General features: G+C 70.2%; 46 protein-coding genes. 15 read left to right on the plus strand and 31 right to left on the minus strand.

The window, feature by feature from the left end; all coding sequences use genetic code 11:
* Positions 1 to 147: 147 nt before the first annotated feature.
* Complete coding sequence (meaB, locus tag ACZ6I3_RS38535; protein ID WP_382832841.1) at positions 148 to 1,104, minus strand: methylmalonyl Co-A mutase-associated GTPase MeaB; 957 nt, start codon at positions 1,102 to 1,104, stop codon at positions 148 to 150.
* Positions 1,105 to 1,162: 58 nt separating this feature from the next.
* A complete protein-coding gene (locus ACZ6I3_RS38540) occupies positions 1,163 to 2,362 on the minus strand; it encodes an acetyl-CoA C-acetyltransferase (protein WP_469421001.1) in 1,200 nt (399 codons plus the stop codon).
* Between the two features lie 148 nt (positions 2,363 to 2,510).
* Here ACZ6I3_RS38540 and mce point away from each other — a divergent pair, with 148 nt between their 5' ends.
* From mce to ACZ6I3_RS38575, 7 genes are all read left to right on the plus strand, one after another.
* Positions 2,511 to 2,951 carry a methylmalonyl-CoA epimerase gene (gene mce, locus ACZ6I3_RS38545; protein WP_469421002.1) on the plus strand — a complete coding sequence of 147 codons (441 nt, stop codon included), beginning with the start codon at positions 2,511 to 2,513 and terminating at the stop codon, positions 2,949 to 2,951.
* A gap of 210 nt (positions 2,952 to 3,161) precedes the next feature.
* Positions 3,162 to 7,076: a polarized growth protein Scy gene (scy, locus tag ACZ6I3_RS38550; RefSeq protein WP_469421003.1), complete on the plus strand. Its 3,915-nt coding sequence runs from the start codon at positions 3,162 to 3,164 to the stop codon at positions 7,074 to 7,076.
* Positions 7,077 to 7,285: 209 nt separating this feature from the next.
* Positions 7,286 to 8,221 carry a coiled-coil domain-containing protein gene (locus ACZ6I3_RS38555; protein ID WP_382832848.1) on the plus strand — a complete coding sequence of 312 codons (936 nt, stop codon included), beginning with the start codon at positions 7,286 to 7,288 and terminating at the stop codon, positions 8,219 to 8,221.
* Positions 8,222 to 8,306: 85 nt separating this feature from the next.
* Positions 8,307 to 9,269, plus strand: a complete 963-nt coding sequence (locus ACZ6I3_RS38560) for an ABC transporter ATP-binding protein (RefSeq protein ID WP_469421004.1) — start codon at positions 8,307 to 8,309, stop codon at positions 9,267 to 9,269.
* 2 nt (positions 9,270 to 9,271) lie between these two features.
* Positions 9,272 to 10,042 (plus strand): ABC transporter permease, encoded by a 771-nt coding sequence (locus tag ACZ6I3_RS38565; RefSeq protein WP_469421005.1) that lies wholly within the window; start codon positions 9,272 to 9,274, stop codon positions 10,040 to 10,042.
* A 151-nt stretch (positions 10,043 to 10,193) separates the two neighbouring features.
* Positions 10,194 to 11,501 carry an ABC transporter ATP-binding protein gene (locus ACZ6I3_RS38570; protein WP_469421006.1) on the plus strand — a complete coding sequence of 436 codons (1,308 nt, stop codon included), beginning with the start codon at positions 10,194 to 10,196 and terminating at the stop codon, positions 11,499 to 11,501.
* A complete protein-coding gene (locus ACZ6I3_RS38575) occupies positions 11,498 to 12,376 on the plus strand; it encodes an ABC transporter permease (RefSeq protein WP_469421007.1) in 879 nt (292 codons plus the stop codon). The genes ACZ6I3_RS38570 and ACZ6I3_RS38575 overlap by 4 nt, the downstream gene beginning before the upstream one ends.
* 25 nt (positions 12,377 to 12,401) lie before the next feature.
* Here ACZ6I3_RS38575 and ACZ6I3_RS38580 read toward each other — a convergent pair whose 3' ends face one another.
* Entirely contained in the window at positions 12,402 to 12,734 is a 333-nt protein-coding gene (locus ACZ6I3_RS38580; RefSeq protein ID WP_469421008.1) for an ATP/GTP-binding protein, read from the minus strand.
* 251 nt (positions 12,735 to 12,985) lie between these two features.
* On the opposite strand from ACZ6I3_RS38580, the gene ACZ6I3_RS38585 reads away from it, so the two are divergent.
* Positions 12,986 to 14,014: an LLM class flavin-dependent oxidoreductase gene (locus ACZ6I3_RS38585; RefSeq protein ID WP_432966559.1), complete on the plus strand. Its 1,029-nt coding sequence runs from the start codon at positions 12,986 to 12,988 to the stop codon at positions 14,012 to 14,014.
* 84 nt (positions 14,015 to 14,098) lie between these two features.
* Here ACZ6I3_RS38585 and ACZ6I3_RS38590 read toward each other — a convergent pair whose 3' ends face one another.
* Positions 14,099 to 14,491, minus strand: coding sequence for an SCO5389 family protein (locus tag ACZ6I3_RS38590; protein WP_382497300.1), 393 nt, complete (start codon positions 14,489 to 14,491; stop codon positions 14,099 to 14,101).
* Between the two features lie 253 nt (positions 14,492 to 14,744).
* On the opposite strand from ACZ6I3_RS38590, the gene nucS reads away from it, so the two are divergent.
* Positions 14,745 to 15,416 carry an endonuclease NucS gene (gene nucS / locus ACZ6I3_RS38595; protein WP_184590411.1) on the plus strand — a complete coding sequence of 224 codons (672 nt, stop codon included), beginning with the start codon at positions 14,745 to 14,747 and terminating at the stop codon, positions 15,414 to 15,416.
* 71 nt (positions 15,417 to 15,487) lie between these two features.
* Here the strand turns inward: nucS and ACZ6I3_RS38600 are convergent, their stop codons facing one another.
* The 4 genes from ACZ6I3_RS38600 to ACZ6I3_RS38615 all read right to left on the minus strand — a co-directional run bounded on the left by ACZ6I3_RS38600 (position 15,488) and on the right by ACZ6I3_RS38615 (position 20,360).
* Positions 15,488 to 17,998, minus strand: coding sequence for an ATP-binding protein (locus ACZ6I3_RS38600; protein WP_469421009.1), 2,511 nt, complete (start codon positions 17,996 to 17,998; stop codon positions 15,488 to 15,490).
* Positions 17,999 to 18,267: 269 nt separating this feature from the next.
* Positions 18,268 to 18,591: an STAS domain-containing protein gene (locus ACZ6I3_RS38605; protein ID WP_030246483.1), complete on the minus strand. Its 324-nt coding sequence runs from the start codon at positions 18,589 to 18,591 to the stop codon at positions 18,268 to 18,270.
* 150 nt (positions 18,592 to 18,741) lie between these two features.
* A complete protein-coding gene (locus tag ACZ6I3_RS38610; protein WP_469421010.1) occupies positions 18,742 to 19,590 on the minus strand; it encodes a 3-hydroxyacyl-CoA dehydrogenase family protein in 849 nt (282 codons plus the stop codon).
* Positions 19,591 to 19,718: 128 nt separating this feature from the next.
* Positions 19,719 to 20,360, minus strand: a complete 642-nt coding sequence (locus tag ACZ6I3_RS38615) for a TetR/AcrR family transcriptional regulator (protein WP_469421011.1) — start codon at positions 20,358 to 20,360, stop codon at positions 19,719 to 19,721.
* Between the two features lie 94 nt (positions 20,361 to 20,454).
* Between ACZ6I3_RS38615 and ACZ6I3_RS38620 the strand changes: the two genes are divergently transcribed.
* The 3 genes from ACZ6I3_RS38620 to ACZ6I3_RS38630 are packed head-to-tail and all read left to right on the plus strand — an operon-like array spanning position 20,455 to position 22,581.
* On the plus strand, positions 20,455 to 21,237 hold the full coding sequence (locus tag ACZ6I3_RS38620) for an ABC transporter ATP-binding protein (RefSeq protein WP_469421012.1): 783 nt from the start codon (positions 20,455 to 20,457) through the stop codon (positions 21,235 to 21,237).
* Between the two features lie 8 nt (positions 21,238 to 21,245).
* Positions 21,246 to 21,995 carry an ABC transporter permease gene (locus ACZ6I3_RS38625; RefSeq protein WP_469421013.1) on the plus strand — a complete coding sequence of 250 codons (750 nt, stop codon included), beginning with the start codon at positions 21,246 to 21,248 and terminating at the stop codon, positions 21,993 to 21,995.
* Positions 21,996 to 22,008: 13 nt separating this feature from the next.
* Entirely contained in the window at positions 22,009 to 22,581 is a 573-nt protein-coding gene (locus tag ACZ6I3_RS38630) for a cob(I)yrinic acid a,c-diamide adenosyltransferase (RefSeq protein ID WP_469421014.1), read from the plus strand.
* Here the strand turns inward: ACZ6I3_RS38630 and ACZ6I3_RS38635 are convergent.
* Together ACZ6I3_RS38635 and ACZ6I3_RS38640 are read right to left on the minus strand one after the other, a co-directional pair.
* Positions 22,578 to 22,766, minus strand: coding sequence for a DUF5708 family protein (locus tag ACZ6I3_RS38635; protein WP_399024179.1), 189 nt, complete (start codon positions 22,764 to 22,766; stop codon positions 22,578 to 22,580). The genes ACZ6I3_RS38630 and ACZ6I3_RS38635 overlap by 4 nt on opposite strands.
* Complete coding sequence (locus tag ACZ6I3_RS38640) at positions 22,763 to 23,347, minus strand: hypothetical protein (protein WP_469421015.1); 585 nt, start codon at positions 23,345 to 23,347, stop codon at positions 22,763 to 22,765. The genes ACZ6I3_RS38635 and ACZ6I3_RS38640 overlap by 4 nt, the downstream gene beginning before the upstream one ends.
* Positions 23,348 to 23,498: 151 nt before the next feature.
* Between ACZ6I3_RS38640 and ACZ6I3_RS38645 the strand changes: the two genes are divergently transcribed.
* The 3 genes from ACZ6I3_RS38645 to ACZ6I3_RS38655 all read left to right on the plus strand — a co-directional run bounded on the left by ACZ6I3_RS38645 (position 23,499) and on the right by ACZ6I3_RS38655 (position 27,274).
* Positions 23,499 to 24,683, plus strand: a complete 1,185-nt coding sequence (locus ACZ6I3_RS38645; protein ID WP_469421016.1) for a sensor histidine kinase — start codon at positions 23,499 to 23,501, stop codon at positions 24,681 to 24,683.
* Positions 24,680 to 25,330: a response regulator gene (locus ACZ6I3_RS38650; RefSeq protein WP_469421017.1), complete on the plus strand. Its 651-nt coding sequence runs from the start codon at positions 24,680 to 24,682 to the stop codon at positions 25,328 to 25,330. The genes ACZ6I3_RS38645 and ACZ6I3_RS38650 overlap by 4 nt, the downstream gene beginning before the upstream one ends.
* Before the next feature lie 123 nt (positions 25,331 to 25,453).
* A complete protein-coding gene (locus tag ACZ6I3_RS38655; protein ID WP_469421018.1) occupies positions 25,454 to 27,274 on the plus strand; it encodes a glycosyl hydrolase family 18 protein in 1,821 nt (606 codons plus the stop codon).
* Between the two features lie 14 nt (positions 27,275 to 27,288).
* Here the strand turns inward: ACZ6I3_RS38655 and ACZ6I3_RS38660 are convergent, their stop codons facing one another.
* From ACZ6I3_RS38660 to thrB, 21 genes are all read right to left on the minus strand, one after another.
* Positions 27,289 to 27,735, minus strand: a complete 447-nt coding sequence (locus tag ACZ6I3_RS38660) for a DUF2550 domain-containing protein (protein ID WP_469421019.1) — start codon at positions 27,733 to 27,735, stop codon at positions 27,289 to 27,291.
* 130 nt (positions 27,736 to 27,865) lie between these two features.
* Positions 27,866 to 28,243, minus strand: coding sequence for a F0F1 ATP synthase subunit epsilon (locus tag ACZ6I3_RS38665; protein ID WP_469421020.1), 378 nt, complete (start codon positions 28,241 to 28,243; stop codon positions 27,866 to 27,868).
* 116 nt (positions 28,244 to 28,359) lie between these two features.
* Complete coding sequence (gene atpD / locus ACZ6I3_RS38670; protein WP_469421021.1) at positions 28,360 to 29,796, minus strand: F0F1 ATP synthase subunit beta; 1,437 nt, start codon at positions 29,794 to 29,796, stop codon at positions 28,360 to 28,362.
* 2 nt (positions 29,797 to 29,798) lie between these two features.
* Positions 29,799 to 30,713, minus strand: coding sequence for a F0F1 ATP synthase subunit gamma (locus ACZ6I3_RS38675; protein ID WP_469421022.1), 915 nt, complete (start codon positions 30,711 to 30,713; stop codon positions 29,799 to 29,801).
* A 20-nt stretch (positions 30,714 to 30,733) separates the two neighbouring features.
* Positions 30,734 to 32,323 (minus strand): F0F1 ATP synthase subunit alpha, encoded by a 1,590-nt coding sequence (gene atpA, locus ACZ6I3_RS38680; protein WP_469421023.1) that lies wholly within the window; start codon positions 32,321 to 32,323, stop codon positions 30,734 to 30,736.
* 123 nt (positions 32,324 to 32,446) lie between these two features.
* The gene (locus ACZ6I3_RS38685) at positions 32,447 to 33,262 is read right to left on the minus strand and encodes a F0F1 ATP synthase subunit delta (protein ID WP_469421024.1); all 816 of its coding nucleotides are present in this window, start codon (positions 33,260 to 33,262) and stop codon (positions 32,447 to 32,449) included.
* Complete coding sequence (locus ACZ6I3_RS38690) at positions 33,259 to 33,807, minus strand: F0F1 ATP synthase subunit B (protein ID WP_469421025.1); 549 nt, start codon at positions 33,805 to 33,807, stop codon at positions 33,259 to 33,261. The genes ACZ6I3_RS38685 and ACZ6I3_RS38690 overlap by 4 nt, the downstream gene beginning before the upstream one ends.
* Before the next feature lie 38 nt (positions 33,808 to 33,845).
* Positions 33,846 to 34,085 (minus strand): ATP synthase subunit c family protein, encoded by a 240-nt coding sequence (locus tag ACZ6I3_RS38695; protein WP_053670587.1) that lies wholly within the window; start codon positions 34,083 to 34,085, stop codon positions 33,846 to 33,848.
* A 68-nt stretch (positions 34,086 to 34,153) separates the two neighbouring features.
* Positions 34,154 to 34,921 (minus strand): F0F1 ATP synthase subunit A, encoded by a 768-nt coding sequence (atpB, locus tag ACZ6I3_RS38700; protein WP_376391653.1) that lies wholly within the window; start codon positions 34,919 to 34,921, stop codon positions 34,154 to 34,156.
* 273 nt (positions 34,922 to 35,194) lie between these two features.
* On the minus strand, positions 35,195 to 35,632 hold the full coding sequence (locus tag ACZ6I3_RS38705; protein ID WP_469421026.1) for a hypothetical protein: 438 nt from the start codon (positions 35,630 to 35,632) through the stop codon (positions 35,195 to 35,197).
* Between the two features lie 297 nt (positions 35,633 to 35,929).
* Positions 35,930 to 37,255: an MraY family glycosyltransferase gene (locus tag ACZ6I3_RS38710; protein ID WP_469421027.1), complete on the minus strand. Its 1,326-nt coding sequence runs from the start codon at positions 37,253 to 37,255 to the stop codon at positions 35,930 to 35,932.
* Positions 37,256 to 37,384: 129 nt separating this feature from the next.
* Positions 37,385 to 38,623, minus strand: a complete 1,239-nt coding sequence (locus tag ACZ6I3_RS38715; RefSeq protein ID WP_469421028.1) for a serine hydroxymethyltransferase — start codon at positions 38,621 to 38,623, stop codon at positions 37,385 to 37,387.
* Between the two features lie 72 nt (positions 38,624 to 38,695).
* Positions 38,696 to 39,376 (minus strand): arsenate reductase/protein-tyrosine-phosphatase family protein, encoded by a 681-nt coding sequence (locus tag ACZ6I3_RS38720; RefSeq protein ID WP_215118527.1) that lies wholly within the window; start codon positions 39,374 to 39,376, stop codon positions 38,696 to 38,698.
* Entirely contained in the window at positions 39,373 to 40,020 is a 648-nt protein-coding gene (locus tag ACZ6I3_RS38725; RefSeq protein WP_382832890.1) for an L-threonylcarbamoyladenylate synthase, read from the minus strand. The genes ACZ6I3_RS38720 and ACZ6I3_RS38725 overlap by 4 nt, the downstream gene beginning before the upstream one ends.
* A 79-nt stretch (positions 40,021 to 40,099) precedes the next feature.
* A complete protein-coding gene (gene prmC, locus ACZ6I3_RS38730; protein ID WP_469421029.1) occupies positions 40,100 to 40,945 on the minus strand; it encodes a peptide chain release factor N(5)-glutamine methyltransferase in 846 nt (281 codons plus the stop codon).
* Positions 40,946 to 40,978: 33 nt separating this feature from the next.
* The gene (gene prfA / locus ACZ6I3_RS38735) at positions 40,979 to 42,055 is read right to left on the minus strand and encodes a peptide chain release factor 1 (RefSeq protein WP_469421030.1); all 1,077 of its coding nucleotides are present in this window, start codon (positions 42,053 to 42,055) and stop codon (positions 40,979 to 40,981) included.
* Positions 42,056 to 42,163: 108 nt separating this feature from the next.
* Positions 42,164 to 42,385, minus strand: a complete 222-nt coding sequence (gene rpmE, locus ACZ6I3_RS38740; RefSeq protein WP_003992975.1) for a 50S ribosomal protein L31 — start codon at positions 42,383 to 42,385, stop codon at positions 42,164 to 42,166.
* Positions 42,386 to 42,555: 170 nt separating this feature from the next.
* Positions 42,556 to 43,692, minus strand: coding sequence for an LCP family protein (locus tag ACZ6I3_RS38745; RefSeq protein ID WP_469421031.1), 1,137 nt, complete (start codon positions 43,690 to 43,692; stop codon positions 42,556 to 42,558).
* A gap of 211 nt (positions 43,693 to 43,903) precedes the next feature.
* Positions 43,904 to 45,697 (minus strand): trypsin-like serine protease, encoded by a 1,794-nt coding sequence (locus ACZ6I3_RS38750; protein ID WP_469421034.1) that lies wholly within the window; start codon positions 45,695 to 45,697, stop codon positions 43,904 to 43,906.
* Between the two features lie 129 nt (positions 45,698 to 45,826).
* The gene (rho, locus tag ACZ6I3_RS38755; RefSeq protein WP_469421032.1) at positions 45,827 to 47,881 is read right to left on the minus strand and encodes a transcription termination factor Rho; all 2,055 of its coding nucleotides are present in this window, start codon (positions 47,879 to 47,881) and stop codon (positions 45,827 to 45,829) included.
* Between the two features lie 402 nt (positions 47,882 to 48,283).
* Positions 48,284 to 49,213, minus strand: a complete 930-nt coding sequence (gene thrB / locus ACZ6I3_RS38760; protein WP_469421033.1) for a homoserine kinase — start codon at positions 49,211 to 49,213, stop codon at positions 48,284 to 48,286.
* Positions 49,214 to 49,665: the final 452 nt, after the last annotated feature.

A 49,665-nucleotide genomic window follows, 5' to 3' on the forward strand; every position in this document is an offset into this window, starting at 1 on the left:
CCCCCCCCCCCCCCCCCCCCCCCCCCCCCCCCCCCCCCCCCCCCCCCCCCCCCCCCCCCCCCCCCCCCCCCCCCCCCCCCCCCCCCCCCCCCCCGACCCACCACCACCCCGCAGGCGCGACGCACAGCCGCCACCGGCACCCGCCGCTCAGCCCTCCGTCAACCCCGCCACCAGCTCATCAGCCGCCCGATAAGGATCCAGCTCACCCGCCACGATCCGCTCGGCCAACGCCCCCAGCCGCCGATCGCCGTGCAGATCCCCGATCCGCTCCCGCAGCGCCGTCACCGCGATCGTCTCGACCTCACGGGCAGCCCGCGCGGCCCGCCGCTCCGCCAGCACCCCCCGCTCCTCCATCCAGGCCCGGTGCTTCTCCAGCGCCTCGACGACCTCGTCCATGCCCTCACCCCGCGCGGCGACCGTCTTCACGATCGGCGGCCGCCAGTCCCCCGGCCCCCGGGACTCCCCGAGCCCCAGCATGTGGTTCAGCTCCCGGGCCGTCGCGTCGGCCCCGTCCCGGTCGGCCTTGTTCACGACGTACACGTCACCGATCTCCAGGATCCCGGCCTTGGCCGCCTGGATCCCGTCCCCCATCCCGGGGGCCAGCAGCACCACGGACGTGTCCGCCTGCGAGGCGATCTCCACCTCGGACTGCCCGACCCCCACCGTCTCGACGAGGATCACGTCACAGCCCGCCGCGTCCAGCACCCGGATCGCCTGGGGCGCGGCCCACGCGAGCCCGCCCAGATGCCCCCGGGTCGCCATCGAACGGATGTACACCCCGGGATCCGACGCGTGGTCCGACATCCGCACCCGGTCACCGAGCAGCGCCCCGCCCGAGAACGGGGACGACGGGTCGACGGCGAGCACGCCGACCCGCTTCCCCTGCTTGCGATACGCCGTCACCAGCGCCGACGTGGACGTGGACTTGCCGACCCCGGGCGACCCGGTCAGCCCCACGACGTACGCCCCGCCTGTCAGCGGCGCCAGCGCCGCCATGACCTCCCGCAACTGCGGGGACGCCCCCTCCACCAGGGAGATCAACCGGGCCACGGCCCGCGGCCGGCCCTCCCTGGCCTGGGCGACCAGCGTGGAGACGTCCTGCATCACAGCTCCGTTCATGTCCTGAAGGCGAGGGCGAAGGCGACGTGCCGAAACCCGCCGCTCAGCCCTTCGGCACCCGCACGATCAGCGCGTCACCCTGACCACCACCACCGCACAGCGCCGCCGCGCCCACGCCACCACCGCGCCGCTTCAGCTCCAGCGCGAGGTGCAGCACGAGACGGGCCCCGGACATCCCGATCGGGTGACCCAGGGCGATGGCACCGCCATTGACATTCACCTTTTCGGTGGACACCCCAAGATCCTTCATTGACTGCACGGCCACCGCCGCGAACGCCTCGTTGATCTCGACGAGATCGAGGTCCGCGACCTCCAGGCCCTCCTTCTTCAGCGCGTGCGCGATCGCGTTGGACGGCTGGGACTGCAGCGAGTTGTCCGGCCCGGCCACGTTCCCGTGCGCCCCGATCTCGGCGATCCACTCCAGGCCGAGCTCCTGGGCCTTGGCCTTGCTCATCACCACGACGGCCGCGGCACCGTCGGAGATCTGCGAGGCGGAACCCGCCGTGATGGTGCCGTCCTTGGCGAACGCCGGACGCAGCTTCCCGAGCGACTCCGCAGTCGTGTCACCGCGGATCCCCTCGTCCTTGCTGAACAGCACTGGGTCGCCCTTGCGCTGCGGGATCTCGACGGGCGTGATCTCGGCGTCGAACAGGCCGTTCTTCTGCGCGGCGGCGGCCCGCTGGTGCGACAGCGCGGCGATCTCGTCCTGCTCGGCCCGGCCGATGCCCAGCCGGGTGTTGTGCTTCTCCGTCGACTCGCCCATGGCGACGTTCTCGAAGGAGTCGGTCAGCCCGTCGTACGCCATGGCGTCGATCATCTCGACGGCGCCGTACTTGAAGCCCTCACGGGACTTGGGCAGCAGATGCGGGGCGTTGGTCATGGACTCCTGACCGCCCGCGACGACCACGTCGAACTCACCCGCACGGATGAGCTGGTCGGCGAGCGCGATCGCGTCCAGGCCCGACAGACACACCTTGTTGATCGTCAGCGCGGGCACGTTCATCGGGATGCCGGCCTTGACCGCGGCCTGGCGGGCCGGGATCTGCCCCGCCCCGGCCTGGAGCACCTGCCCCATGATCACGTACTGCACCTGGTCGCCGCCGATCCCCGCACGGTCGAGGGCGGCCTTGATCGCGAAGCCGCCGAGGTCGGCTCCGGAGAAGGACTTGAGCGATCCGAGCAACCGCCCCATGGGCGTACGAGCGCCCGCGACGATCACCGAGCTGGTCGTTGCAGAAGACATGAGCTGCGATCCCCTTACCGGCTGCACAGCCGAGGAGTGAACGAGGGTTTACTTCGAATGTACTGACCGGTACTCCACCCCGTCATCGGGCTGTCGGTGTGATCGCGCGCACGTTGCGTAACCACCTCCGGAGCGCTGCACTGAATCCATGCTGACGCGAATCGACCACATCGGAATCGCCTGTTTCGACCTCGACAAGACCGTCGAGTTCTACCGTGCCACCTACGGCTTCGAGGTGTTCCACTCCGAGGTCAACGAGGAGCAGGGCGTGCGCGAGGCCATGCTCAAGATCAACGATACGTCCGACGGCGGTGCCTCGTACCTGCAGCTTCTCGAACCCACCCGCCCGGACTCCACCGTCGCGAAGTGGCTCGACAAGAACGGCGAGGGTGTTCACCACATCGCTTTCGGTACGGCAGATGTAGACGGGGACGCCGCGGAGATCAAGGAGAAGGGCGTACGCGTGCTGTACGAAGAGCCGCGACGCGGTTCCATGGGGTCACGGATCACCTTCCTGCACCCCAAGGACTGTCATGGCGTACTGACAGAACTGGTCACTTCGGCGCCTGTTGAGTCACCTGAGCACTGACCCTCGTACATAAGGGCCGGTAGGGTTGGGTGCGGTCACCGCTCAATCTGCGGCGACCGCATTCCGGGGTCCGGGTTTCGGGGGACGAGCGTCGGGGCAGCAGCCTCTGCTCCGCCGATGATCTGACACCATTCCCCGGGGGCCCCGTTCGGCGGATGGACGGAGCTCGTTTGGAGAGAGTTGCGACCAGGGGACGGATGGGACCGCGCAGTGCGGGGCTACGAGAGCCAGGAGCGAGAGCCGGCGGCTGACGTCGACCACCTCTCTCGGTTCGAAGCCGAGATGAAGCGGCTGAAGACCGAGCGGGAAAAGGCGATCCAGCACGCCGAGGACCTCGGCTACCAGGTCGAGGTGCTGCGTGCGAAGCTGCACGAAGCGCGGCGCACCATCATGTCCAGGCCCTCCTTCGAGGGGGGCGACATCGGCTGGCAGGCCGAGCAGTTGCTGCGCAACGCTCAGGTGCAGGCCGACCAGATCCGGACGGACGCCGACCGCGAGCTGAGCGAGGCCCGGGCGCAGACCCAGCGGATCCTCCAGGAGCACGCCGAGCAGGCGGCCCGGCTCCAGTCGGAGCTGCACCAGGAGGCGGTGACCCGCCGCCAGCAGCTCGACCAGGAGCTGGCCGAGCGCCGCCAGACGGTCGAGTCGCACGTCAACGAGAACGTGGCCTGGGCCGAGCAGCTGCGGGCCCGCACCGAGCAGCAGGCCCGGCGCCTCATGGAGGAGTCCCGGGCCGAGGCCGAGCAGGCCATGGCCACGGCCCGCGCGGAGGCCGAGCGGCTGGCCGACGAGGCCCGCCAGCGGCTGACGAACTCGGCCGAGGAGGCCCGGGCCGAGGCCGAGCAGATCCTGCGCCGGGCCCGCACGGACGCCGAGCGGCTCCTCAACGCGGCCTCCTCGCAGGCCCAGGAGGCCACGGACCACGCCGAGCAGCTGCGGACGTCCACCGCCACCGAGTCGGAGTCCGCGCGCCGCGAGGCCACGGAGCTGAGCAAGGCCGCCGAGCAGCGGATGGCCGAGGCCGAGGAGGCGCTGCACAAGGCGCAGACCGAGTCGGAGAAGCTGGTCACGGAGGCCAAGGAGGCCGCCGCCAAGGCCCTGTCGAGTGCCGAGTCCGCGAACGAGACGCGTACGCGCACCGCCAGGGAGCAGGTCGCCCGGCTGGTCGAGGAGGCCACGAAGGAGGCCGAGAACGCCAAGTCCGAGGCCGAGCAGCTCGTCGCCGACGCCCGCGCCGAGGCCGAGAAGATCGTCGCGGAGGCTTCCGAGAACGCTCGTACGTCCACCGCCGAGGAGACCGCGACCCAGCTGTCCAAGGCGGCCAGGACCGCCGAGGAGGTCCTCAACAAGGCGTCCGAGGACGCCAAGAAGACCACCAAGGCCGCGGCCGAGGAGGCCGAGCGGATCCGCTCGGAGGCCGAGGCCGAGGCGGACCGGCTGCGCGCCGAGGCGCACGACATCGCCGAGCAGCTCAAGGGCACGGCGAAGGACGACACCAAGGAGTACCGCGCCAAGACGGTCGAGCTGCAGGAGGAGGCCCGCAGGCTGCGGGGCGACGCCGAGCAGCTGCGGGCGGACGCCGTCGACGAGGGCGAGAAGATCCGCGCCGAGGCCCGCAAGGAGGCCGTGGCGCAGATCGAGGAGGCGGCGAGGTCCGCCGAGGAGCTGCTCGCCAAGGCCAAGGCGGACGCGGACGAGCTGCGCACGAACGCCCAGGGGGACAGCGAGAAGGTCCGCACCGAGGCCATCGAGCGGGCGACGACCCTGCGCCGGCAGGCCGAGGAGACCCTTCAGCGCACCCGGCAGGAGGCCGAGCGGCACCGCGAGGAGGTCGTCGAGCAGGCCGAGGGCCTCAAGGCGGACGCCGAGCGCGCGGCGGTCGAGCTGCACGAGGAGACCGAGCGCGCCATAGAGGCCCGCCGCACGGAGGCCGCCGAGGAGCTGACGCGGCTCCAGACGGAGGCCGAGGAGCGGCTGACGGCCGCCGAGCAGGCGCTGTCGGACGCCCGTGAGGAGGCCGCGCGGATCCGCCGCGAGGCCACCGAGGAGAACGAGCGGCTGCGCGACGAGGCAGCCGAGCGGATCCGTACGCTCCGCCAGCAGGCCGAGACGGAGGCCGAGCGGCTGCGCGACGAGGCCGCTTCCGACGCGTCCGCCTCGCGTGCCGAGGGCGAGGCCGTCGCCGTGCGCCTGCGCTCGGAGGCTTCGAACGAGGCCGAGCGGCTGAAGTCGGAGGCGCAGGAGAGCGCCGACCGGATGCGCGCGGAGGCGCAGGCCGCCGCCGAGCGCATCGGCACGGAGGCGTCCGAGACGCTGGCCGCCGCCCAGGAGGAGGCCAACCGCCGGCGCCGCGAGGCCGAGGAGCTCCTCGGCAGCGCCCGGCAGGAGGCCGACCAGGAGCGCGAGCGGGCCCGCGAGCAGAGCGAGGAGCTGCTGGCCTCGGCGCGCAAGCGCGTGGAGGAGGCGCAGGCCGAGGCCGTACGGCTGGTCGAGGAAGCCGACCGGCGGGCCACGGAGATGGTGTCGGCCGCCGAGCAGCACGCCCAGCAGGTGCGGGACTCCGTCGCGGGGCTGCACGAGCAGGCCCAGGACGAGATCGCCGGGCTGCGCAGCGCCGCCGAGCACGTCGCGGACCGGACGCGGCGCGAGGCCCAGGAGGAGGCGGACCGGGTCCGCACCGACGCCTACGCGGAGCGGGAGCGGGCGAGCGAGGACGCCGGCCGGCTGCGGCGCGAGGCGCACGAGGAGACCGAGGCCGCCAAGGCGCTCGCCGAGCGCACGATGTCCGAGGCGATCGCGGAGGCGGACCGCATCCGTACGGAGGTCTCCGAGCATGCCCAGCGGGCGCGCACGGAGGCGTCGGACGCCATCGCCGAGGCCGAGCAGAACGCCTCGCGCACCCGGGCGGACGCCCGTGAGGACGCCAACCGCATCCGGTCGGACGCGGCGACGCAGGCGGACACCCTCATCACCGAGGCCCGCAACGAGGCGGAGCGGCTCACCACCGAGACGGTCACGGAGACGGACCGGCTGCGGATGGAGACGGTCACCGAGGCCGAGCGGGTCCGCACGGAATCCCTGAACGAGGCCGAGCGGGTCCGGGCCGATTCGGTCGCCAAGGCCGACCAGCTGGTCGGGGAGGCCACCGGCGAGGCGGAGCGGCTGCGGGCCGAGGCCGCCGAGACGGTCGGCTCGGCGCAGCAGCACGCCGAGCGGGTCCGCGGCGAGGCCGGGCGCGTCAAGGCCGACGCGGAGGCGGAGGCCGAGCGGCTCGTCGCCACCGCGCGCGAGGAGGCCGACCGCACCCTGGACGAGGCCCGCAAGGACGCCAACAAGCGGCGCTCCGAGGCGGCCGAGCAGGTCGACAAGCTCATCACGGAGACCACGGCCGAGGCCGACAAGCTGCTGAGCGAGGCGCAGCAGCAGGCGCACAAGACCACGGCGGAGGCCGAGACGCAGGCCGACACGATGGTGGGCGCGGCCCGCACGGAGGCCGACCGGCTGGTGTCCGAGTCGACGGTCGAGGGCAACTCGCTGGTGGAGAAGGCCCGTACGGACGCGGACGAGCTGCTGGTCGGCGCGCGTCGGGACGCCACGCAGATCAGGGAGCGCGCCGAGGAGCTGCGCGACCGCGTCACGGGTGAGATCGAGGAGTTGCACGAGCGGGCCCGCCGGGAGTCGGCCGAGACGATGAAGTCGGCGGGCGACCGCTGCGACGCGCTCGTCAAGGCCGCCGAGGAGCAGCTCGCGAAGGCGCAGGCGAAGTCGAAGGAGATCGTCTCGGAGGCCAACTCCGAGGCGGGCAAGGTCCGTATCGCCGCGGTGAAGAAGGCCGAGGGGCTGCTCAAGGAGGCCGAGCAGAAGAAGTCCACGCTGGTCCGGGAGGCCGAGGAGCTCAAGGCCGAGGCGATCCGCGAGGCCAAGCGCACGGTCGAGGAGGGCAAGCGCGAGCTGGAGGTCCTGGTCCGCCGCCGCGAGGACATCAACGCCGAGATCTCCCGCGTCCAGGACGTCCTGGAGGCGCTGGAGTCCTTCGAGGCCCCGGCCGGGGGCAAGGACAACGGGGTCAAGGCCGGTGCGACGGTCGGCGCACCTCGTTCGGGTGGCAAGTCCTCGGAGAGCTAGGGCCTTCGGGCGGCCCGTGACACCCTGGGCGGGAGGCCGATTCCGGGGCCATCCGGGGGCTTTGACCAAGTTTTGGCAAGCCCTCTGCCGCTCAGCCACCCAAAAGGGGTCTCATTTTCCAGATCAAACGCGCATCCGCTCGATGACACACCGTTTCGGCCCCTAGGATTCCACCTATCACCTCACCGGTCTCATTCGACAGGAACCCCATGAGCGACACTTCCCCCTACGGCTTCGAGCTTGTGCGGCGTGGATACGACCGCGCTCAGGTGGACGAACGTATCTCCAAGCTCGTCTCCGACCGTGACAGCGCTCTCGCCCGCATCACCGCTCTGGAAAAGCGCATCGAAGAGCTCCACCTCGAGACGCAGAACGCCCAGGCCCAGGTCACCGACGCCGAGCCGTCGTACGCGGGTCTCGGTGCGCGCGTGGAGAAGATCCTCCGCCTCGCCGAGGAAGAGGCGAAGGACCTGCGCGAGGAGGCCCGGCGCGCGGCCGAGCAGCACCGCGAGCTCGCCGAGTCGGCGGCCCAGCAGGTGCGCAACGACGCCGAGGCGTACTCGTCGGAGCGCAAGGCCAAGGCCGAGGACGAGGGCCTGCGGATCGTCGAGAAGGCCAAGAGCGACGCCTCCCAGCTGCGTTCCGAGGCGCAGAAGGACGCGCAGTCCAAGCGTGAGGAGGCGGACGCCCTCTTCGAGGAGACCCGCGCCAAGGCCGCACAGGCCGCCGCGGACTTCGAGACGAACCTCGCCAAGCGCCGCGAGCAGTCGGAGCGCGATCTGGCGTCGCGTCAGGCCAAGGCCGAGAAGCGCCTCGCCGAGATCGAGCACCGCGCCGAGCAGCTGCGGCTGGAGGCGGAGAAGCTGCGCACGGACGCGGAGCGCCGCGCCCGTCAGACGGTGGAGACGGCCCAGCGCCAGGCCGAGGACATCGTGGCCGACGCCAACGCCAAGGCCGACCGCATCCGTTCGGAATCCGAGCGCGAGCTGGCCGCCCTCACCAACCGCCGCGACAGCATCAACGCCCAGCTGACGAACGTCCGCGAGATGCTCGCGACGCTCACGGGCGCCGCGGTGGCCGCGGCCGGTTCGCCGGCCGAGGACGAGCCGATCTCCCGTGGGGTCCCGGCCCAGCAGTCCCGGTAACACCGGGGCATACGGAGTCTGAATCTCCGCAAAGCCCTCTGCCGCTCGGGTGGCAGAGGGCTTTGTCCCGTTCTAGCGTGGCGGCATGATTGAGCTCGAGGGGCTGACCAAGCGTTACGGCGAGAAGGTGGCGGTCAACAACCTGTCCTTCACTGTCAGACCAGGCATCGTCACCGGCTTCCTCGGGCCCAACGGCGCGGGGAAGTCGACGACCATGCGGATGATCCTGGGTCTTGACCGTCCCACCGCCGGCGACGTCCGTATCGACGGCAAGCACTACCAGCAGCTCAAGGATCCGCTGACGTACATCGGCGCCCTGCTGGAGGCCAAGGCCTGGCACGGCGGGCGCACCGCCTACAACCACCTGCTGTGCCTCGCGCAGAGCAACGGCATTCCGCGCGGCCGGGTGCGGGATGTGCTGGAGACGGTCGGGCTGACGGCCGTGGCCAAGAAGAAGACCAAGGGCTTCTCGATGGGCATGGGGCAGCGGCTCGGCATCGCGGCCGCGCTGCTCGGCGATCCGCGGATCCTGATGTTCGACGAGCCGGTCAACGGCCTCGACCCCGAGGGCATCCACTGGATCCGCACCCTGATGAAGTCGCTGGCCGCGCAGGGCCGGACCGTGTTCGTCTCCTCCCATCTGATGAGCGAGATGGCTCTGACGGCCGAGCACCTCGTCGTCATCGGGCAGGGGCGGCTGCTCGCGGACACGTCCATGGCCGACTTCATCGCGCGCAACTCACGGTCGTACGTCCGGGTCCGCAGCCCGCAGCGGGAGCGGCTGCTCGATGTGCTGCACCAGGCCGGGATCGTGGCCGTGGAGAGCGGCGAGGGGGTGCTGGAGGTGGACGGCGGCAAGGCCGAGCACGTCGGCGAGCTGGCGGCGCAGCACGGGCTCACCCTGCACGAGCTGAGCCCGCAACAGGCCTCGCTGGAAGAGGCGTTCATGCGGCTGACCGCGGAGTCGGTGGAGTACCACGCACACAGCGAGACGAGTCCGCAGCCGCCACAGCAGCAGCAGTGGGGCGACGGCTGGAAGAGGGGCTGAGCATGGCGACGACCCAGGTCGTACGGTCGGAGTGGACCAAGATCCGGTCAGTGGCGTCCACGGTGTGGACGCTCTCGCTGGTGGTGGTCGTGACGGTCGCCCTCGGCATGCTGATCTCGGCGCTGTCGAAGAACGAGTTCGACAGCATGAACGCGCAGGACCGGGCGGAGTTCGATCCGACGTTCATCAGTTTCGCGGGGATGAGCCTCGGCCAGCTGGCGATGATCGTGTTCGGCGTGCTGGTGGTGTCGAACGAGTACAGCACCGGGATGATCCGTAGCTCGCTGGCCGCCGTGCCGCAGCGTGGCTCCTTCCTGTTCAGCAAGATCGCGGTGGCCAGTGGTCTCGCCCTGCTGGTCGGGCTCGTCACCAGCTTCGCCGCGTTCTTCCTGGGGCAGGCGATGCTCGGCGAGCACGGGTCGGAGATCGGTGACCAGGGTGTGCTGCGGGCCGTCTTCGGCGGCGGCCTCTACATGGCCCTGATCGCGATGTTCTCCATGGGCGTCGCCGCGATGCTGCGCTCGCCGATGCTGTCGCTGGGCATCCTGATGCCGTTCTTCTTCCTGATCTCCAGCATCCTCGGCAATGTCGACGCGACGAAGAAGGTCGGCCGGTTCCTGCCCGACCAGGCCGGCAGCAAGATCATGCAGGTGGTCACGCCGATCGACGACGACACCCCGTACGGTCCCTGGGGCGGCCTCGGGATCATGGGGCTGTGGGTGCTCGCGGCCCTGATCGGCGGGTACGTGCTGCTGAAGAAGCGCGACGCCTAGGCTGGGCAGAGTCGGGAACGGGGCTGTCGGGGCCCTTCGGGGCCCCAGCCTTTACTTTCATTTGGGCGGAACCGTCAGCGCCTCGATATCCTCCTAACCCTTACGGGGGGCGTGTGCCCTGCTGTCCTGAACCTTGCGATGGGTGCGGAGCATGATCGAAGCAGTCGGCCTGACGAAGCGCTACGGCGACAAGACCGCTGTGTACAACCTTTCCTTCCAGGTGCGGCCCGGAGCCGTCACCGGCTTCCTCGGGCCGAACGGCTCGGGCAAGTCGACGACGATGCGGATGATCCTCGGCCTGGACAACCCGACGGCCGGGCAGGTGACGATCGGGGGCTATCCGTATCGCAAGCTGCCCAACGCCGCCCGCCAGGTCGGCGCCCTGCTGGACGCCAAGGCGGTGCACGGCGGCCGGGCCGCCCGCAACCACCTGCTGTGCCTGGCCCAGCTGTCCGGCATCCCGGCCCGGCGCGTGGACGAGGTGCTCGGGGTCGTCGGTCTGCAGGAGGTGGCCAAGAAGCGCTCCAAGGGCTTCTCCCTCGGTATGGGGCAGCGGCTCGGCATCGCCGCCGCGCTGCTCGGCGACCCGCAGGTGCTGCTGTTCGACGAGCCGGTCAACGGCCTCGACCCCGAGGGCATCCTCTGGGTGCGCAACCTGATGAAGGCGCTGGCGGCGGAGGGCCGTACGGTCTTCGTCTCCTCCCATCTGATGAGCGAGATGGCGCTGACCGCCGACCACCTCATCGTCATCGGGCGCGGGCAGCTGCTCGCCGACATGAGCGTCACGGACTTCATCTCGGCGAACTCCGCGGACTTCGCGCGGGTCCGCACGCCCGACACCGAGCCGCAGCAGCGCGAGAAGCTGTCGGCCGCGCTCACCGAGTCGGGCGGGCACGTGCTGCCGGAGCAGGACGGCGCGCTGCGGGTGACCGGGCTGCCGCTCCCCCGGATCAGCGACATCGCGCACGACGCCGACGTACGGCTGTGGGAGCTGTCGCCGCACCAGGCCTCCCTGGAGGAGGCGTACATGCGGATGACGCAGGGCGCCGTCGACTACCGCTCGACCATCGACCAGAAGGAAGGGCTCCAGCAGCCGCTGCCGCCCGGCGCGCAGCCGCCGATGCCGGTGCCGGGGCAGGGCCAGCCGGGCTGGTACGCCCCGCCGCCGCCCCAGCAGGGCGGGCAGCCGCTCCCGATGCCGCCGCAGGGCGCGCCGGGCCAGGCTCCGGCGGGTCCGTACGGGGTTCCCGGCACTCCCGGCGCGCCCGGGTCGGCTCCGGGCGCCTCCGGCGCCTCCGGCGCGGGAGCACCCAACCCGTACGCCCAGCCCGCGCCCCAGGCGCCGCAGGCCCCGACGCAGCCCGCGCCCCATGCGCCTCAGGCTCCCCCGCAAGCCCCCGCCGCCCCGCCGGCTCCCGCCCCGACCTCCGACCTGACCAAGCCCGAGGACGCCCGATGAGCAGCCCCCAGTCCCAGACGCCACAGGCCGCGCCCGCCTGGCAGGCGGCGACCCCCGGCTCTGCTTACCCCGCCCCCGGCTACACATCGCCGATCCCGGTCGTGCGCACGCACCTCGGGCACGCCATCGCCTCCGAGTGGACGAAGATCAGGTCGGTGCGCTCCACGATGTGGACGCTCGGCGTGTTCGTCCTGCTCGTCGTCGGCATCGGCCTGCTGACCGGCGTGGTGGTGGCGAACTCCGACCCGGCCCTGCAGGGCGAGAGCCCGCTCGGCCTGGGCTTCTTCGGGCTGCTGCTGGGCAGCATGTGCCTCATCACGCTGGGCGTGCTGACCACGGCCTCGGAGTACGGCACCGGCATGGTCCGCACCACGATGGTCGCGTGCCCGAGCCGCAGCCGGGTGCTGGCGGCGAAGGCCATCGTGTTCTTCCTGGTCGCGTTCGTGGTGACGCTGGTGTCCGCGTCCCTCGTCGCCTTCGTGCACGTCGCCATGCTGGAGGGCGACGGCGCCAAGTCCCCCACCGCCGGGGAGTGGCTGAAGGCCACGGTCGGCATCTCGGCCTACGTCGCGCTGCTGGGCCTGCTCTCGCTCGCCATCGGCTCGATCATCCGGCACTCGGCGGGCGCCATCACCATCATGATCGGCGCCGTGCTCGCGCCTCTGGTGATCGCGCTGTTCATGTTCTCGGAGTCGCTGCGGGCCGTGCGCGACGCCCTGTTCGAGTTCTCCATCCCGAACCAGCTGAGCATCTTCTACGCCAACTCCCTCAGCGAGTCCGGCCCCTCCGGCTGGGACCCGCTGTGGATCATCCTCGCCGTGACGGCCGTCGCGTTCGCCGCCGCCTTCGCGCTGCTGGAGAAGCGGGACGTCTGAGTCCCCCCAGAATCTCTGGGTCCGCTCAGAATCTCGGCGAGTTACGGGACCGCTGCACCCCCGGGGTGCGGCGGTCCCGCGCGTTCCAGCAGGCCTTGTGCCAGTGCCGGCGGTCGTCGACGCCCGCGTGCTCGGACCAGGCCACCACGTGCGGCACACCGTCGGGGATCAGCTGGTCGCAGCCGGGGCAGCGGTACGCCTTGCCCTGCGCGCTCGCGCCGGCCACGTGCCGCACGCTCCAGTTCTCACCCTGCCAGTTCTCCGAGGACTGCCAGCCGCCGTAGCGGCCAGGGCTGTCGTCCTCGGCGCTCCGGCCGGACGAACCGGCATCCTTGGGTCGGTTACGACGCGGGGACACGGGACACCTCTCGGGGATATACAGGGAGCACGAGCCGTGTCCAGCCTACGCGGCGCGGACGAGGGTACGCGTACGGCACCAATCGTCACAAGTCCCTCTCCGGGCGAGGCGAGTGCTCCCCGGCTCTCAGCAGAACGCCCCATTCTGCAGACAATCCGCAAAATACTCCGCCCGGCCGTGTCCTCGGCACGTGTCAGACGGTTATGCCCTGTGGGGGAGCTCCGTGTCGGAGCCAAGGAAGCAGGAAAGCAATGCACGTTGGAAGTTTCGTGTTGGCGGCCCAGTTCCCCGGCCAGGGCGAGGGCGAGGCGCTGCACCGCGCGGTCCGCTCGGCCGAGGTGGCCGAGGAGTCGGGGCTCGACGCGGTCTGGCTGGCCGAGCACCACTTCGTGCCGTACGGCACCTGCCCGTCGGCGATCACCCTGGCGGCCTTGCTGCTCGGCCGCACCCGGCGCATCCGGGTCGGTACGGCGGTCAGCGTCCTGCCCACCGCCCACCCCGTGACCCTCGGCGAACAGGCCGCGCTGCTGCACCACACGAGCGGCGGCCGTTTCACGCTGGGTGTCGGGCGCGGCGGTCCGTGGGTCGACCTGGAGGTGTTCGGCGCGGGCCTCGAGGCGTACGAGAAGGGGTTCCCGGAGGCCCTGGACCTCCTGGAGCGCTGGCTGCGCGAACCGTCCGTGGCGGCCGACGGGGAGCGCTTCCGCTTCCGTGAAGTCCCGGTGGTCCCCCGGCCGTCGGAGGCCCTGACCGACGTCCAGGGGCCCGAGCTGGTCGTCGCCTGCACCTCCCCGGCGAGCGTGCGGCTGGCCGCCGAGCGCGGTCTTTCGATGCTGCTCGGGATGCATGTGGGGGACGAGGAGAAGGCCGAGATGGTCGCCCTGTGGCGGCAGCACGCGCGGGCGTGCGGCAGGCCCGCCGAGGAGATCCTCGGCGCGTCCCATGTGTCGGCGGGCGTCTGCCAGATCGCGGACCGGCGCGTCGACGCGGCGGAGACGCTGATGAAGGCGATGCCGGGCTGGCTGAAGCAGGGCCTGGAGGCGCATGTCACGGTCGACGGCCGCACACGCCGGATGCGCGACCCGCTGGCGTACACCGAACTGCTCTGCGGGCTGCACCCGGTGGGGACGCCGCGGCTGTGCGCCGACCGGCTGGCGGCGACCAGCGAGCGGACGGGCATCTCCCGCTTCGCCCTGCTCGTCGAGGGCTCGGGGGACCTGGCGGCGACCGAGGAGAACGTACGGCGGCTGGGGACCGAGGTGCTCCCCCAACTCGTCTGAGCGCGCGGTGACTTCCTGGGGGCTTGCCGCTCCGGTACAGAAGCGCACCTCCCGCGTACGGAGCGGCAAGCAAGCGGCGCCGCGTCAGCAGTCCCGGAACTCGGGTGACTGGTTCAGCACCTGGCTGCGGACCGAGGTGAAGCGGTTCAGCTTCTCGTCGACCGAGGAGTCAAGCGGGAACACGGCCACCCGGTGGCAGTTCTGGAAAGCCAGCCGCACACCGAAGTGCCGTTGCAGCGCGCCGCGTATCGCGTCACTCGCAAGCGCACGCAGCAACTGCCCGCGCGCCCGCTCGTCCGGCGGAGGCGTCTGGTTGTCGGCGAACGCACCGCCGTCCACCTTCAGCTGGGCCACCAGGGAGCTGATCATCTCCCACGCATAGGGCAGGGAGGTCCGGACGCAGTCGACGAATTCCGCTTCGTCGACCTCGCCTCGCTCGGCCTGTTCGAGTAGGGCCGGTGAGACGTCGAGCGACATGAGTTCTCCTCTCGCACCCCCGACGAACGGGGGTTGCCGGACAGAAAGGGGAGGTTCGCGATACCGGACACGCTGCGTACACGCCTCGCGACCTCCCGTTCATACGGTAAGCAACCGGCGGTGACGGCACCAGGAGAATGCGCAGATGGGACACTCTCAATGAGCACACCATGCACACAATCGGCCATTACCGAACACGCGTTTTCCAGGGCGAATCGCGTGGGCAGGCGCCCGTCGAGTAGCGTTGCCGACCATGCGTCTCGTCATTGCCCGCTGTTCCGTGGACTACGCCGGGCGGCTCACCGCCCACCTTCCCTCGGCCCCGCGCCTGATCCTGGTGAAGGCGGACGGCAGCGTCTCGATCCACGCCGACGACCGGGCCTACAAGCCCCTGAACTGGATGTCGCCGCCCTGCACGCTGAAGGAGGGCACCGGCGAGGAAGAGGGCGTCTGGACCGTCATCAACAAGGCGGGCGAGAAGCTCATCATCACGATGGAGGAGGTTCTCCACGACTCCTCGCACGAACTGGGCGTGGATCCCGGCCTGATCAAGGACGGCGTGGAAGCGCACCTCCAGGAGCTGCTCGCCGACCGTATCGAGACACTCGGCGACGGCTACACCCTGATCCGCCGCGAGTACCCGACGGCCATCGGGCCGGTGGACATCCTGTGCCGGGACGCCGACGGCAAGACCGTCGCGGTGGAGATCAAGCGGCGCGGTGAGATCGACGGCGTGGAGCAGCTGACGCGCTATCTGGAGCTGCTGAACCGCGACCCCCATCTCGCGCCGGTCCGCGGTGTCTTCGCCGCACAGGAGATCAAGCCCCAGGCCCGCGTGCTCGCGACGGACCGGGGCATCGGCTGCCAGGTCCTCGACTACGACGCGATGCGCGGCATCGAGGACGACAAGCTGCGGCTGTTCTGACCCACCCCCCGCCTGACCAATCAGGGCCGGGTCCGCGAAAGCGGATCCGGCCCTGCCGTGTGTACGGGGTGTCAGATCACCTGGTCCGAACTGCTGGGTGTGCCCGCACCACTGCTCTGCGGCGCGCTCGCGGTGGTGCTCGTGGGCGCGCTCGGCGCCGGGCCGCTGGCCGAGTCGGACGTGGACGGGCTGGTCGTCGGCGGGGTCGTCGGCGGCGTGGGCTCGCCGGTGTCCGTCGGTGTCGGCGACGTTGAGGACGGCGGCGGGCTCGACGGCGGCTTGGTCGTTGACGACGGCGGCTTGGTCGGGGTGGTCGGGGGCTTCGACGGCGTAGGAGGCTTCGAGGTCGTCGGCGGCTTGGACGTCGATGCCGGATCACTCGGATCCTGCGATCCGCTCGGTTCGTCCGTGGGCGTCGGATCGTCCGACGTGCCGGGCGTGCCGTCCGGGCCCGGGTCGGTCGGGCCGCTGGTGGCCGCGCCGGTGTCGCCGCCGCCCTCGTTCGCCGCCGGGTCGGCGCCCAGGCTGCCGTCGCCCACGCCCTGGCTGGCCGAGGGGTTGACGCCGACCTGGTCGGACGGCGGGTTCCGGTCCTTGTCGGAGGTGGCGCCGAGGGTCACCACCGTGCCGAGCACGGCGACGAGCAGGGCACCTGCGCCGGCGGCCACGAGGTTGCGGCGGGCCAGGCCCTTGAGCCCGCCCCGGGCCTTGTGCGAGGACGCCGGCGAGCTGTGGTGGGTGACCACGGTCGGCGCGGAGGGCTGCTGGAGCGTCGGGAAGGCCGCCGGGACACCGCCGGCCGGGGACGCCGACTCCTCGTACCGGGCGTCGGGCACCTCCTCCCCCGCGGTCGGCCCGAGCCCGATCGGGGTGCCCGAGCGGTCGGAGACCAGGGCGAGGGCGCGACGGCCGGCGACGGTGCCGCGCTTGTCGGCCAGGGCGCCGCGCAGGCCGATGGAGGCCTCCAGTTCGGCCCGGGCCCGGTCGAGCCGGCCGCCGCACAGGGCGAGGATGCCGAGCTCGTGGTGGAAGTAGGCCTCCTCGGCGACGTCCCCGGCGAGCCGGGCGGCCTCGGCGCCGGCGCGCAGGGTCCGTTCCCAGGCGCTCCAGTGCAGTCCGGCGGCGAACGCGGGGGCGGCGGTGCGGGCCAGGTGGACGGCCGCGCTCTCCTCGTCCTCGGCGGGCGGCCGGGTGAGGGGCCCGAGGAGGGCCAGTGCGGCGAGGACGGCGTCGGACTCGGCGCACACGCGCTCCGGGGTGACCGAGGGGTGCCCGGCCCACCAGGAGTAGTGCTGGGCGGCGCTGCGGGCCCCGGCCTCGGCCTCGTCGGCGTAGCCGGCGGCCTCCAGCTGGGCCGGCACGCCCGCGGCGAGCCGGTAGCGGGAGCCGACCGGGGAGACCAGACCGCAGAGGGCCAGTTCGCCGAGGGCGGCGTCCGCGTGGGTGTCGCCGACCAGGGCGGGCAGATGCGCCTGGTGCGGGACCTCGCCGCCGAGGGCGACGGCGAACCGCAGGGTGGCGCGGGCGGAAGCGCTGAGCCGGGAGGCGAGCAGCGGGGCGGGGGCGGCGGCCTCGCCGAGCGCGGGCAGCGGTACGTCGTCGCCGTCGGCGGCGTCGTACACCTCGGCCGGGGGCGCGTCCTCGAAGACACCGACGTCGTCGACGGCGCTCGTCCCGGCGCGCAGCCGGTCGCGCTGCCGCAGCAGGGCACCGGCCTGGACGAAGCGCAGCGGCAGGCCCTCGGACTCGAACCAGAGGTCGCCCGCCCAGTTGGACTCCTCCTCGGTGAGGGACCGGCCCACCGCGTGCTCCAGCAGGTCGAGTCCGGCCGCGCGGTCCAGGCCGCCGAGGGCGACCTCCTCGACGGCTGAGCCGGCGGAGGGAGCGGGCACGTCCGGGGTGGCGCCGAGCAGGAACGCGCACTCCGGGGTCGCCTCCAGCAGCTCGTCGAGCGCGGCGCCGCCGAACTCGATGTCGTCGAGGACGACGACCGCGCCGATCTCACGGAGGTGGGTGAGCAGTTCGTCCCGGTCCGGGCGGTGGAGGGGTGCGCTGAAGACGGCGTGGAAGAGCTCGTACCGCAGGTCGCCGGAGGTGCGGCCGAAGCCGTTGAGGCGGACGACGCCGTCGGGGGCGAGGTCCGAGCAGTCCTCGGCGACGAGGTCGAGGAGGCGGGTGCGGCCCGAGCCGGCGGGTCCGGTGAGGCGGACGGAGCGGCCGCGGGCGAGCAGGCGCACCAGTCGCTCGCGTTCGTCCTGGCGGGCCAGCAGCGGCAGGGCGGGACGCGCGGGGCCTGGCGGGACGGGCGGCCGGGCCGCGCGCTCGGCCTCGGCGCGTTCGGCCGTGGTGAGCTTCACGGGCCGGGCGGGCCGCTGGGCGGGCGGGCAGGCCTCTATCTCGCTGCCGTCGACGGGGTTGACCGTCAGCAGGAAGTCGCCGGCGACGAGCTGCACCGTGCGGGCGAGCGCGGGCGTGTGCTGCGCGAAGTCGGGTGCGAGGGATTCCCGGGGCGGGCGCTGGCGCGGCCCCTGGCCGTCGCCTTCGTGGCCGTACTCCTCGGGTCCCCGGGTGTTCGGGTCCATAAGTCAAGCCCCCCAAAAGCGGGTGTGTGCTGTGAAAGCCCTTCCCGGCCTTGCTGCACACCGCGCTGTCGCTTCTGGTCCGGGCCCGCTCGAAGGGTGGCAAGGCAGCGGGCAGCCGAACCCTAAACCATTCGCACAGTATCTACGACAGTCCGGGGTACCGCGGCGTCCGAGACGTCACGGTCTCGTGAGGATTGTGCGCGTCGCACGATTCGACGACGTCCGTCCGAGTCCTCCCCGGTCTCCCGGTTCTCACCCGCACGTCGGCGTCACACGCGGGGTAGTGTCTCCACCCCGATGCCCCCTTCGATCGCCAGGATCCGGTGCAGACGGGTGGCCACCAGCAGGCGCTGCATCTGCGGCGGTACACCGCGCAGCACCAGGCGCCGGCCGCAGCGGCCGGCCCGCCGGTGGGCTCCCATGATCACGCCGAGTCCGGTGGCGTCCCAGGAGTCCAGTTCGGACAGGTCGAGCACGAGGTCGCCGACTCCGTCGTCGACGGCCGAGTGCAGGACCGTACGGGCGTCCGCCGCGCTCCGGACGTCGAGGCGGCCCCCGACGACCAGCTCGGCGTGGTCGCCCCTGATGTACATATGCGCTCCCCGTGCGTGCGTCTCGTGCTCCGCGTTTCTGATGCCGGTGATGCAACCTCTGACTGTGTGGAGGCGGCAGAGGTTGCTTCCTGTAAGCGAACCGATACCGAATTCACCCGGGGGTGTGATGCCCCCGGGGCATGTGCGGTTTCAGTGCTTGTAGAAGCCCTGCCCGCTCTTGCGTCCGATGTCACCGGCGTCAACCATCCGGCGCATCAGCTCGGGAGCCGCGAACTTCTCGTCCTGGGACTCGGTGTAGATGTTGTTCGTGGCGTGCAGCAGGATGTCGACGCCCGTCAGGTCCGCCGTGGCCAGCGGGCCCATGGCGTGACCGAAGCCCAGCTTGCAGGCGAGGTCGATGTCCTCGGCGCTCGCCACGCCCGACTCCTGCAGCTTCGCGGCCTCGACGACCAGGGCGCAGATGAGACGGGTCGTCACGAAACCGGCGACGTCGCGGTTGACGACGATGCAGGTCTTGCCGACCGACTCGGCGAACTCCCGGGCTTTGGCCAGGGTTTCGTCGCTGGTCTTGTAGCCGCGGACCAGTTCGCACAGCTGCATCATCGGCACCGGCGAGAAGAAGTGCGCGCCGACGACCCGCTCGGGGCGCTCCGTCGCGGCCGCGATCTTGGTGATCGGGATGGCGGAGGTGTTGGAGGCGAGGATCGCCTCGTCCTTCACGAGCTTGTCGAGCGTGCGGAAGATCTCGTGCTTGATCTCGAGCTTCTCGAACACGGCCTCGACGACGACGTCCGCGTCGGCCACGGCGTCCAGGTCGGTGGTGGCGGTGATGCGGGCGAGGGCGGCGTCGGCGTCGTGCGCCTCCAGCTTGCCCTTGGCGACGAACTTGTCGTACGAGGCCTTGATGCCGTCGGTGCCCCGCTTCAACGCCTCGTCGGTGACGTCGCGCAGGACGACGTCCCAGCCCGCCTGTGCCGAGACCTGGGCGATACCGGCTCCCATGAGGCCGGCTCCGATGACGGCGAGCTTCCCTGCCACGTTACGACTCCCTGCTGACACGGCTCTTATGTATGCCTCTCGGGCGGACACTAGCGTTCGTGAGGCGCTGTGTGACCGCTAAGTAACGCGCGTCACGTCTCACATGACGGACATCACACCGTGCCGGGTCATTCGGGGTCTCGTACGGCGTAGTTGAGCACCTTCTCGCTCAACAGCTCCTCGATGTCGTCGAGGAGGACGAGCATCTCTCGTGATACTTCGTCCGGGTTGCGCCCCTTGGTCATCTCGCGGCCGATCGCGACGAAGACGGTGCCGTGGATCCAGCAGATCTGACCGGCGATCAGCCCCGGCATCGGGTCGCTGTCACCGGCGCCGGTCTCCTCGCGGAGGGTCGCCTCCAGGTTGTCCTGCACCTCCTGCTGGATGCTCCACAGGCGGGAGCGCAGCGGCGGCGCCTCGTCGATGCAGCGCATGAAGCGGTCGTAGCCCTCGATGAGGCCCATCCGGGGCGAGACGGCCTCGGTCTCGGCGCGCAGCTCGCGCAGTACCGCCCGGGCGGCCGACTCTCCGGCGTCCCGGCCGCGCACCCAGCGGGAGAGGCGGTCGACGACGCCCTGGGAGCGGTCGAAGAAGAGGTCCTCCTTGGCCGGGAAGTAGTTGTAGACGGTGTTCACGGAGACGTCGGCCGCCTCCGCCACGTCCGCGATCGTCACCGTCACGAACCCGTGCTCCAGGAACAGCCCGGTGGCGATGTCCGAGATGCGCTGCCTGGTCTCGCGTTTCTTCCGCTCCCTGAGCCCCTCAGCCATGTCCGGATTCTAACTTCCCTGGGGCTTCTGAAAACTTGGGGTCATTGCAAACTTTAAGAGACTCTGTTTTTCTGTGGGCATGGAGAACAGGGGCATGGCGATCATCAGTACGGCCGGTCTGGCCCGTACCTTCCGAACGAAGCGCGGCCCGGTCCAGGCCGTGCGCGGCATCGACCTGACCGTCCGCGAGGGCGAGATCCTCGGCTTCCTCGGCCCGAACGGCGCCGGCAAGACGACGACCCTGCGGATGCTCACGACCCTGCTGGAACCGACCGGCGGGGCCGCCACCGTCGCGGGCCACGACCTGGCGACCGACCCGGCCGGGGTGCGGCGGGCCTGCGGCTACGTGGCGCAGTCCGGCGGGGTGGACCCGGGGATCACCGTGCGGGAAGAACTGGTCACCCAGGGGCGCCTGTATCGGCTGACCAGGGCGGACGCCACCGAGCGCGCCGGGGAACTGGCCCGCGACCTGGGCCTCACCGAACTGCTAGACCGCAAGTGCGCCGCGCTCTCCGGCGGGCAGCGGCGGCGGCTGGACATCGCGATGGCGCTCACCCACCGCCCGAAGGTGCTGTTCCTCGACGAGCCGACGACCGGTCTCGACCCCGGCAGCCGTGCCGACCTGTGGGACCTGGTGCGCCGGCTGCGCGACGAGCACGGCACGACCGTCTTCCTGACCACCCACTACCTCGACGAGGCCGACGCTCTCTCCGACCGGCTGGTCGTCGTCGACCAGGGCGTGGTGGTCGCCGAGGGCACCCCGAGCGCGCTGAAGCTCCGCTACGGAGGCTCGCTCGACGCCTCGCTCCAGGACACGTTCCTCGCCATCACCGGCCGCAGCGCCACCGCGGCCGACGCCGAACCCGTAGCCGTATAGGAATCCAGATGCTCTTCCACGACACCGCGCTCGTCTACGGGCGCTATCTCCGCCAGTCCCTGCGCTCCCGATTCGCACTGCTCTTCGGCGTCCTGATGCCACTGTTGTACCTGCTGTTCTTCGGTCCCCTGCTCACGGACCTGCCGCTCGGCGAGCGGGGCAGCTCCTGGCAGGTGCTCGTCCCCGGGCTGCTGCTGCAACTGGGTCTGTTCGGGGCGTCGTTCGCGGGCTTCTCGGTCATCATCGAGAAGGGCCAGGGGGTGGTCGAACGCATGCGCGTCACCCCGGTCAGCCGACTGGCCCTGCTGCTGGGCCGGGTGCTGCGGGACGCCACGGTGTTCGTCTTCCAGGCGGTGCTGCTGGTGCTGGCGGCGATGGCGATGGGGCTGCGGGCCCCGCTGGCCGGCGTGCTGATCGGCTTCGGGTTCGTCGCCCTGCTCTCGCTCTCGCTGGCCTCGCTGTCGTACGCGCTGGCCATGAGGCTGGACACCCCGCAGAGCTTCGGCCCGGCGGTCAACGCGCTGACCATGCCGTCCATGCTGCTGTCCGGTCTGATGCTGCCGATGACCCTGGGCCCGGCCTGGCTGGACGTCCTCTCGCACCTCATGCCGTTCCGCTATCTGGTGGACGCGGTACGGGACGCGTACGTCGGCAGCTACGCGACGGCGCCCATGCTCTACGGGGTTCTGGTGGCCGTCGGCCTCACGACCGCGTCCGTGACAGTGGGCACACGCGTGTTCCGAACCGCCGGAGCGTAACTACGCTGGCCACATGGTCAATCTGACGCGCATCTACACCAGGACCGGCGACCAGGGCACCACCGCCCTCGGCGACATGAGCCGGGTCGCCAAGACCGATCTCAGGATCTCCGCGTACGCCGACGCCAACGAGGCGAACGCGGCGATCGGCGCGGCGATCGCCCTGGGCGGCCTGGACGAGGAGGTCGTCAAGGTCCTCACCCGTGTGCAGAACGACCTGTTCGACGTGGGTGCGGACCTGTCGACGCCGGTGGTGGAGAACCCCGAGTTCCCGCCGCTGCGGGTCGAGCAGTTCTACATCGACAAGCTGGAAGCCGACTGCGACCACTTCAACGAACAACTGGAGAAGCTCCGCTCCTTCATCCTGCCGGGCGGCACCCCGGGCGCGGCCCTGCTCCACCAGGCCTGCACGGTCGTACGCCGGGCGGAGCGCTCGACGTGGGCCGCCCTCGAGGTGCACGCCGAGACGATGAACCCCCTGACGGCGACCTACCTCAACCGCGCCTCCGACCTGCTGTTCATCCTCGCGAGGACGGCGAACAAGCAGGTCGGAGACGTGTTGTGGGTGCCGGGCGGAGAACGCTAGGTTCTCCCCCGCGCGGCGTGCCAGAGTCCGTTGGCGGAGAGGACTCCGCCGACGATCATCATCACGATGCCGACCTTGGTCAGGGTGACGACGGGGACGTCGATGTCTCCGGTGAAGCGCCACAGCAGCAGGCCGATCAGGAAGGTGGCGACGCCTTCGGTCAGATACTGCTTTGCCTTGGTCATGACTGGATCCTTTCCTTCGATGTGCTGACAGTGGTGTCCTGCTCCCCGGCGGAGGGCTTGCGCGGCCAGACGAAGTAGCTCAGCGCGATCAGGCCGTGGATGCCGGCCGCGCGCCAGGCGGTATGGCGCCAGCTCTCCAGGGAGGTGACACGGCTCGGGTCGTCCACGTACCAGATGGCGCCCTGGAGCAGCACGGTCGCGACGACCGCGCCGACCAGCGTGCCCAGCCAGATCCTGGCCTCGTGGCGCGCGCGGGCCATGCCGTCGCGCGGGGGCTTCCGCGGAGGCGGGGCACCGCCGAACCGGTGGGCCGCGTGGCCGTCGAGCCACTTCACCGTGCGATGGCCGTGCCCGACGGTGTAGCCGATGTACAGCGCGGCCAGGCCGTGCGTCCAGTTCGGGTCGGCACCGTTCTTCAGGTCCAGCGCGGTGGCGACCAGCAGGACGACCTCCAGCAGCGGCTCGCAGAGCAGCAGCGCCAGGCCGGTGCGCGGCATCTTGAGCAGGTAGCGGGCGCCCAGTCCGGCGGCCAGCAGTACCCAGAAGCCGATCTCGCAGGCGGCGATCAATGCGACGATCACGGTTCGCTCCTCTCGGTCACCTTCAAGGCTCCCGGTCGGGGCGGCCGGAATCGTCGTCGCGACTGACGAACCCGCGGTACATCGAAAGATGCAGCCAGGGACCCTACGCGGGGATCACGCGTGGGGCGCCACGGCCGTGTTGGATGGAGCCATGGCCGTACGACTCCCCCGCCCACGCCGCTTCGACGTCTGCATCGCGACGGGCGGCCTGCTCGGCGGACTGCTGCTGTGGGGCCTCGGACTGGCCACCCGTCCGCACACCGAGCCGTACGTACTCCTGCCGGGCCGCTGGCCGCTGCTGCTGCCGCTCTTCGTCATGGCCGGCTGCGAGCTGCTGCGCCGGGCCGCCCCGCGCACCGCCCTGCTGACCGGCACGGCCGCGATCGTCCTGGACACGTTCACCCAGGGCAACCTGGTCACGATCCTGATGTACACCGACCTGATGTACGCGGCCGTCCTGTACGGCACGCCCTCCTCGGCCCGCCGCATTCCGCGGATCACCGGGCTGCTCACGGTGGCCGGGGCCGTGGTGCCGTTCGCCCTGTGGCGCGAGCCCGAGGCACTGCTGATCGGGGTGGTCACCGGCATCGTGGCCTTCGGGCCCGCCGCCACCGGGCTGATCGTCCGCAACCACCGCGACGCCGCCGAGTCCGCCCGGCTGCACGCCGAGCAGACCGCGCTGCTCGCCGAGATGGACCGCACCCAGGCGGTGACCGCCGAACGCGCCCGGATGGCCCGCGAACTGCACGACATGGTCGCCAACCACCTGTCCGCGATCGCCATCCACTCCACCGCCGCGCTCTCCCTCGACGACCCCAAGACCTCGCAGGAGGCGATGGTGGTCATCCGTGAGAACAGCGTCGCGGGGCTCTCGGAGATGCGGCGGCTGATCGGCATCCTGCGCGACTCCAGCGGTGACACCGAGCCGGTCGCCGCCCCCACGCTCGACGGGCTCGGCGCCCTGGTCGAGGGGGCCCGCACCAACGGCCTCGTCGTCACGCTCGACTCCGCTCCCGGCACGGTCCCGGCGCCGGTCGAACTCGCCGCCTACCGCATCGTGCAGGAGTCCCTCACCAACGCGCTCAAGCACGCGGGCCCCGGCCGGGTCACCGTGTCCCTCACCCAGCGGGACGGGCTCCTGACCGTCGCGGTGACCAGCCCCTACGGCGACCGGGACGGGCCGAGCGCCCCCGGCTCCGGCGCCGGTCTGGTCGGCATGCGGGAACGCACGGCACTGCTGGACGGCACCTTCGAGGCCGGCCCCGAGGACTCACCGCACGGCAAGATCTGGGTCGTACGCGCGACCCTGCCCGTCACCGAAGGAGAATCCGCATGACCTGGCCCATCCGGGTCCTCGTCGCCGAGGACCAGTCCGCCGTCCGCGCCGGACTGGTCCTCATCCTGCGCAGCGCGCCCGACATCGAGGTGGTCGGCGAGGCGGCGGACGGCGAGCAGGCGGTGGCGCTGGCCCGCGAGCTGACGCCGGACCTGGTGCTGATGGACGTTCAGATGCCACGCCTGGACGGGGTGTCGGCGACCCGGCAGGTCGTCGCGGAAGGGCTCGCCGATGTGCTGGTGCTGACCACCTTCGACCTCGACGAGTACGTCTTCGGGGCGCTGCGGGCGGGCGCGTCCGGCTTCCTGCTGAAGAACACCGAGGCGAGGCAGCTGCTGGAGGCCGTACGCACGGTCGCCCGCGGGGAAGGGCTGATCTCCCCGGCGGTCACGCGACGGCTGATCGCGGAGTTCGCCGCGAAGCCGACGCGGGAGCCCACGGTCGACCCGGCCGTCCTGGACCGGCTGACCCGGCGCGAGCGCGAGGTGCTGTCCTGCCTCGGCGAGGGCCTGTCCAACGCGGACATCGCGGACCGGCTCGACATGGCCGAGGCGACCGTGAAGACCCATGTCAGCAGGCTGCTGGGGAAGCTGGAGCTGCGCAGCCGGGTGCAAGCGGCGGTACTCGCACAGGAGTTGGGAGTCTGACCCGACCGTGGAGTGCGGTGGTCCAGACCTATTGACCGGTGGTCCAGACCTTTCTATTCTCACCGCACCATGAGGGGCGTGAGGCTCAGTCACGCCCCGACCACCCCACAAGGGAGGCGCAGCATGCGCTTCAGACACAGAGCCGCGGCAGGGTTCGCGAGCCTGTTGCTCCCGCTGGCCGGTCTCGTCGGCCTCGCGAGCCCCGCGGAGGCCGCGACGTCCGCGACCGCCACCTACGCCAAGACCCAGGACTGGGGCTCCGGCTTCGAGGGCAAGTGGACGGTGAAGAACACCGGCACGACCGCCCTCAGCTCCTGGACCGTCGAGTGGGACTTCCCCTCCGGTACGTCCGTCACCTCCGCCTGGGACGCCGACGTCACCTCCTCCGGCAGCCACTGGACCGCCAAGAACAAGTCCTGGAACGGCACCCTCGCCCCCGGCGCCTCCGTCTCCTTCGGCTTCAACGGCACCGGCTCCGGCTCCCCTTCGAACTGCAAGCTCAACGGCGGCAGCTGCGACGGCGGCAGCACACCGGGAGACGCGGCTCCCTCCGCCCCCGGCACCCCCACCGCCTCGGACATCACCAACACCTCGGTGAAGCTGTCCTGGAGCGCCGCCACCGACGACAAGGGCATCAAGAACTACGACGTCCTGCGTGACGGCGCCAAGGTCGCCACCGTGACCACCACGTCGTACACGAACACCGGCCTGACCGCCGGCACCGACTACTCCTACACCGTGCAGGCCCGCGACACCGCCGACCAGACCGGCCCGGTCAGCGGCGCCCGCGCGGTGCGCACCACCGGCGGCACCACCGAGCCCCCGCCCACGGGTGACAAGGTCAAGCTCGGCTACTTCGTCGAGTGGGGCGTCTACGGCCGCAACTACCACGTCAAGAACCTGGTGTCCTCGGGCTCGGCCTCGAAGATCACCCACATCAACTACGCGTTCGGCAACGTCAAGAACGGCCAGTGCACCGTCGACGACACCTACGCCGCCTACGACAAGGCCTACACCGCCGACCAGTCCGTCAGCGGCACCGCCGACACCTGGGACCAGCCGCTGCGCGGCAACTTCAACCAGCTCCGCCAGCTGAAGGCCAAGTACCCGCACATCAAGGTGCTGTACTCCTTCGGCGGCTGGACCTACTCGGGCGGCTTCGGCCAGGCCGCGCAGAACGCCGCCGCGTTCGCCAAGTCCTGCAAGGCCGTCGTCGAGGACCCGCGCTGGGCCGACGTCTTCGACGGCATCGACATCGACTGGGAGTACCCGAACGCCTGCGGCCTGACCTGCGACACGTCCGGCCCCGCCGCGTTCAAGAACCTGATGTCCGCGCTGCGCACCGAGTTCGGCTCGAACTACCTGGTCACCGCGGCCATCACCGCCGACGGCTCCTCCGGCGGCAAGATCGACGCGGCCGACTACGGCGGCGCCGCGCAGTACCTCGACTGGTACAACGTGATGACGTACGACTACTTCGGCGCCTGGGCCGCGCAGGGTCCCACCGCCCCGCACTCCCCGCTCACCTCGTACCCCGGGATCCCGCAGGCGGGCTTCAACTCGGCCGACGCGATCGCCAAGCTGAAGTCGAAGGGCGTGCCGTCCAAGAAGCTGCTGCTCGGCATCGGCTTCTACGGCCGCGGCTGGACCGGCGTCACCCAGTCCGCACCCGGAGGCACGGCGACCGGCCCGGCCGCCGGCATCGAGCCCGGCATCCAGGACTACAAGGTCCTCAAGACCTCCTGCCCCGTCACCGGCACCATCGCGGGCACGGCATACGCGCACTGCGGCAGCAACTGGTGGTCGTACGACACCCCGTCGACCATCGCCGGAAAGATGAGCTGGGCCAAGAACCAGGGCCTGGGCGGCGCGTTCTTCTGGGAGTTCAGCGGTGACACCGGCAACGGCGAGCTGGTGACGGCGATCAACAACGGCCTGTCGTAAAAGAGTTCGGCGAATTACGCCACGTTGACGCGCTGACCCGGCGGGGCTGCCTCAAGCCACGCGAGGAAACCGGTCAGCGCGTCTTCGCTCATCGCGAGTTCGAGACGCGAGCCCCGGTGCACACAGGCCAGGATCACATGGTCGGAGAGAAGCGCCAGCTCCTCCTCGCCCTCCGGGACGCGGCGGCCGGCCACCTCGATCGCGGAGCGCTCCAGGGTGCGGCGCGGGCGCGGTGAGTACGAGAAGACGCGGTACCACTCGACGCGGTCGCCGTTGTACCGGGCCACCCCGTACGCCCACCCTTTGCCGTTGCTGTCGCCCTGCTCCGGGGCGTCCCAGCGCAGGCTGGCGTCGAAGGTGCCGCCCGAACGCTGGATGAGCCGGCGGCGCAGACCGAAGACGAACAGCCCCACCACCACTAGGGCCACCACGATTCCGCACACAGTCAGAGCGAGGACCATCGACACCGACCTCCTCGTCTCCTAGGTAACGGAACGGAAAAATCTCCCACATCTGCCTCAGCCGCGACCGGGTCCGGATCTCTCCGGTACCCAGCCGCGGCTGAGTGACGTCATCACATGGCAGGCAGGTTCAGCGCGCCGCCGTGGCCGCCCGCAGACGGACGTCCGCGCGGCGCTGGGCGTCCGCGTCGTCCTCCGCCTTCGCGCGCTCGAGCTCCTGCTCGGCACGCTGGACATCGATCTCGTCCGACAGCTCGGCGACTTCGGCGAGCAGCGAGAGCTTGTCGTCCGCGAACGAGATGAAACCGCCGTGGACCGCGGCGACGACCGTCCCGCCGCCGCTCGTGCGGATGGTCACCGGGCCCGACTCCAGCACACCGAGCAGCGGCTGGTGACCGGGCATGACGCCGATGTCGCCGGACGTGGTGCGCGCGACGACCAGGGTGGCCTGGCCGGACCAGACCTCACGGTCGGCGGCGACCAGCGCGACGTGCAGCTCAGCAGCCAAGGTGGCTCCTCGGGTCACCACCCGGCGGTAGTGCCGGGTGTTGGTTACAAGTCTAGTAGGCGTGACAGAGGGGGCGGGACGAACCCCGCCCCCTCATGACTCGAGCGCGGCTCGGGTCAGGAGACGCCCAGCTCCTTGGCGTTGCTCTTCAGGTCCTCGAGACCACCGCACATGAAGAACGCCTGCTCCGGGAAGTGGTCGTACTCGCCGTCGCAGATCGCGTTGAACGCGGCGATCGACTCGTCCAGCGGCACGTCCGAACCGTCCACGCCGGTGAACTGCTTGGCGGCGTGGGTGTTCTGGGACAGGAAGCGCTCCACGCGACGGGCACGGTGGACAACGAGCTTGTCCTCCTCGCCGAGCTCGTCGATACCGAGGATCGCGATGATGTCCTGCAGGTCCTTGTACTTCTGCAGGATGTTCTTCACGCGCATCGCGGCGTTGTAGTGCTCCGCCGCGATGTACCGCGGGTCGAGGATGCGGGACGTCGAGTCCAGCGGGTCCACGGCCGGGTAGATGCCCTTCTCGGAGATCGGACGGGAGAGAACCGTCGTCGCGTCGAGGTGGGCGAAGGTGGTGGCCGGGGCCGGGTCGGTCAGGTCGTCCGCGGGGACGTAGATCGCCTGCATCGAGGTGATCGAGTGACCACGGGTCGAGGTGATGCGCTCCTGCAGGGTGCCCATCTCGTCGGCCAGGTTCGGCTGGTAGCCCACCGCGGAGGGCATACGGCCGAGCAGGGTCGACACCTCGGAACCGGCCTGGGTGAAGCGGAAGATGTTGTCGATGAAGAACAGCACGTCCTGCTTCTGGACGTCACGGAAGTACTCCGCCATCGTCAGGCCGGCCAGGGCCACGCGCAGACGCGTGCCCGGGGGCTCGTCCATCTGGCCGAAGACCAGGGCGGTCTTGTCCAGAACGCCGGACTCTTCCATCTCCGCGATGAGGTCGTTGCCCTCACGGGTGCGCTCACCGACGCCCGCGAAGACGGAGACGCCCTCGTGGAGGTTGGCGACACGCATGATCATTTCCTGGATCAGCACGGTCTTGCCGACACCGGCACCACCGAACAGACCGATCTTGCCGCCCTTGACGTACGGGGTGAGCAGGTCGACGACCTTCAGGCCCGTCTCGAACATCTCGGTCTTCGACTCGAGCTGGTCGAACGCGGGGGCCTTGCGGTGGATGGACCAGCGCTCGCCGTCGTAGCTCTCGTCGCTGTTCAGCACCTCACCGAGGGTGTTGAACACCTTGCCCTTGGTGAAGTCACCGACGGGGACGGAGATGCCCGCGCCCGTGTCGGTCACCGAGGCCTGGCGGACCAGACCGTCCGTGGGCTGCATGGAGATCGCGCGGACCAGGCCGTCACCCAGGTGCTGGGCGACCTCCAGGGTCAGCGTCTTCTTCTCGCCCGCCAGCGCCGGGTCGGCGACCTCGACGTGAAGGGCGTTGTAGATGTCCGGCATCGCGTCGACGGGGAACTCCACGTCGACGACCGGGCCGATGACCCGCGCGACGCGGCCCGTCGCCGTGGCCGTCTCAACAGTGGTGGTCATTTTCAGTCACTCCCCGCGGTCGCGTCGGCCAGGGCACTGGCACCACCGACGATCTCGCTGATTTCCTGGGTGATTTCGGCCTGGCGGGCCTGGTTGGCAAGCCGGGTGAGGTTCTCGATGAGATCACCGGCGTTGTCGGTCGCCGACTTCATCGCGCGCCGCGTGGCGGCGTGCTTCGAGGCGGCCGACTGGAGCAGCGCGTTGTAGATGCGGCTCTCGACATAGCGCGGCAGCAGGGCGTCCAGGACGTCCTCCGCCGAGGGCTCGAAGTCGAACAGCGGGAGGATCTCGCCCTTGGGCTTCGCCTCTTCCGCCACCTCGTCGAGGCTGAGCGGCAGCAGCCGTGCCTCGACAGCCGTCTGCGTCATCATCGACACGAACTCGGTGTAGACGATGTGGAGCTCGTCCACGCCGCCCTCGGCCGTCTCCGTCTCGATCGCCTCGATCAGCGGGGCCGCGACCTTCTTGGCGTCCGCGTACGTGGGCTGGTCGGTGAAGCCCGTGAACGACTCCGCGACCTTGCGCTCGCGGAAGTTGTAGTGGGCGAGACCACGGCGGCCGACGATGTAGTTGACGACCTCCTTGCCCTCACCCTCGAGCTGCGCGGTGAGCTTCTCCGCGGCCTTGATGGCGTTGGAGTTGAAGGCGCCGGCCAGACCGCGGTCGCTCGTGAGGAGCAGGACCGCGACGCGGGTCGGGTTCTCCGCCTCCGTCGTCAGCGGGTGCTTGGTGTTCGAACCGGTGGCGACCGCGCTGACCGCGCGGGTGAGCTCGGTCGCATACGGGGTGGAGGCCGCCACCTTGCGCTGCGCCTTGACGACGCGCGAGGCGGCGATCATCTCCATCGCCTTCGTGATCTTCTTGGTCGCGGAGACGGATCGGATGCGACGCTTGTAGACCCGGAGCTGGGCTCCCATGAGTCAGGTCCCTTCCGTCGTCACTTACCGGCAGCCGGGGTGTCCTCGCCGAGCAGCTTGCCGTCGGCGGTCTCGAACTGCTTCTTGAACTCCGCGATGGCGTCGGCCACGGCCTGGAGGGTGTCGTCGGACATCTTGCCGCCCTCACGGATGGAGGTCATGAGGCCCTGCTCCTTGCGGTGCAGGTACTCCAGCAGCTCCTTCTCGAAGCGGCGGATGTCCACGACCGGAACGTCGTCCATCTTGCCGGTGGTACCGGCCCAGACGGAGACGACCTGGTCCTCGGTGGCCATCGGCTGGTACTGCGCCTGCTTCAGCAGCTCGACCATGCGCTGACCACGCTCCAGCTGCGACTTGGACGCGGCGTCCAGGTCGGAACCGAAGGCGGCGAACGCCTCCAGCTCACGGAACTGGGCGAGGTCCACACGCAGACGGCCGGAGACCTGCTTCATCGCCTTGTGCTGCGCGGAACCACCGACTCGGGAGACGGAGATACCGACGTTCAGCGCGGGGCGCTGACCGGCGTTGAACAGGTCCGACTCCAGGAAGCACTGGCCGTCGGTGATGGAGATGACGTTGGTCGGGATGAACGCCGAGACGTCGTTGGCCTTGGTCTCGACGATCGGCAGACCGGTCATCGAGCCGGCGCCCATCTCGTCGGAGAGCTTGGCGCAGCGCTCCAGCAGACGGGAGTGCAGGTAGAAGACGTCACCCGGGTAGGCCTCACGGCCCGGCGGGCGGCGCAGCAGCAGCGACACGGCGCGGTAGGCGTCGGCCTGCTTCGACAGGTCGTCGAAGATGATGAGGACGTGCTTGCCCTCGTACATCCACTGCTGACCGATGGCCGAACCGGTGTACGGCGCCAGGTACTTGAAGCCGGCCGGGTCGGACGCCGGAGCGGCGACGATGGTCGTGTACTCCAGCGCGCCGGCCTCCTCCAGAGCGCCGCGCACACCGGCGATGGTGGAGCCCTTCTGGCCGATGGCGACGTAGATGCAGCGGACCTGCTTGTCCGGGTCGCCCGAGCGCCAGTTGTCGCGCTGGTTGATGATCGTGTCGACGGCCAGGGCGGTCTTGCCGGTCTGGCGGTCACCGATGATCAGCTGACGCTGGCCACGGCCGACCGGGGTCATCGCGTCGACGGCCTTGTAGCCCGTCTCCATCGGCTCGTGGACCGACTTGCGGTCCATGACCGTGGGAGCCTGCAGCTCGAGGGCACGGCGGCCCTGGGACTCGATCTCGCCGAGGCCGTCGATCGGGTTGCCGAGGGGGTCCACCACGCGGCCGAGGTAGCCCTCGCCCACCGCTACGGAGAGAACCTCACCGGTGCGCTGCACCGGCTGCCCCTCCTCGACGCCGCTGAACTCGCCGAGGACGATGGCACCGATCTCGCGCTCCTCGAGGTTGAGGGCGAGGCCGAGGGTGCCGTCCTCGAACTTCAGCAGCTCGTTGGCCATGGCCGAGGGCAGACCCTCGACCTTCGCGATGCCGTCACCGGCAAAGGTGACCGTACCGACCTCCTCGCGCGAGGCCGCGTCCGGCTTGTACGCCTGGACGAAGTTCTCCAGCGCGTCCCGGATCTCCTCCGGCCGGATCGTGAGCTCCGCCATCTGGGTTCCCTGCTCTCCTTGTTGGGCCCGAAGTTTCTTTGGGGGTCTGGGGGCGACCCCCAGGATTCTTCTGCACGGCCCAACCAGGGCCGTAGTAAGTACGTGGTGCTATTGAGTTGCTGCTCAGCTCGCCAGGCGGCGGCTCGCGTCCTCCAGCCGGTCCGCGAGGGAGCCGTTGATGACCTCGTCGCCGACCTGCACCCGGATTCCGCCGAGGACCTCGGGGTCCACGTCCAGGTTGAGGTGCATCTGGCGGCCGTAGACCTTCGCGAGGGCGGCGCCCAGGCGTCGCTTCTGCGGGTCGCTCAGCGGCACCGCCGAGGTGACGATGGCCACCATGCGGTCCCGACGCTCGGCGGCGAGCTTGGACAGGGACTCCAGTCCCGACTCCAGGCTACGTCCCCGCGGCGCGGTCACAAGGCGCGTCACCAGACGCTCGGTGGCCGACTGCGCCCTGCCGCCGAGCAGGCTGCGCAGCAGCTCGCCCTTGGCCGAGGTGGTGGCCTTCCGGTCGGTCAGCGCGGCACGCAGCCCGGTGCTGCCGGAGACGATCCGGCCGAACCGGAACAGCTCGTCCTCGACGTCGTCGAGCTTGCCGGCCTTCTGCGCGGCGGTGAGGTCGGCCGTGTCGGCCAGCTGCTCCAGGGCGTCCACCAGGTCGCGCGACTGCGACCAGCGGGAGCGCACCATGCCGGCGACCAGGTCGGCGGCGGGGCCGCTGACCTGGGTGCCGAGCAGACGCTGGGCCAGCTCGGCCTTCGCCTCTCCGGCCTGCGCCGGGTCGGTGAGGACCCGACGCAGCGAAACCTCGCGGTGGAGCAGAGCGGTGACGGCGGCCAGCTCGTCGGCGAGCGAGCCCGCGTCGACGGACGTGGAGTCCGTCAGCGCGTCGAGACGCTCTCGTGCGGCTGCCAGGGCCTCGCGGCTCGCTCCGTTCATCGCCCGGCCTCGGCCTTCTCCTCGAGGTCGTCGAGGAACCGGTCGATCACGCGGCTCTGCCGGGCGTGGTCCTCGAGGGACTCCCCGACGAGCTTGCCGGCCAGGTCGGTGGCGAGCTTGCCGACGTCCTGGCGCAGCGCGGACGCGGCGACCTTGCGGTCGGCCTCGATCTGCGAGTGGCCGGCGGCGACGATCTCCTCGCGCTGACGCTGGCCTTCGGCCCGCATCTCGGCGATGAGCGTGGCGCCCTGCTCCTGCGCCTCCTGGCGCAGACGCGCGGCCTCGTGCCGGGCCTCGGCGAGCTGTGCCTTGTACTGCTCAAGGACGCTCTGGGCCTCGACCTTCATGGTCTCGGCCTCTTCGATACCGCCTTCGATCGCCGCGCGGCGCTCCTCCAGAACCTTGTTGATGTTCGGAAGCAGCTTCTTCCAGAAGAAGAAGAACACGATGGCGAAGGCGATGGTGCCGACGAGCAGCTCGGGGCCCGGAGGAACGAGCGGGTTCTGCTCTTCCTCGGCCGCCAGCTGCACCAGGTTGGCGATCACATCAGTGCCTTTCGTCGAAACGTGTCGGTAGGGAAGTCTTACTTCGTACCGAACACGAACGGCATGACGATGCCGATGAGGGCGAGCGCCTCACAGAAGGCGAAGCCCAGGATCTGGTTGGCACGGATCAGGCCGGCGGCCTCGGGCTGGCGGGCGAGGGCCTGGGTGCCGTTGCCGAAGATGATGCCGACGCCGATGCCGGGGCCGATAGCCGAGAGGCCGTAACCGACGGAACCGATGGAACCGGAGACAGCGGCAAGGGTCTCAGTGGCAGCCATGCTGAATCTTCCTTCTCTTAACGGACCGGTGGGGGTTGGCCACCGGACGACAGGGGGTGGGGTGGGGCTCAGTGATGCTCAGCGAGAGCGCCCTGGATGTACGTGCAGGCGAGGAGTACGAAGACGTACGCCTGGACGGCCTGCACGAAGAGCTCGAAACCGATCATGGCGATGGTCATCACGAACGACACACCGGCCGCCGGGATCATCCAGCTGTTCAGCAGGTACCAGGATGCGACGGTGAACATGACCAGCATCAGGTGGCCGGCGAACATGTTGGCGAAGAGTCGCACCGCGTGCGTGAACGGCCGGACCAGCAGGTTCGAGAAGAACTCGATGACCATCACGAGCGGCAGCACCGGGCCGAGCGACTTGTCGTAGCCGGTGACGTTCTTGAAGAACCCGACGAAGCCGTGCCGCTTGAAGGTCAGCGAGACCCAGGTCACGTAGACGATCGCGGCCAGCACCGCCGGGAAGGCGATGATCGACGACACCGGGAACTGCGCCAGCGGAATCACGGACCAGATGTTCATGATCCAGATGAAGAAGAACAGCGAAACCATGAACGGGACGTACTTCTCGCCCTCGCGCTTGCCGAGCGTCTCGTAGACGATGCCGCGGCGGACGAAGTCGTAGCCGGCCTCACCGACCATCTGCAGCTTGCCCGGCACCACCTTGGCCTTGCCGAAGGCCGCGTAGAAGAAGCCGATGACGAGGACGGTGGTGATGAGGGCAAGCAGCATCACCTTGTTGAACTCGAACCCTCCAACCGTGGCGATCGGCTTGAAGAGGAACGAGTGCAGGCCCGGTGCCGGAAAACCACACCCGTCGGACATGATCCGACAGCTCCAGTCAAAGGCGAGCTGGGTCTGGTCAGCACTCACCGGGGGCTCCTTCGGCGTGACGCATGGGTACGGCAACCTCGTTGTGTCGGCGCGGCGCGCAGCCGCGGATCGGCACTGGACTGGTGTTACGGATGTGAGGGCGGCTTTGGGGCATCGAGCCTCGCGTTCGAGCAGGCGTCAGCTCAGATGCCCGCGCCCGCGATGCCGCAGTTGGCACCGGACGATAGCAGGAGTTCGTACTGCCCTTTATCGCGCCCCTACTCGTCACGACGACGACCCGGTCTTCTCGGGCTTCTCACCCTTCGTCGAGTCCGGGTCGATGTAGAAAATCTTGGCCTTCATGTGCGCACGAGCCTGAGCGGCCATCCACACAACGGTCGCGACGACGAGCCCGACGGCGAACGTCTTCGGGTTGAAGAGAGAAGTGTCTTTGAAGACGGCGGCGAAGATCAGGAGCAGCAGGAGCTGAGCCATATAAAGCATCAGCCCCATGGCCTGGAACAACTGCGGGAGCGTTTTTGCCGTCCACTGGAGAACGTAGAGACCGATCCCCATGAAGAGGATGGCCACCAGCACGCCGACAGCCGCTCCGATCGCCCCCTTGCCTCCGGCCACCACGCCACTGACGGCGACCGCGACCGCACCGGCAGCCGCTGTGGGCACAGCGCACTGCAAGAGGTTCCGGGCGTCATTGGACGGCATGGCGGCAACTCCGCTTTCGCAGGGGGCAGGGGTGTCGTCATGGACGAGCGTAGTCCCGGGCTGAGTGGAGTCCTCACGCCAATGGACCGTCGCACTGCGGTCCTTCGGCTCTATCCGGGGGTTCTCGTGAACCGTATCACAAACTATTTGATGCAGTCTTTACCTGAGGGTGTGCGGGCTGTCACACATGAGAGTGAAGCTGCGCGTCTGTGCATGAACAGCGCCGACTTGTCTGGTATTGGGGCACTTCGCTCCCCCATCACAACCCCACGACTTGGCAATGCTCTAGTCAGATTCTTACCTTGTCCCGGCCTTGCGCCGGTCCGCCAGACGCGAACGAGGGCCGATGGCGGTCGCCCCGTTGACACCGGAGACCCCGGCCACCCCGGCCACCCCGGGCGCCACAGCCGCCGACGCCGGCGTCGAGGCCTCGGGTGAGAGCGCCGGGACGGAGACACGGCGCCGGTAGCGCGGCGGCACGAAGCGCTCCATCCAGCGCGGGGCGCGCGGCGTGAAGCGCGGCAGCAGAAGCAGCAGCAGACCGATCGCGCTGAGGAACACGACGCCGAGCACGATCCACATGGACGCCGAGTTGACCGAGTAGGCGAGCGCCCCGAAGGCGATCAGCGCCGACCAGAAGTACATGATCAGCACCGCGCGGCTGTGCGAGTGGCCGATCTCCAGGAGGCGGTGGTGCAGGTGGCCGCGGTCGGCGGCGAACGGCGACTGGCCCCGCCAGGTGCGCCGCACGATGGCCAGGATCAGGTCGGCGGCCGGCACCGCGATGATGGTCAGCGGCAGCAGCAGCGGAATGTAGACGGGGACCGTCTGGTGCACGGCCTCCTTCTCGGACCCCACGTACAGGTTGAGCGCGTCCGGGTCGACCTGCCCGGTGACGGAGATCGCACCGGCGGCCAGGACCAGGCCGATGAGCATGGAGCCCGAGTCGCCCATGAAGATCCGCGCCGGGTGCATGTTGTGCGGCAGGAAGCCCAGGCACATGCCCATCAGGATCGCCGAGAAGAGGGTGGCGGGGGCGGCGGCCTCGACGCCGTACGAGTACCAGATGCGGTAGGCGTACAGGAAGAACGCGGCGGCCGCGATGCACACCATGCCCGCCGCCAGACCGTCCAGGCCGTCGACGAAGTTGACCGCGTTGATGGTGATGACCACCAGCGCCACCGTCAGCAGCGTGCCCTGCCCCTGGGAGAGCGCGACCGAACCGACGCCCGGGATCGGCAGCCACAGGATCGTCAGACCCTGCACGACCATCACGCCCGCGGCGATCATCTGGCCGCCCAGCTTGATCAGGGCGTCGATCTCGAACTTGTCGTCCAGCACCCCGATCAGCCAGATCAGCGCCGCTCCGGACAGCAGCGCCCGGGGTTCGTTCGACGTCTCGAAGACCTGGCTGAGGTTGGTCAGGTGGTCGGCGACCAGCAGACCGGCGCACAGGCCGAAGAACATCGCGATCCCGCCGAGCCGCGGAGTGGGTTCCCGGTGCACGTCACGTGCCCGGATCTCCGGCATCGCTCCGGCCACGATCGCGAATTTCCGTACCGGCCCTGTCAGCAGATACGTCACCGCGGCCGTGATGCAGAGCGTCAGCAGGTATTCACGCACGGGCTTCCCCACAGGTCTCGCTGGCCATCACAGCCCCACACCCTAGCGATGCGCGCATATGGGTGGGGACTTCCGGGTAGCGACGATGGTTGCACGAGTGGCTGTGCACCCCGGTGCGTCTACCCCCACTCAGCGCGGATACGGCGGAAATCCACCGGCCAGCTCCCGCACTTCTTCACGGGCCCTCGCCGTCTCCGTCACGCCCCTGAGCACGCCCGCGAGCAGCTTGGCGATCCTCGCCATCTCGGCCTCCCCCATGCCCTGCGTGGTGACCGCGGCCGTGCCGAGCCTGAGACCCCGGGCGTCGCCGTGAGGAAGCGCACAGCAGTCCAGGACCAGACCGGCCGCGGCGAGACGGCCGCGGGCGGTGCGTCCGTCGACGCCCAGGGGCGCCGCGTCTGCCGTGATGAGGTGGGTGTCGGTGCCGCCGGTGGTGACGACCAGGCCCTCGGCGGCCAGCCGGGCCGCGAGAACCCTCGCATTGGCGACCACCTGATGGGCGTACGCGACATACGCCGGTGTTGCCGCCGCTCCGAACGCGACCGCCTTGGCGGCGATGGTGTGCATCTGGGCGCCGCCCTGTGTGAAAGGAAACACGGCCCGGTCGACCCGCTCGGCCAGCTCCGCGCGGCACAGGATCATGCCGCCGCGCGGGCCGCGCAGGACCTTGTGGGTGGTCGCGCAGACGATGTCCGCGTACGGCACCGGGTTCGGCGCCGCCCTCCCGGCGACGAGCCCGATGGGGTGCGCGGCGTCCGCGACGAGGTAGGCGCCCACCTCGTCGGCGACCTCACGGAAGAAGGCGTAGTCGATGTGCCGGGGGTAGGCGATCGAACCGCACACGATCGCCTTGGGCCGGCGGGTGCGGGCCAGGGTGCGTACCTGCTCGTGGTCGATGAACCCGGACTCGGCCTCCACGCCGTAGCCGGCGAAGTCGAACCAGCGGCCGGAGAAGTTGGCGGGCGAGCCATGGGTGAGGTGGCCGCCGTGGGGCAGGCCGAGGGCGAGGACGGTGTCGCCGGGGCGGAGCAGGGCGGCGTAGGCGGCCAGCACCGCCGAAGAGCCCGAGTGCGGTTGGACGTTGGCGTGGTCGGCGCCGAACAGGGCCCTGGCCCGGTCCACGGCGAGGCGTTCGGCGACGTCGACGATCTCGCAGCCGCCGTGGTGCCGGGCCCCCGGGTAGCCCTCGGCGTACTTGTTGGCCAGGGGCGAGCCGAGGGCGGCCAGCACGGCCGGCGAGGTGAAGTTCTCGGCGGCGATCAGCTGGAGCGTCGTCGACTGCCGCTCCCGCTCGCCGAGCAGGATGTCGGCGAGCTCGGGGTCCTGTCGGCGCAGGACGTCGGCCTCGATGGCAGGGGTGACCGTCATGATGGGCTCCGGGCGGCGTCGACGGTGACGTACGTCCAATGTAGGCCCGGGGCCCCCGGGGCGCTCGATCGGTTACGTCTTCGCGGGGACACCCGTGAGGGCCGTGACCACCGGATCGAGTGCCTGGTGTATCTCGTCCCCGATGGACCGGAAGAACGTCAGGGGCGCCCCGTACGGGTCGTACACCTCGTCCGCCTCGGCGTTCGGCGCCAGGAGCCACCCGCGTAGAGCCGCCGCGGCACGCACCAGCGCACGCGCGCGGGTGACCACGCCCTCCTCCAGGGGCGGCAGGGTCGCCGGGTCGATGGCCTTCACCAGACGGGTGAACTCCTTGAGCGTGAAGGTCCGCAGGCCCGCCGAGTGCCCCATCGAGATGACCTGGGCCCGGTGGTCCCGGGTGGCGGTCAGCACCAGGTCGGCGCGGATCACGTGCTCGTCGAGGAGCTCACGCCCGGTGAAACCGGAGGCGTCCGCGCCGAAGTCGGCCAGGACGGTCTCCGCGTGGGACTCCATGGGCGCGCCCTCGTGGCCCCAGGTGCCCGCGCTCTCCACGATCAGCCCGCCGCCCAGGATCCCCAGCCGCTCCCGCACGGCATGACGGGTCAGCCGCTCGGTGATGGGCGAGCGGCACACATTGCCGGTACTGACGTGGAGGATGCGGAAGCTGTCACGCGGAAGTCCCACGAACGTCGTCGTGATCTCCGCCGCGCTTTCCCCGTTGCCTATGCCACGCCCCGCTCCAGGGGCCGTCAATTCGCCACCTCGAGGTCGGGTACGACCTTTCGCAGCTCGTCGGCCGAGATGGCGCCCGCGCGCAGCAGCAGCGGCACCTCACGGGTCACGTCGACGATCGACGACGGCACGTTGCCGGGGGTCGGGCCGCCGTCGAGGTAGACGGAGACGGAGTCGCCGAGCATCTCCTGCGCGGCGTCGCAGTCCTCCGGCGCCGGGTGGCCGGTGAGGTTGGCGGACGACACGGCCATCGGGCCGACCTCGGTGAGCAGCTCGATGGCGACCGGGTGCAGCGGCATGCGCACGGCGACGGTGCCACGGGTGTCCCCGAGGTCCCACTGGAGGGACGGCTGGTGCTTGGCGACGACGGTCAGCGCGCCGGGCCAGAAGGCGTCGACCAGCTCCCAGGCCAGCTCGGAGAAGTCCGTGACGAGCCCGTGCAGGGTGTTCGGGGAGCCGATGAGGACGGGGGTGGGCATGTTGCGGCCCCGGCCCTTGGCGTCCAGCAGGTCGGCGACGGCCTCCGAGGAGAACGCGTCGGCGCCGATGCCGTACACCGTGTCCGTCGGCAGCACCACCAGCTCGCCACGGCGGACGGCGGACGCTGCCTCACGCAGACCGGTCACGCGGTCGGTCGCGTCGTTGGTGTCGTATCGCCGTGCCATCTTTAGCTGGCCTCCTCGTACACGTGCTGCTGGGATGAAGACTGCGAAGACTGCTGTGCGCTCGGGGTGTCCGGTGTGCTCACGGCAGCGCCTTGCGGGCCGTGGCGAAACGCGGGCGCTTGTTGAGGTCCGGATGGTCGGCCGCGTCGGCCCAGCCCCGCTCCTCGGTGAAGATCCACGGCACCTGGCCGCCCTGGGTGTCGGCGTGCTCCACGACCACGACGCCGCCGGGGCGCAGCAGCCGGTGCGCGGTGCGTTCCAGGCCGCGGATCAGGTCGAGGCCGTCCTCGCCGGAGAAGAGGGCCAGGTCGGGGTCGTAGTCCCGGGCCTCCGGAGCGACGTACTCCCACTCGGTGAGCGGGATGTACGGCGGGTTGGTGATGACCAGGTCGACCTGGCCGTCCAGGTCGGGGAAGGCCGTCAGGGCGTCGCCCTGGCGCAGCTCGACCCTGGACCCCTCCACGTTCTTGCGGGTCCACCTGAGGGCGTCCTCGGACAGCTCCACGGCGTGCACGCGCGAGCGCGGCACCTCCTGGGCGAGGGCGAGCGCGATGGCGCCCGAGCCGGTGCACAGGTCGACGATGCACGGCTCCACGACGTCCATGGCCCGTACGGCGTCTATGGCCCAGCCGACCACGGACTCGGTCTCGGGGCGCGGCACGAACACCCCGGGGCCGACCTGGAGTTCCAGATACCGGAAGTAGGCCCGCCCGGTGATGTGCTGGAGCGGCTCGCGGGCCTCGCGGCGGGCGATGACCTCCCAGTAACGGGCGTCGAAGTCGGAGTCCTTGACGGAGTGCAGCTCGCCGCGCTTGACGCCGTGCACGAACGCGGCGAGTTCCTCCGCGTCGGTGCGCGGCGAGGGCACGCCGGCGTCGGCGAGCCGCTGGGTGGCCTGGGCCACCTCCGCGAGCAGCAGGTTCACGCAAGTCCTCCGGTACTCGTACTCCTACGTGTCTTACGCGGCGGCCAGCTTGGCCGCCGAGTCCGCGTCGACACACGCCTGGATCACCGCGACGAGGTCGCCGTCCAGGACCTGGTCCAGGTTGTACGCCTTGAAGCCGACGCGGTGGTCCGAGATGCGGTTCTCCGGGAAGTTGTACGTGCGGATCTTCTCGGAGCGGTCGACGGTGCGGACCTGGCTGCGGCGGGCGTCGGCGGCCTCCCTCTCCGCCTCCTCCTGCGCCGCTGCGAGCAGCCTCGAGCGCAGGATACGCAGTGCCTGCTCCTTGTTCTGCAGCTGGCTCTTCTCGTTCTGGCAGGAGGCGACGACTCCGGTGGGAACATGCGTGATGCGCACGGCGGAGTCGGTGGTGTTGACGGACTGTCCGCCCGGCCCGGAGGAGCGGTAGACGTCGATCCGGAGGTCGTTGGGGTTGATCTCCACGTCGACCTCCTCGGCCTCCGGCGTGACCAGCACACCGGCCGCGGAGGTGTGGATACGGCCCTGGGACTCCGTCGCCGGCACCCGCTGCACGCGGTGCACACCGCCCTCGTACTTCATCCGCGCCCAGACGCCCTGGCCGGGCTCGGTGGCGCCCTGGCCGCCCTTGGTCTTCACGGCGACCTGGACATCCTTGTAGCCGCCCAGCTCGGACTCGGTGGCGTCGATGATCTCGGTCTTCCAGCCGACCCGCTCGGCGTAGCGCAGGTACATGCGCAGCAGGTCGCCGGCGAACAGCGCCGACTCGTCGCCGCCCGCGCCGGCCTTGATCTCGAGGATGACGTCCTTGTCGTCACTGGGGTCGCGCGGGACGAGGAGGAGGCGCAGCTTCTCCGTGAGCTCCTCGCGCTGCCGCTCCAGGTCCTTGACCTCGGCCGCGAAGTCGGGGTCGTCGGCGGCCAGTTCGCGCGCGGTCCCGATGTCGTCGCCCGTCTGCGTCCAGGAGCGGTACGTGGCGACGATCGGGGTGAGCTCGGCGTAACGCTTGTTCAGCTTGCGCGCGTTGGCCTGGTCGGAGTGCACCGACGGGTCGGCGAGCTTCTTCTCCAGGTCGGCGTGCTCGGCTACGAGTTCCTCGACGGCCTCGAACATCTTGGGCTCCTGTGTACGGACGGGGGGTGAAGGGGCGGGCGACCAAAAACGCCGGTCCCGGAGCGCCCGGTGAGGGGGCGCGTCCGCGGACCGGCGAAATGGGGCTCGCTACTTCTTGGAGCCGGCGGCCTTGCCGAAGCGGGCCTCGAAGCGGGCCACACGGCCACCGGTGTCGAGGATCTTCTGCTTGCCCGTGTAGAACGGGTGGCACTCGGAGCAGACGTCGGCACGGATGGTGCCGGACTCGATGGTGCTGCGAGTCGTGAACGACGCGCCGCAGGTGCAGCTGACCTGCGTCTCGACGTACTCGGGGTGGATGTCGCGCTTCAAGGTGTCTCCTAGGTTCGGGAGGGCGCCGGGTCGCTGACGCGGGATGCGGGAGCGTGAACCGGAGCCGACGTACCAGTCTGCCAGGACTGGGGCCATCCCCCAAAACCGGGGGTTGCTGTTGTTTGTTCCCCGCGGGCCGGATCGGGTTGCTCGCGCAGTTCCCCGCGCCCCTATGAGGACGACACCACACCGTTCGCTTCACCGGTTGCCGAGCCCTTGGTCGCGCTCTTCGGGATCGGCCTGTCGTGTTCCAGGGCCTTCCAGATCTGGTCGGCCTTCTCTTCCTGGAGGAGGACCCGGTTGGGGTCGGCGGGGTCGTAGGCGACCGGCATCGTGACCATGTTCATGTTCGACGGGGTGATGCCCTTGAGGCCGTTCGCGAAGGAGGCGAGCTTGTTGACCGAGCCGAGGTCGGAGTCGGCCGTCACCGTCTTGGTCGCGGTTTCGGCGAGGTCGTAGAGCTTCTTCGGGTTGGAGAAGACGCCGACGTCCTTGACCTGGTGGAGCAGGGCCTTGATGAAGGCCTGCTGGAGCTGGATGCGGCCGAGGTCGGAGCCGTCGCCCACACCGTGCCGGGTACGGACCAGGCCGAGGGCCTGCTCACCGTCGAGTCTGTGGGTGCCGGCCTTCAGCTTCAGGTGGCTGTCGGGGTCGTCGATGGCCTTGCTCGTGGTCACCTCGACGCCGCCGAGGTCGTCGATGAGGGTCTGGAAGCCGGCGAAGTCGACCTCCAGGTAGTGGTCCATGCGCAGGTCGGTGATCGACTCGACGGTCTTCACGGCGCAGGCGGCCCCGCCCGTGGAGTACGCGGAGTTGAACATGACGCTGTTCGCTGCGGGGTACTGCTTGCCCTTGGTGTCCGTGCAGGAGGGCCGGTCGATGAGGGTGTCACGCGGGATGGAGACCACGCTGGCCTTCTTGTGGCCCTTGTTGACGTGCACGATCATCGCCGTGTCGGAGCGGGCGCTGCCGTCGTCGGTGCCGCCGCCGAGCTTCTTGTTGCCGCCGGCGCGGGTGTCGGAGCCGAGGACCAGGATGTTCTCGGAGCCGTTGTCGGCCTTCTTGGGCCGGTCGGTGCCGAGGGCCTGGTCGATGTCGACGCTCTTGAGGTTGCCGTTGAGCTTGAAGTACACGTATCCCGCCCCGGTCCCGCCCAGGACGACGATGCCCGCAGCGGTCCAGGCCGTGATCATCAGGCCCTTGTGAGGCTTGCGGGGCTTGCGGCGTCGGCCCTTGGCTCGGTGGCGCGATCCGGTGGTGCCGGTCTCGCCCGGTATACCCGGACCCGGCGTGCTCTCGGCAGACATGTGCTCCTCGGCTCGTCTTCGGTCGATTACCCCCTGCGGTCGGTGCCAGGCGTAATCGGTCGGAGGACCACTCCCTGGCACCATCGTCGCTCCGCCTGGTCAGACGGGGAAACTCGGGAAAGGGTTGCACAACGGACTGTGCCCACCGCGTACGGCGGTGGGCACAGTGCGTGTTCGTCACAGCGGGGGTATATCCCGCTCACCAGCGGTTTCAGCCGAAGATGTCGTACTGCTTGAAATCGGTGCCTACGGACTTCCTTGTGGCAAAGATCTCGCTGGTCGCCTTGCCGGTGCCCGGGTACAGGTAGAGCGTGCCGCCGGGGGTGCGGGCCAGGAAGTCGGCCTTGCCGTCGCCGGTCATGTCGCCGGTCGCGTCGAAGGCGTTGTAGCCGCCCCAGGAGCGCACCTTGACCCGGGCCGAGAAGGCGCCGGAACCGGACTTGCCGGTGCCCTTGTAGAGGTAGATGTGGCTGCCCGACTTGCTGCGGGCGATCAGGTCGGTCTTGCCGTCACCGGTGAAGTCGCCCTTGCCGCGCACGGAGTTGTACTGGTTCCAGCCGGAGCCGACCTTGACGCGGGACGCGAAGGTGCCGTTGCCCTTGCCGGGGTAGATCCACATGACGCCCGCCGAGTCGACCGAGAGCAGGTCGGACAGGTAGTCGCCGGTGACGTCACCGGGGGTGATGATGCGGGTGCGGGACTTCCAGTTGTCGGCGATCTTCTTGGTGGCCCAGGCGTTGTCGGCGAGCACGAAGTGGGTCCAGAAGACGTCGCCGTCGCTGCTGCGCCGGTAGACCAGGTCCTGGTAGCCGTCGCGGTCGAAGTCGGTCTGCAGGACGACGTTGAAGCCGTCCCAGTTGCCCCAGGACTGGCGGGCGGCGAACGACGTGCCCTTGGAGTCCTTGGAGTAGCCGGTCTTCGTGGAGGCGTTGCGCACCCACAGGTCGGCCTTGTGGTCGCCGCTGATGTTGGTGTCGTCGACGCGCGGATAGGCAGCGCCGACGTACGTGCTGACCTTGCTGAAGACGCTGTAGGCGCCCTTCGCGACGCAGTCGGTCACGCCCCAGGACACGACACCGACGATCCGGTTGTTGACGACCAGCGGGCCGCCGGAGTCGCCGTTGCAGGCGGAGGTGGTGCCGGAGTCGCTGCCGGTGGCGGGCTTGCCCGCGCAGACCATGTGGCCCTTGACGAAGTCCCGGCCGTAGGCACCGGCGCAGGTGGCGTCGGACTGGACGGGCAGCGTGGCCGTCTTCAGCTTCTCGGAGATGTCGTCGCTGGTGGAGCTGGTGCGGCCCCAGCCGTAGACCTTGGCGCTGGTACCGGCCTTGTACGAGGCGGTGTCGCCGGAGGTCGTCATCCGGATCGGCTTGGCCTTGACCGGCTCGGGCAGGGTGAGCACCGCGATGTCGTTGTCGATGGTCGACGCGTTGTACGACGGGTGGTTCCACTGCCGCCAGACGGCGGTGGCGGTGCCGCCGTGCAGGTCGGTGCCGTTTGCCGAGGGCAGCTGGGCGGTGCCGGTGACGACCGCGCCGTTGGCGTTCCAGTCGTAGCCCTTGACGCAGTGGGCGGCGGTGAGGATCTTCGTCGGCGAGACGACGGCGCCGCCGCAGAAGAAGCCGATGTCGTCGCTCGTGCTCGAGGTGCCCCGGTCGTCGAAGTAGTGGAGCTGCGCCATCCACGGGGCCGTGGTGATGGTGGTCTGGCTGCCGCCGATGATCTTCGGGTCGATACGGCCCTCGTTCGCGTTCGCGCTCGCGCTCAGCGACGCCTTGCTCGTCTTGCCCGCGATGTCGTCGCCGGCCAGGGCGCCCGCGACGCGCTTCTCCAGCTCGGCGGACGACGGCGAGCTGGTGGCGGGCTTGACCGTCGGCTGCGGCAGCGGGGTGGCCGCGTCGGCGGACGTCGTCAGCAGCGCGGCGGCCACGGCAGCCGCGACACCGGCCGCGGTGACGGGCAGTGCGAGGCGTATCCGGCGTCTGTGCCGACCGCCCCCAGGCATGGATGTACCCACGTAGGTCCCCCCTCGGGATCACATGTTCGAAGAGCGTGATCCTACCTGCACACGAACACCACAAAGGGCCGCCCCCGTCCCTTTCCGGACGGGGGCGGCCCTTTGGCCAAAAGATGCCTAGTCGCCGTTCCCCGGCGTCGGCGTCGTCTTCTGGATCTGCATCAGGAACTCGGCGTTCGACTTCGTCTGCTTCATCTTGTCGAGAAGCAGCTCGATCGCCTGCTGCTGGTCGAGCGCGTGCAGCACGCGGCGCAGCTTCCAGGTGATGGCGAGCTCGTCGCTGCCGAGCAGGATCTCTTCCTTACGGGTGCCGGACGCGTCCACGTCCACCGCCGGGAAGATGCGCTTGTCGGCGAGCTTCCGGTCGAGCTTGAGCTCCGCGTTGCCGGTGCCCTTGAACTCCTCGAAGATCACCTCGTCCATGCGGGAGCCGGTGTCCACCAGCGCGGTGGCGAGGATGGTCAGCGAGCCGCCGTCCTCGATGTTCCGCGCGGCACCGAAGAAGCGCTTCGGCGGGTACAGCGCGGTCGAGTCGACACCACCGGACAGGATGCGGCCGGAGGCCGGGGCGGCGAGGTTGTACGCACGGCCCAGACGCGTGATGGAGTCCAGCAGGACGACCACGTCGTGACCGAGCTCGACCAGCCGCTTGGCGCGCTCGATGGCGAGCTCGGCGACCGTCGTGTGGTCCTCGGCCGGGCGGTCGAAGGTCGAGGAGATGACCTCGCCCTTGACCGACCGCTGCATGTCGGTGACCTCTTCCGGACGCTCGTCGACCAGGACGACCATCAGGTGGCACTCGGGGTTGTTGTGCGTGATCGCGTTGGCGATCGCCTGCATGATCATGGTCTTGCCGGTCTTCGGCGGGGCCACGATCAGACCACGCTGGCCCTTACCGATCGGCGACACGAGGTCGATGATGCGGGTGGTCAGCACGCCCGGGTCGGTCTCCAGGCGGAGCCGGTCCTGCGGGTACAGCGGCGTCAGCTTGTTGAACTCCGGCCGCCCGCGCCCGGATTCGGGCGCCATGCCGTTGACGGAGTCCAGGCGGACCAGCGCGTTGAACTTCTCGCGGCGCTCGCCGTCCTTCGGCTGACGCACGGCACCGGTGACGTGATCGCCCTTGCGCAGGCCGTTCTTGCGGACCTGGGCGAGGGAGACGTACACGTCGTTCGGGCCGGGCAGGTAGCCGGACGTGCGGATGAAGGCGTAGTTGTCGAGGATGTCCAGGATGCCCGCGACGGGGATCAGGACGTCGTCCTCGGTGATCTGCGGCTCCTGCACGTCGTCGCGGCCTCGACGGCCACGGCGGTCGCGGTAGCGCCCGCGACGGCCACGACGGCCGCCCTCGAAGTCGTCGTCGTCCTGCTGCTGCTGGCCACGGTCCTGACGACCGCCGCCGCCCTGCTGCTGGTTCTGCTGCTGGCCGCGCTGGCCGCCCTGCTGGTCGTCGCCCTTGTTGCCCCGGCCGCCGCGGTCACGGTCCCCGCCGCGGTCACGGTCCCGGCCGCGGTCACGGCCGCGGTCACGGTCACGGCGGCGGCCCTCGCCGCCGTCGCCGGAGTCCGACTTGGCGTCGTTCTGGGACTGCTGCTGCGACTGCTGCTGCGACTGCTGCGCCGGAGCCTCGGCCTTGGCCTCGTTCTTCGCCTCGGCGGCGACCGTCTCAGGAGCGGAGACCGGGGATCCGGCGTCGGCGGTGGCCCGGCGACGACGGCGCTCGGAAGGCGCGTCACTGGCGGGCTGGCCAGGGATCTCGATCTGCTGCTGGGCCACGGCCTTGTCGGCCTTCTCGGCGGGAGCCTCGGAGGCCTGCTTCGCGTCCGCCTTCTTCTCCGCCTTCTCGGCGGTGTCCCCCGTACGGGTCCGGGAGGTGGCGCGGCGCTTCGGCTTGGTCTCGGCGGGGGCGTCGGCCTTCGCGGCCGGAGCGGCGCCGCCGGACGCCTGCGTCTCCTTGATGACCTCGATCAGCTGGCTCTTGCGCATACGCGCGGTGCCCTTGATACCGAGGCCGGATGCGACCTGCTGCAGCTCGGCCAGCACCATGCCGTCGAGGCCGGTACCGCGGCGCCGCCGGGAGCCGGCACCGCTGGCAGGCGCGGAGGCGTCCGTGGCGGGCGCGGCAGCTGTCTCCTCGACACGTGCGCCCATCAGATCGGTGGTGTCGCTCACGAAGGGTCCTTCCCTGGAGCGGACGTCGGCCTGTCTGGCTCGGCGACCGGTTGTGCTGTCCGACTTCGGTCCGTGTGGTGTGAACCGTGCCGGGGCGGTGGTCCGCCTAAGCGGCGGAGGAATCTGGTGATGGCGCTTCCTTGAGCCGTGGCACCCAGTGTCAGTGTCACGCGGCGTGGTCGCACCGGTTCCGGAGCGTGCCCTGCGCCCCGCTCAGTGTCCGCGTACGGCGTACGGTCCGACGTACAAAACACAGTGCGGCTTGGGGGGCTCCCGGAAGAATGTCTGTCCCGGACGGGGACACGAGGCACCTCGCCATGGTGGGGTCGGGTGCAGACTTGAGGTTAACACTACCGGATCCAACAAACATTCCCCCTCTCGAAATCCGGCAACCGTGTGCTTTTAGAAGTCACCGGGGGCCGCGAGCGGAAGAACACTCGCGCCCTGCTGATCGAGGCTCAGCCGGTTCGCGGCCCAGTCCGCGCCCGCCAGGGCCTCGACCTTGTCGGCGGTGCCCGCGTCGGTCAGCGCCATGACCGTCGGTCCGGCGCCGGAGATGACCGCGGGGACGCCCTCGGCCCGCAGCCGCTCCACCAGCGCCGCGCTCTCGGGCATGGCGGGTGCGCGGTACTCCTGGTGCAGGCGGTCCTCGGTGGCGGGCAGCAGCAGCTCGGGGCGCCGGGTCAGGGCCTCGACGAGCAGGGCGGCCCGGCCGGCGTTGGTGGCGGCATCGACGTGCGGAACGGAGCGCGGGAGCAGGCCGCGCGCCGTCTCCGTAAGAACTGGCTTTCCGGGCACGAAAACCACCGGAACGATGGAATCGGCGGGCTCCATCCTGATCGCGCGGGCCGCGCCGCCCTCCATCCAGGAAAGGGTGAAGCCGCCCAGCAGACACGCCGCGACGTTGTCGGGGTGGCCCTCGATCTCGGTGGCGAGTTCGAGCAGCGCGGTGTCGTCGAGCTTGGCGTCGGCGCCTATGGTCACGGCCCGGGCGGCGACGATCCCGGCGCAGATGGCGGCCGAGGAGGAGCCCAGGCCCCGGCCGTGCGGAATGCGGTTGGCGCAGACGATCTCCAGGCCGCGCGGCTGTCCGCCGAGCAGGTCGAAGGCCGTGCGCAGGGAACGGACGAGGAGGTGCTTCTCGTCGCGCGGGAGCGTCTCGCTGCCCTCACCCGCGATGTCGATGTGCAGCCCGGAGTCGGCCACCCGGACGACGACGTCGTCGTACAACCCCAGCGCGAGGCCGAGGGCGTCGAAGCCCGGGCCGAGGTTGGCGCTGGTGGCGGGGACGCGCACCCGGACGGCGGCGGCGCGGAACGCTGGACCGGCCATCGCTCGATGACTCTCCTTGAGCTGCGTGATTGTCGAATGACGTTCGATGGACATTCGATGCGTACGAGAACCCTGGGGGCCGCTGCCGACCGGGATGGCCGGCCGCTGTCCCGGCCGCAAAGACGGCGCGGCACCGTGCTCTATGCGGAGGCATATGCGGCGGGCGGGTTCAGTACAGCCTATCGAAAGAAGGTTCTGTGGCGACATAGGGCGCACAGGAGGCGCACGATGCGTGTCGTATGAGCCCTGTGCACCCCCTGCGGGGAACTTCCCCGGGCAAGCGCCGTCTTACGCCGGACCGGGGGGGGGGGGGGGGGGAGGGAGGGGGGGGGGGGGGAGGGGGGGGGGGGGGGGGGGGGGGGGGAGGGGGGGGGAGGGGGGGGGGGGGGGTGGGAGGGGGGGGGGGGGGGGGGGGGGGGGGGTGGGGGGTACAACGTCTTCGGGGGGAGACA

The sequence above is a fragment of the Streptomyces sp. NPDC041940 genome (genome assembly GCF_055589465.1).

Coding starts and splice junctions, on each gene's coding strand:
- ACZ6I3_RS38560 (WP_469421004.1), top strand. CDS start 8,307: ATGATTGAGCTCGAGGGGCTGACCAAGCGTTACGGCGAGAAGGTGGCG.
- prfA (WP_469421030.1), bottom strand. CDS start 42,055: ATGTTCGAGGCCGTCGAGGAACTCGTAGCCGAGCACGCCGACCTGGAG.
- ACZ6I3_RS38695 (WP_053670587.1), bottom strand. CDS start 34,085: ATGGCTGCCACTGAGACCCTTGCCGCTGTCTCCGGTTCCATCGGTTCC.
- ACZ6I3_RS38655 (WP_469421018.1), top strand. CDS start 25,454: ATGCGCTTCAGACACAGAGCCGCGGCAGGGTTCGCGAGCCTGTTGCTC.
- nucS (WP_184590411.1), top strand. CDS start 14,745: ATGCGTCTCGTCATTGCCCGCTGTTCCGTGGACTACGCCGGGCGGCTC.
- ACZ6I3_RS38750 (WP_469421034.1), bottom strand. CDS start 45,697: ATGCCTGGGGGCGGTCGGCACAGACGCCGGATACGCCTCGCACTGCCC.
- thrB (WP_469421033.1), bottom strand. CDS start 49,213: ATGGCCGGTCCAGCGTTCCGCGCCGCCGCCGTCCGGGTGCGCGTCCCC.
- meaB (WP_382832841.1), bottom strand. CDS start 1,104: ATGCAGGACGTCTCCACGCTGGTCGCCCAGGCCAGGGAGGGCCGGCCG.
- atpB (WP_376391653.1), bottom strand. CDS start 34,921: ATGTCCGACGGGTGTGGTTTTCCGGCACCGGGCCTGCACTCGTTCCTC.
- ACZ6I3_RS38705 (WP_469421026.1), bottom strand. CDS start 35,632: ATGCCGTCCAATGACGCCCGGAACCTCTTGCAGTGCGCTGTGCCCACA.
- ACZ6I3_RS38685 (WP_469421024.1), bottom strand. CDS start 33,262: ATGAACGGAGCGAGCCGCGAGGCCCTGGCAGCCGCACGAGAGCGTCTC.
- ACZ6I3_RS38745 (WP_469421031.1), bottom strand. CDS start 43,692: ATGTCTGCCGAGAGCACGCCGGGTCCGGGTATACCGGGCGAGACCGGC.
- ACZ6I3_RS38600 (WP_469421009.1), bottom strand. CDS start 17,998: ATGGACCCGAACACCCGGGGACCCGAGGAGTACGGCCACGAAGGCGAC.
- ACZ6I3_RS38650 (WP_469421017.1), top strand. CDS start 24,680: ATGACCTGGCCCATCCGGGTCCTCGTCGCCGAGGACCAGTCCGCCGTC.
- ACZ6I3_RS38540 (WP_469421001.1), bottom strand. CDS start 2,362: ATGTCTTCTGCAACGACCAGCTCGGTGATCGTCGCGGGCGCTCGTACG.
- ACZ6I3_RS38565 (WP_469421005.1), top strand. CDS start 9,272: ATGGCGACGACCCAGGTCGTACGGTCGGAGTGGACCAAGATCCGGTCA.
- ACZ6I3_RS38625 (WP_469421013.1), top strand. CDS start 21,246: ATGCTCTTCCACGACACCGCGCTCGTCTACGGGCGCTATCTCCGCCAG.
- ACZ6I3_RS38605 (WP_030246483.1), bottom strand. CDS start 18,591: ATGTACATCAGGGGCGACCACGCCGAGCTGGTCGTCGGGGGCCGCCTC.
- atpD (WP_469421021.1), bottom strand. CDS start 29,796: ATGACCACCACTGTTGAGACGGCCACGGCGACGGGCCGCGTCGCGCGG.
- ACZ6I3_RS38675 (WP_469421022.1), bottom strand. CDS start 30,713: ATGGGAGCCCAGCTCCGGGTCTACAAGCGTCGCATCCGATCCGTCTCC.
- ACZ6I3_RS38660 (WP_469421019.1), bottom strand. CDS start 27,735: ATGGTCCTCGCTCTGACTGTGTGCGGAATCGTGGTGGCCCTAGTGGTG.
- ACZ6I3_RS38575 (WP_469421007.1), top strand. CDS start 11,498: ATGAGCAGCCCCCAGTCCCAGACGCCACAGGCCGCGCCCGCCTGGCAG.
- ACZ6I3_RS38630 (WP_469421014.1), top strand. CDS start 22,009: ATGGTCAATCTGACGCGCATCTACACCAGGACCGGCGACCAGGGCACC.
- ACZ6I3_RS38555 (WP_382832848.1), top strand. CDS start 7,286: ATGAGCGACACTTCCCCCTACGGCTTCGAGCTTGTGCGGCGTGGATAC.
- atpA (WP_469421023.1), bottom strand. CDS start 32,323: ATGGCGGAGCTCACGATCCGGCCGGAGGAGATCCGGGACGCGCTGGAG.
- ACZ6I3_RS38585 (WP_432966559.1), top strand. CDS start 12,986: ATGCACGTTGGAAGTTTCGTGTTGGCGGCCCAGTTCCCCGGCCAGGGC.
- ACZ6I3_RS38620 (WP_469421012.1), top strand. CDS start 20,455: ATGGCGATCATCAGTACGGCCGGTCTGGCCCGTACCTTCCGAACGAAG.
- mce (WP_469421002.1), top strand. CDS start 2,511: ATGCTGACGCGAATCGACCACATCGGAATCGCCTGTTTCGACCTCGAC.
- ACZ6I3_RS38645 (WP_469421016.1), top strand. CDS start 23,499: ATGGCCGTACGACTCCCCCGCCCACGCCGCTTCGACGTCTGCATCGCG.
- ACZ6I3_RS38725 (WP_382832890.1), bottom strand. CDS start 40,020: ATGGCACGGCGATACGACACCAACGACGCGACCGACCGCGTGACCGGT.
- ACZ6I3_RS38615 (WP_469421011.1), bottom strand. CDS start 20,360: ATGGCTGAGGGGCTCAGGGAGCGGAAGAAACGCGAGACCAGGCAGCGC.
- ACZ6I3_RS38715 (WP_469421028.1), bottom strand. CDS start 38,623: ATGACGGTCACCCCTGCCATCGAGGCCGACGTCCTGCGCCGACAGGAC.
- ACZ6I3_RS38570 (WP_469421006.1), top strand. CDS start 10,194: ATGATCGAAGCAGTCGGCCTGACGAAGCGCTACGGCGACAAGACCGCT.
- ACZ6I3_RS38590 (WP_382497300.1), bottom strand. CDS start 14,491: ATGTCGCTCGACGTCTCACCGGCCCTACTCGAACAGGCCGAGCGAGGC.
- ACZ6I3_RS38635 (WP_399024179.1), bottom strand. CDS start 22,766: ATGACCAAGGCAAAGCAGTATCTGACCGAAGGCGTCGCCACCTTCCTG.